The 47,496-nt window shown below is 73.1% G+C and carries 46 protein-coding genes, 2 pseudogenes and 1 riboswitch; of the genes and pseudogenes, 38 read left to right on the forward strand and 10 right to left on the reverse strand.

Annotation, left to right across the window (positions count from 1 at the left end):
* Window positions 1-963, forward strand: a pseudogene (locus OUY22_RS11765) (hypothetical protein); the annotation flags it as partial.
* Here OUY22_RS11765 and OUY22_RS11770 read toward each other — a convergent pair.
* Window positions 946-1,119 carry a hypothetical protein gene (locus OUY22_RS11770; RefSeq protein WP_270154907.1) on the reverse strand — a complete coding sequence of 58 codons (174 nt, stop codon included), beginning with the start codon at window positions 1,117-1,119 and terminating at the stop codon, window positions 946-948. The pseudogene OUY22_RS11765 and the gene OUY22_RS11770 sit on opposite strands and share 18 nt — an antisense overlap.
* Before the next feature lie 77 nt (window positions 1,120-1,196).
* Between OUY22_RS11770 and OUY22_RS11775 the strand changes: the two genes are divergently transcribed.
* Entirely contained in the window at window positions 1,197-2,396 is a 1,200-nt protein-coding gene (locus OUY22_RS11775; protein WP_270154908.1) for a cytochrome P450, read from the forward strand.
* Between the two features lie 10 nt (window positions 2,397-2,406).
* Window positions 2,407-2,598, forward strand: a complete 192-nt coding sequence (locus tag OUY22_RS11780) for a ferredoxin (protein WP_270154909.1) — start codon at window positions 2,407-2,409, stop codon at window positions 2,596-2,598.
* Here the strand turns inward: OUY22_RS11780 and OUY22_RS11785 are convergent.
* The 3 genes from OUY22_RS11785 to OUY22_RS11795 all read right to left on the reverse strand — a co-directional run bounded on the left by OUY22_RS11785 (window position 2,591) and on the right by OUY22_RS11795 (window position 3,538).
* A complete protein-coding gene (locus tag OUY22_RS11785; protein ID WP_270154910.1) occupies window positions 2,591-2,812 on the reverse strand; it encodes a hypothetical protein in 222 nt (73 codons plus the stop codon). The two genes, OUY22_RS11780 and OUY22_RS11785, sit on opposite strands and share 8 nt — an antisense overlap.
* Window positions 2,802-2,936, reverse strand: coding sequence for a hypothetical protein (locus OUY22_RS11790; protein WP_270154911.1), 135 nt, complete (start codon window positions 2,934-2,936; stop codon window positions 2,802-2,804). Before OUY22_RS11790 ends, OUY22_RS11785 begins: the two co-directional genes overlap by 11 nt.
* Window positions 2,937-3,154: 218 nt before the next feature.
* The gene (locus OUY22_RS11795; RefSeq protein ID WP_270154912.1) at window positions 3,155-3,538 is read right to left on the reverse strand and encodes an SdpI family protein; all 384 of its coding nucleotides are present in this window, start codon (window positions 3,536-3,538) and stop codon (window positions 3,155-3,157) included.
* Window positions 3,539-3,970: 432 nt separating this feature from the next.
* Here OUY22_RS11795 and OUY22_RS11800 point away from each other — a divergent pair, with 432 nt between their 5' ends.
* A complete protein-coding gene (locus OUY22_RS11800; RefSeq protein WP_270154913.1) occupies window positions 3,971-4,417 on the forward strand; it encodes an SAV_6107 family HEPN domain-containing protein in 447 nt (148 codons plus the stop codon).
* Between the two features lie 534 nt (window positions 4,418-4,951).
* On the opposite strand, the gene bldD is transcribed toward OUY22_RS11800, so the two are convergent.
* From bldD to arcC, 4 genes are all read right to left on the reverse strand, one after another.
* Window positions 4,952-5,446, reverse strand: coding sequence for a transcriptional regulator BldD (gene bldD, locus OUY22_RS11805; protein ID WP_270154914.1), 495 nt, complete (start codon window positions 5,444-5,446; stop codon window positions 4,952-4,954).
* Between the two features lie 319 nt (window positions 5,447-5,765).
* A complete protein-coding gene (locus OUY22_RS11810) occupies window positions 5,766-6,632 on the reverse strand; it encodes a universal stress protein (RefSeq protein ID WP_270154915.1) in 867 nt (288 codons plus the stop codon).
* Complete coding sequence (locus OUY22_RS11815; RefSeq protein ID WP_270154916.1) at window positions 6,633-8,054, reverse strand: amino acid permease; 1,422 nt, start codon at window positions 8,052-8,054, stop codon at window positions 6,633-6,635. It lies immediately after the preceding gene.
* 10 nt (window positions 8,055-8,064) lie between these two features.
* Window positions 8,065-9,000, reverse strand: a complete 936-nt coding sequence (gene arcC, locus OUY22_RS11820; RefSeq protein ID WP_270154917.1) for a carbamate kinase — start codon at window positions 8,998-9,000, stop codon at window positions 8,065-8,067.
* Window positions 9,001-9,258: 258 nt separating this feature from the next.
* Between arcC and pyrR the strand changes: the two genes are divergently transcribed.
* The 21 genes from pyrR (at window position 9,259) to rpe (ending at window position 33,506) form a co-directional block, all read left to right on the forward strand.
* On the forward strand, window positions 9,259-9,804 hold the full coding sequence (gene pyrR / locus OUY22_RS11825; protein ID WP_270154919.1) for a bifunctional pyr operon transcriptional regulator/uracil phosphoribosyltransferase PyrR: 546 nt from the start codon (window positions 9,259-9,261) through the stop codon (window positions 9,802-9,804).
* Window positions 9,801-10,718, forward strand: a complete 918-nt coding sequence (locus OUY22_RS11830; RefSeq protein WP_270154920.1) for an aspartate carbamoyltransferase catalytic subunit — start codon at window positions 9,801-9,803, stop codon at window positions 10,716-10,718. The genes pyrR and OUY22_RS11830 overlap by 4 nt, the downstream gene beginning before the upstream one ends.
* A gap of 67 nt (window positions 10,719-10,785) precedes the next feature.
* Window positions 10,786-12,075, forward strand: coding sequence for a dihydroorotase (locus tag OUY22_RS11835; protein ID WP_270154921.1), 1,290 nt, complete (start codon window positions 10,786-10,788; stop codon window positions 12,073-12,075).
* A 287-nt stretch (window positions 12,076-12,362) separates the two neighbouring features.
* Window positions 12,363-13,457, forward strand: a complete 1,095-nt coding sequence (gene carA / locus OUY22_RS11840) for a glutamine-hydrolyzing carbamoyl-phosphate synthase small subunit (protein WP_270154922.1) — start codon at window positions 12,363-12,365, stop codon at window positions 13,455-13,457.
* Window positions 13,444-16,731: a carbamoyl-phosphate synthase large subunit gene (carB, locus tag OUY22_RS11845; protein ID WP_270154923.1), complete on the forward strand. Its 3,288-nt coding sequence runs from the start codon at window positions 13,444-13,446 to the stop codon at window positions 16,729-16,731. Before carA ends, carB begins: the two co-directional genes overlap by 14 nt.
* Window positions 16,732-16,752: 21 nt before the next feature.
* Window positions 16,753-17,619, forward strand: a complete 867-nt coding sequence (locus OUY22_RS11850) for a dihydroorotate dehydrogenase electron transfer subunit (RefSeq protein WP_408638147.1) — start codon at window positions 16,753-16,755, stop codon at window positions 17,617-17,619.
* A 12-nt stretch (window positions 17,620-17,631) separates the two neighbouring features.
* A complete protein-coding gene (locus OUY22_RS11855) occupies window positions 17,632-18,609 on the forward strand; it encodes a dihydroorotate dehydrogenase (protein ID WP_270154949.1) in 978 nt (325 codons plus the stop codon).
* Complete coding sequence (gene pyrF, locus OUY22_RS11860) at window positions 18,606-19,304, forward strand: orotidine-5'-phosphate decarboxylase (protein WP_270154925.1); 699 nt, start codon at window positions 18,606-18,608, stop codon at window positions 19,302-19,304. The genes OUY22_RS11855 and pyrF overlap by 4 nt, the downstream gene beginning before the upstream one ends.
* A 496-nt stretch (window positions 19,305-19,800) precedes the next feature.
* Complete coding sequence (mihF, locus tag OUY22_RS11865) at window positions 19,801-20,124, forward strand: integration host factor, actinobacterial type (protein WP_270154926.1); 324 nt, start codon at window positions 19,801-19,803, stop codon at window positions 20,122-20,124.
* 137 nt (window positions 20,125-20,261) lie between these two features.
* Window positions 20,262-20,834: a guanylate kinase gene (gene gmk, locus OUY22_RS11870; RefSeq protein ID WP_270154950.1), complete on the forward strand. Its 573-nt coding sequence runs from the start codon at window positions 20,262-20,264 to the stop codon at window positions 20,832-20,834.
* A gap of 5 nt (window positions 20,835-20,839) precedes the next feature.
* Window positions 20,840-21,109, forward strand: coding sequence for a DNA-directed RNA polymerase subunit omega (rpoZ, locus tag OUY22_RS11875; RefSeq protein WP_270154927.1), 270 nt, complete (start codon window positions 20,840-20,842; stop codon window positions 21,107-21,109).
* A 7-nt stretch (window positions 21,110-21,116) separates the two neighbouring features.
* Entirely contained in the window at window positions 21,117-22,313 is a 1,197-nt protein-coding gene (gene coaBC / locus OUY22_RS11880) for a bifunctional phosphopantothenoylcysteine decarboxylase/phosphopantothenate--cysteine ligase CoaBC (RefSeq protein ID WP_270154928.1), read from the forward strand.
* A gap of 238 nt (window positions 22,314-22,551) precedes the next feature.
* Window positions 22,552-22,851, forward strand: a complete 300-nt coding sequence (locus tag OUY22_RS11885; protein WP_270154929.1) for a hypothetical protein — start codon at window positions 22,552-22,554, stop codon at window positions 22,849-22,851.
* A gap of 212 nt (window positions 22,852-23,063) precedes the next feature.
* Window positions 23,064-24,251, forward strand: a complete 1,188-nt coding sequence (gene metK / locus OUY22_RS11890) for a methionine adenosyltransferase (protein ID WP_270154930.1) — start codon at window positions 23,064-23,066, stop codon at window positions 24,249-24,251.
* A 332-nt stretch (window positions 24,252-24,583) separates the two neighbouring features.
* Window positions 24,584-26,800, forward strand: a complete 2,217-nt coding sequence (locus OUY22_RS11895; RefSeq protein WP_408638145.1) for a primosomal protein N' — start codon at window positions 24,584-24,586, stop codon at window positions 26,798-26,800.
* Between the two features lie 49 nt (window positions 26,801-26,849).
* Window positions 26,850-28,355: a hypothetical protein gene (locus tag OUY22_RS11900; RefSeq protein WP_270154931.1), complete on the forward strand. Its 1,506-nt coding sequence runs from the start codon at window positions 26,850-26,852 to the stop codon at window positions 28,353-28,355.
* A 37-nt stretch (window positions 28,356-28,392) separates the two neighbouring features.
* Window positions 28,393-29,715, forward strand: coding sequence for a hypothetical protein (locus tag OUY22_RS11905; RefSeq protein ID WP_270154932.1), 1,323 nt, complete (start codon window positions 28,393-28,395; stop codon window positions 29,713-29,715).
* A gap of 34 nt (window positions 29,716-29,749) precedes the next feature.
* Window positions 29,750-30,298, forward strand: a complete 549-nt coding sequence (gene def / locus OUY22_RS11910; RefSeq protein ID WP_270154933.1) for a peptide deformylase — start codon at window positions 29,750-29,752, stop codon at window positions 30,296-30,298.
* Between the two features lie 2 nt (window positions 30,299-30,300).
* Entirely contained in the window at window positions 30,301-31,230 is a 930-nt protein-coding gene (fmt, locus tag OUY22_RS11915; protein ID WP_270154934.1) for a methionyl-tRNA formyltransferase, read from the forward strand.
* Window positions 31,227-32,711 carry an RsmB/NOP family class I SAM-dependent RNA methyltransferase gene (locus OUY22_RS11920; RefSeq protein ID WP_408638146.1) on the forward strand — a complete coding sequence of 495 codons (1,485 nt, stop codon included), beginning with the start codon at window positions 31,227-31,229 and terminating at the stop codon, window positions 32,709-32,711. The genes fmt and OUY22_RS11920 overlap by 4 nt, the downstream gene beginning before the upstream one ends.
* Before the next feature lie 135 nt (window positions 32,712-32,846).
* On the forward strand, window positions 32,847-33,506 hold the full coding sequence (gene rpe, locus OUY22_RS11925; RefSeq protein WP_270154935.1) for a ribulose-phosphate 3-epimerase: 660 nt from the start codon (window positions 32,847-32,849) through the stop codon (window positions 33,504-33,506).
* Between the two features lie 601 nt (window positions 33,507-34,107).
* Here rpe and OUY22_RS11935 read toward each other — a convergent pair.
* A pseudogene (locus tag OUY22_RS11935) lies at window positions 34,108-35,412 on the reverse strand (ABC transporter substrate-binding protein); the annotation flags it as partial.
* On the opposite strand from OUY22_RS11935, the gene OUY22_RS11940 reads away from it, so the two are divergent.
* The 11 genes from OUY22_RS11940 to OUY22_RS11990 all read left to right on the forward strand — a co-directional run bounded on the left by OUY22_RS11940 (window position 35,318) and on the right by OUY22_RS11990 (window position 44,704).
* Window positions 35,318-36,127 (forward strand): oxygenase MpaB family protein, encoded by an 810-nt coding sequence (locus OUY22_RS11940; protein ID WP_270154936.1) that lies wholly within the window; start codon window positions 35,318-35,320, stop codon window positions 36,125-36,127. The pseudogene OUY22_RS11935 and the gene OUY22_RS11940 overlap by 95 nt on opposite strands.
* Before the next feature lie 68 nt (window positions 36,128-36,195).
* A riboswitch (FMN riboswitch) is annotated at window positions 36,196-36,326 on the forward strand.
* Window positions 36,327-36,427: 101 nt separating this feature from the next.
* Window positions 36,428-37,522, forward strand: coding sequence for a bifunctional diaminohydroxyphosphoribosylaminopyrimidine deaminase/5-amino-6-(5-phosphoribosylamino)uracil reductase RibD (gene ribD, locus OUY22_RS11945; RefSeq protein WP_270154937.1), 1,095 nt, complete (start codon window positions 36,428-36,430; stop codon window positions 37,520-37,522).
* Window positions 37,523-38,113 (forward strand): riboflavin synthase, encoded by a 591-nt coding sequence (locus OUY22_RS11950; RefSeq protein WP_270154938.1) that lies wholly within the window; start codon window positions 37,523-37,525, stop codon window positions 38,111-38,113.
* A complete protein-coding gene (gene pnuC / locus OUY22_RS11955) occupies window positions 38,110-38,754 on the forward strand; it encodes a nicotinamide riboside transporter PnuC (protein ID WP_270154939.1) in 645 nt (214 codons plus the stop codon). Before OUY22_RS11950 ends, pnuC begins: the two co-directional genes overlap by 4 nt.
* A complete protein-coding gene (locus OUY22_RS11960; RefSeq protein WP_270154940.1) occupies window positions 38,751-39,989 on the forward strand; it encodes a bifunctional 3,4-dihydroxy-2-butanone-4-phosphate synthase/GTP cyclohydrolase II in 1,239 nt (412 codons plus the stop codon). The genes pnuC and OUY22_RS11960 overlap by 4 nt, the downstream gene beginning before the upstream one ends.
* Complete coding sequence (gene ribH / locus OUY22_RS11965; protein ID WP_270154941.1) at window positions 39,986-40,456, forward strand: 6,7-dimethyl-8-ribityllumazine synthase; 471 nt, start codon at window positions 39,986-39,988, stop codon at window positions 40,454-40,456. The genes OUY22_RS11960 and ribH overlap by 4 nt, the downstream gene beginning before the upstream one ends.
* A 19-nt stretch (window positions 40,457-40,475) precedes the next feature.
* Window positions 40,476-40,928, forward strand: a complete 453-nt coding sequence (locus OUY22_RS11970) for a PH domain-containing protein (RefSeq protein ID WP_333486661.1) — start codon at window positions 40,476-40,478, stop codon at window positions 40,926-40,928.
* 60 nt (window positions 40,929-40,988) lie between these two features.
* The gene (locus OUY22_RS11975; RefSeq protein WP_270154942.1) at window positions 40,989-41,855 is read left to right on the forward strand and encodes an AAA family ATPase; all 867 of its coding nucleotides are present in this window, start codon (window positions 40,989-40,991) and stop codon (window positions 41,853-41,855) included.
* Entirely contained in the window at window positions 41,848-42,969 is a 1,122-nt protein-coding gene (locus OUY22_RS11980) for a vWA domain-containing protein (RefSeq protein ID WP_270154943.1), read from the forward strand. The genes OUY22_RS11975 and OUY22_RS11980 overlap by 8 nt, the downstream gene beginning before the upstream one ends.
* Entirely contained in the window at window positions 42,962-44,071 is a 1,110-nt protein-coding gene (locus OUY22_RS11985) for an XdhC family protein (RefSeq protein ID WP_270154944.1), read from the forward strand. The genes OUY22_RS11980 and OUY22_RS11985 overlap by 8 nt, the downstream gene beginning before the upstream one ends.
* Before the next feature lie 36 nt (window positions 44,072-44,107).
* Complete coding sequence (locus OUY22_RS11990; protein ID WP_270154945.1) at window positions 44,108-44,704, forward strand: nucleotidyltransferase family protein; 597 nt, start codon at window positions 44,108-44,110, stop codon at window positions 44,702-44,704.
* 19 nt (window positions 44,705-44,723) lie between these two features.
* Here OUY22_RS11990 and OUY22_RS11995 read toward each other — a convergent pair whose 3' ends face one another.
* Window positions 44,724-45,611, reverse strand: coding sequence for an endonuclease/exonuclease/phosphatase family protein (locus tag OUY22_RS11995; protein WP_270154946.1), 888 nt, complete (start codon window positions 45,609-45,611; stop codon window positions 44,724-44,726).
* Between the two features lie 89 nt (window positions 45,612-45,700).
* On the opposite strand from OUY22_RS11995, the gene OUY22_RS12000 reads away from it, so the two are divergent.
* Window positions 45,701-46,741: an LLM class F420-dependent oxidoreductase gene (locus tag OUY22_RS12000; protein WP_270154947.1), complete on the forward strand. Its 1,041-nt coding sequence runs from the start codon at window positions 45,701-45,703 to the stop codon at window positions 46,739-46,741.
* Between the two features lie 108 nt (window positions 46,742-46,849).
* Window positions 46,850-47,496: serine/threonine-protein kinase (locus OUY22_RS12005; protein ID WP_270154948.1), on the forward strand; the 647-nt coding region annotated here is incomplete at its 3' end.

Raw genomic sequence — 47,496 nt, forward strand, 5'->3', positions numbered from 1 at the left:
GCGCTGGCGGCGGCGCTCTACCCGCGCGGGCACCGTGACCTCAGCGGGCTGGCCGTCGAGCGGTTCACCACCCTGGACGGGCAGGCGTGGGCGCTGGCGGGCGCGGCCGGGCAGCTCTGGTATCTGATTGTCGGCACGTGGGGGCTGGCCGGCGTCGGCCTGGCCGCGGCCGCGGTGGTCGCCGCGCGCCGGGGCGGGCCGTTCGCGCTGCGGGTGACGGCGGCGACGCTGCTGGCCACCACGCTCGGCATCGCGTACGCGTCCTCGGCGGCGCTGCCGGACGAACACCGGGTCGGCAACCACGCCTACGGGCGCTACCTGGCGTGCGTGGCCGTCGTGTGGCTGCTGGCGGGGCTGGTCGCGCTGGTGCGCGCCCGCCGGGCCGCCGTCCTGCGGTACGCGGCCGCGTCGGCGGGGCTGGCCGCGGTGACGGGCGGGATCGCCGCCTGGTACGCCGGGGACCGGCTGCGCAGCGACGTCTTCATCGCCTTCGACTTCCCGGAGACGTCGTTCCTCAGCGGGGTACGCGACGCCCTCGACATGCCGGGGGCCTCGGCCGTCGCCGCGGCGTTCCTGGCGTGTCTGACCGCCGCCGCCTGCCTGCCGCGCGGCAGAGCCATGGGGGTGGCGGCCGTGCTGGCGGCGATCCACCTGGCCTTCGTCGCCTACCTGGCGCCGGTGACCCCCTCGGGAGGGGACGGGCTGCCCGCGCCGGAGGCCGGCGGGCGGGTGGCCGCGGACCGGCGGGTCCCGTGGCCGATCGTGCTGCCGCTCGCCCACAAGGTCTGGTGGACCGAGCTGGAGCGCTACGACGGCGCCCTCCAGGGGCCGCCGCCCGGCGCGTGCACGGCGGTCGTGCCCGGCACCGCCGGCCCGCCTCCGGCCGGCTGGTCCGTCACCGGCGAGGGCCGCGGCTGGACCACCTGGAGCGCCGCCTCCTGCGAATCACGCCCGCGCTCCTGAGGCCGGCCCCTGGCGGCGAGCGTCACGGCTCCGCCGGTGGGCCGCCTCCAGGCTCGCCCGCGTCACCCGCAGCAGCTCGGCCACCGGCTCCCCGGGCCGCCCGGCGACCAGCTCGCGGGCCCGACGCATGCGCTCCGGCCCGTCATGGAAGATCACGTCCTCCTCGCCGGCGAAGTGACCGAAGAAGGTACGCGCCGGTTTCGCGGGGCGCCGCCACGGAGAGGGGGACGAGCATGACCGGTCTGACGATGAGCACCGAGCGGGAACGCCCGTTCGACCCGCCCGACACCTACGCGCGGCTCCGGGAGCGCGGCACCGTGCACCGCATGCGGTTCGCCGACGGCCACGAGGGCTGGCTCGTCACCGGCCACGCGGCCGCCCGCGCGGTACTGGCCGACTCGCGTTTCAGCAACCGTCCCGAGCTGGCCCACCCGCCCCTCGCGGCCCGTGCCGGCCTCACCGAGGAGATCCGCAGCCAGGAGTTCAAGCTGCCGCCGGGCTTCTTCCTGCGCACCGACGCGCCCGAGCACACCCGCTACCGCAGGCTGCTCACCGGGCAGTTCACCGTGCGCCGGATGAAAGGGCTGGAGGCCAGGATCCTGGAGATCACCGAGGCCCGGCTGGACGCGATGGAGGCCGCGGAGCCGCCGGTCGACCTGGTCGACGCCTTCGCGCTGCCCATCCCGTCACTGGTCATCTGCGAGCTGCTCGGCGTCCCGTACGAGGAGAGGGCGGCCTTCCAGGACGACACCAAGGTGATGCTGTCCCTGGAGGCGAAGGCCGACGAGGCGCTCGCGGCGATCGGCCACGTCTTCGCCTACCTGAACGGGCTCATCCCGCGCAAGCGCGAGCACCCGGGTGACGACCTGCTCAGCGGCCTCATCGAGGGCGGCGAGCTGTCCGACGACGAGCTGGCCGGCGTCGCGTTCCTGCTGCTGGTCGCCGGGCACGAGACCACCGCCAACATGCTCGGCCTCGGCACCTACGCGCTGCTCGCCGACCCCGTCCAGCTCGCCGCGCTGCGCGACGACCCGTCGCTGATCGACAACGCCGTCGAGGAGCTGCTCCGCCACCTGTCCATCGTGCACGTCGGCCCGGTCAGGGCGGCCCTGGAGGACGTCGAGGTCGACGGTCACCTGATCAGGAAGGGCGAGTCCGTCGCCCTGCACCTGCCGGTGATCAACCGCGACCCGGCGAAGTTCCCCGGCGGCGACGCGCTCGACCTCACCCGGTCCGCGACCGGCCACCTCGCCTTCGGCCACGGCATCCACCAGTGCCTGGGCCAGCAGCTCGCCCGCTCGGAGATGCGGATCGCGTTCGCCGCGCTGCTGCGCCGCTTCCCCGGCCTGCGACTGGCGGTGCCGGCCGACGAGGTGCCGCTGCGGACCGACATGGGCGTCTACGGCGTGCACCGGCTGCCGGTCACCTGGTAAGCAGGGTGCCATGAGGATCGAGGCCGACACGACGGTGTGCATCGGCGCGGGGATGTGCGCCCTGACCCTGCCCGAGGTGTTCGATCAGAGCGAGGACGACGGCACCGTCCTGCTCCTGATGCCCGTCCCGCCCGCCGGACTGGAGGAGAAGGCCCGCCGGGCCGTCACGCTGTGCCCCTCGGGCGCGCTCACGGTCACGTGAGGACGTAGACGCGGGTCGTGCCGAACACGTCGTCACCCGACCGGCGCCGCACCGTGCGCACGTGACGGAAACGCCCGGTGCCGAGCAGGTACGCCTCCTCGACGGGATTGAAGTAGACCACGGTGACCGGGCGCGGGCTGCGGTCGGCCGAGGCGATCAGCCGGTCCACGGCGGCGGCGAAGACGCTCCCGCGGAACGGGTTGTCAAGGAACACTGTGGGCGGGGGAGTAGTAGACCCGTTCGGGGTGGTCGAGTCCGAACTCGCTCAGGTCGGCGAACTCCGCCGTGTCGACCCCGTACCGTCGGTCGTACACCAGTAGCGCCAGGCTCTGCCGCAACCCTCGCAGGGTGAGCGGCCCGCCCAGGTGCAGGAGGTCCGTGAGAGGTTCGCGGGGGAGCGGGAGAGTGTTCGTGAGTGGTGCGCGGGGGCGGGCGGGAGCGTCCATGAGGGGCCCCCGGGAGAGCGCGAGAGTGTTCGTGACGCGTTCAAGGGAGAGCGCGGGGCTGGTCGGGGCCTGCCGGCAAGGGGGCGCCGGAGCCGTGTCCGCCCGGCCGGTCATCCGGGCCGGCCGGCGAGTTCGCGGTTGACCCGGGCGGCCACCCGGTTGGCCCGCCACCCGATGAGCGTCAGCCCGCCCACGAGCAGCCCGGCCTGTGCCACGACCGCCGCCACCTGGACGCCTTCCGCCAGCCCGAACGCCGACTCCGCCCCGGCCGAGACCACCAGCACCCCCGCGACGGCGCCGGCCAGCCTCCGCATCGGCGCCCTGGCCCAGGCGTGCGCCGCGTCCCAGGCCGCGCGAGAGGCGAGCGTCTCGCGCGTGCGCAACCCTGCCAGGCCGTTGCGGCCGTCGACGTTGCCGGACTCGTCATGGAAGGGGATGAGGAGCAGCAGCAGTACCGGGACGGTGAGGATCGCGCTGATCAGGATCGGTCCCATGCCCGCCAGCGTAGCCACGGCCGCTGATCATGGGAACGCCGCGCGACACGCCGGTGCGGGAACCGCCGGGGCCGCGAAGGCCCAGCCAGGCCCGCCTGCGACATGGTCATCGAACCTGTGTTCGTGGAACAGGTTGACACCGAACGTGATCGAAATTATGTTCGACCATGTGACGTGAGGCTCGCGGCTCACGTCGAAGGACCTGGTCGCGGGCCACGCGCTTCCCCCAAGCGCCGACCCGCGGTCAGGCTCCGAAGGGCGAAGGACGCGTCCTCGTCGTCGGCGGAGACGAGCGGGCGCGTCCTGGCCGGACGGGGAGAGGGGAAGCTCCTCGTCCGGCCTGCCCGGCGGAAATGTCGGTGGGGTCTGCGATCGTTGGCCCTACTGGTGGAAACGCCGGGAGTCGCCCACGACTCTCAGGAGGTGAGCAAGATGGCACCACGGCCCAGAGACACGCCCGGGCCCCGGCTGTCGCCTGCGGCTCGGGCACACCTGACGGATTCACGTTCCTGCCTGGCGGAGGCCGCGACGGCTCGCAGTCCGGCGTCGCGCTACGTGTCGGCCCACCTGGCCGCCCTGCGCGCCGCGGCGGCGATCCTGGCCGTCCGTCCGCAGCCCACGCAGGGCCGCAGGCGCCGCCTGCGCAGCGCGTGGGAGCTGCTGCCCGAGGCCGAGCCCTCGCTCGCCGAGTGGGCGGCCTACTTCGCGGCCAGTGCGGCCAAGCGCGCCGCCGCCGAGGCCGGCATGGTCCGTGGCGTCACCGCCGCGGACGCCGATGAGATCATGGCGGAGGCCGAGACCTTCGTCTGCACGATCGAGAGCATGCTGGGCGTCCCTTCCCAGCCCCAGTTGCCCGTGGACGTGCCCCTGGCGGGATGACATCCCATCCATCCCCCACGAGCGCCCCGGTCTCCCCGCCGCCCCCGATCTCACCGGAGGAGACGTGACGGGGCCAGGCGCCGGCCGCCGCGGCGGTCACCGCGCCGATGGGATGTCCGCCGCTCTTCACGTCAGGCGGTTGAGCGTCTCTCACCGCCGACCGCCGCTCCCGCACGGCCTCAGGCCGCGCACCCTATCTGACGCCGATCGCCTGTCTCGCCGGTCCGCGCAGAGGTGTGAGAAGCCGACCAGAGGCTCGGAGCCGGCCTGCGGAGCCGTCAGGGCCGCTCACGGGATAAGTGCTTGGGCCCGGCCCGCGAGCCGTCCCGGAGGTCGGCGGTGTCGCCCGCGAGTCAGGGGTGAGTGAGGGGCTGCTTGAATTATCAAATACCGGTTTTCCGGTATAAGTCCCCGCGCGGTTTGGGCCCCCGGTGAAATGTCTGATGTGGGGGTGTTTCGGGGTTCTGTCAGAAGCAAGCGAGGGACGCGCCCCCATGGGCGCGCCCCTCGTCGATGCGGTGCGGGGAACCGAGGTCAGAAGGTCTCGACGGCCCGGCGGGCCTCGGCGTCGAGGACGCCCCAGCTGATCAGCTCTTCGGTGAGCTCACTCGGCGACTTGTCATAGATCACGGCCAGCGAGCGGAGGTCCTCCTGGCGGATCGACAGCACCTTGCCGTTGTAGTCACCCCGCTGGCTCTGGATGGTGGCGGCGTAACGGGCCAGCGCACCCGCCTTCTCCTTCGGCAGCGCGGCCAGCCGCTCCAGGTCGATCACAAGCTTGGGCGTCGGCCCGAGCGGGCTCGGCGCGGCGCCGCCGGGCAGCAGCTCGGAGACGGGCACCCCGTAGAAGTCGGCAAGCTCGGCAAGCTTCTGCACCGTGACCGCACGGTCGCCACGCTCGTACGAGCCCACGACCACGGCCTTCCACCTGCCGCGCGACTTCTCCTCGACCCCGTGCAGGGACAGGCCCTGCTGGGTGCGGATCGCGCGGAGTCGTGCACCCAGCGACTTTGCGTACTCAGACGGCATCGTGTGGCCCCCCGGCTCCTCGTATCTATAGCTCTCAGTAGATTGTGCTCCCTTGCGGCGAATGCCCGCGCCACCGGGGGTCCGATGCCGGTGAGGCACCCATCGGTGGCGATGGCCCTGGGATTACCCAGAACGCCGCGCGGTGCTGGTTACGCACAGTGACGGTAAAGGGGTCGAAGGCTAAGGTCAAGCTGATTGGAAAAAAGATGCCGAATCCGGTCCGGTATGGAACGCCTCATAAGCCCCTCTTGTCCCTGTAGTAACTGTACTTCGTCAGAGATCGCCGAGTAACCACCATGGTTTCGGGCCAGGGATCACGTCATGGTTCGCGCGTCAGGATCATCACCGGGCAGGTCGCCGCTCGTACGATCTTGATGCTGGTGTCGCCGAGGAACACCCGCCGCAGCGGCGCGGTGTTGCTGGAGGCGCAGATGATCAGATCGCCCCGCTCCCAGGAGCCCGCCGCCATGGCCGTGGCGACGTTCCTGCCCTCGATCACCTCCACGTCCACCTGGAGGCGGCGCCGGTGCCCGCGGGCGGCGGCGGTCAGGTCGGCCATGGCCTGCCGGCGCATCCCCGCCACCATCTCCCGGCCCAGCGGGTGACGCCGGTGGCTCGCCACGACCAGGGTGACCAGCCGCAGCGGCAGGTCCAGCGCGGCCGCGATCCTGGCGGCCCCCGTGACCGCCGCGTCGCCGCCCCGCCCGCGGCGGTAGGCGACGGTCAGGCGGGTCAGCGCGCCGGGCGCGTCCTCGGCGTACCCGCGCGGGGCCAGCAGCACGGGCACAGGGGAGGAGTGCAGGAGCTGGTCGGCGGTGCTGCCCACGGAGATGCGCCCGCGCCGGCCGCGCGGCGCCGAGCCGATCACGACCACGTCCGCGCCGCGCTTGTGCGCCAGCTCCACCAGCCCGCGCCCGCTGCCCCGGTGGGTGTAGGTCAGCACCTCGGCGTCGTCGCCCACCCGCTCGCGCGCCTGCGCGAGCGTGGACCCGGCCTGCTCCTCCAGGTAGGCCGCCCACGCGCCCGCCTCCGCCCGGGCGGGCCCGGGGGTGTCCCACGCGGGCGGCTTCACGAACGCCACCTCCAGCCGGGCGCCGGTCTGCCGGGCCAGCAGCACGGCCAGCGTCAGCCCGTCGCGGCCGCGCGGCTCCGGGACGAACCCGCTCAGCACAGACTCGATCTTCATCTAGGGCACCTCGGCGTTCAGCCGCGAGTGGCGGTAGCCGTACAGGAAATAGCAGAGCAGGCCGGCCAGCATCCACAGCCCGAACGCCGCCCAGGTGACGCCCGCCAGCCCGGCCATCACCAGGAAGCAGAACACCACGCCCAGCACCGGCGTGGCCGGGAAGAACGGCGTGCGGAAGCTGCGCGGCAGGTCGGGCCGCCGGTAGCGGAGCACCAGCACGCCCGCGTTCACGATGGCGAACGCGAACAGCGTGCCGATGCTGGTCGCCTCCGCGAGGTGGCCGAGCGGGACGAGCCCGGCGAGCACGCAGACGAACGCGGTGACGATGAGCGTGTTGGCCGCGGGCACCTGCCGTCGGGGGCTCACCCGTTCGAAGACGCGCGGCACGAGCCCGTCGCGGGACATGGCGAACAGGATGCGCGTCTGCCCGTACATGACCGTGAGCACCACGCTCGCGATGGCGATGACCGCGCCGAACGAGATGATCAGCCCGGCCCAGGTGGAGCCGGTGGCCAGGTCGGCGATGAGCGACAGGCTCGCCTCGGTGCCCTCGGGGTCGAAGTCGGTCCACGGCATCGCGCCGATCGCGGCCACGGCCACCAGCACGTAGATGGTCGTCACGATGACCAGCGACAGCACGATCGCCCACGGCAGGTCGCGCCGGGGGTTCTTGGCCTCCTCGCCGGCCGTGGAGGCCGCGTCGAAGCCGATGTAGGAGAAGAACACCTGCGAGGCCGCCGCGGTGATGCCCGCCACGCCCATCGGCGCGAACGGCGAGAAGTTGCCGGCGGTGAAGCCGGTGAACGCCACCGCGCAGAAGAACAGCAGCACCGCCACCTTGACGACCACGAACACCACGTTCGCCGAGGCGCTCTCGGAGGCCCCGCGCAGCAGCACCCAGGTGGCCAGCAGCACGATGAGGATGGCGGTGAGGTTGACCACGCCGCCGTCCTGGCCGGGCGAGCGGGTGATCGCGTCCGGCAGCGCCCAGCCGGCCAGGCTCTCCAGGAACGCGTTGACGTACTCGCCCCAGCCGACCGCCACGGCCGCCACCGACACGGCGTACTCCAGCATCAGGCACCACCCGCACACCCAGGCGACCAGCTCGCCCAGGGTCGCGTACGCGTAGGAGTAGGACGACCCGGCCACCGGGATGGTCCCGGCGAGCTCCGCGTACGAGAGCGCGGAGAACAGCGCCGTGATCGCGGCCAGCACGAACGACAGCACCACCGCCGGTCCCGCCTTGGGCACGGCCTGGCCCAGGATGACGAAGATGCCCGTGCCGAGGGTGGCGCCGACGCTGAAGAGCGTCAGCTGCCACAGCCCCATCGTGCGGCGCAGCTCGCCGCCCTCGCCGTGACCCCCCTCGGCGACGATCCGCTCGGTGGGCTTGGTCCTGAACAGACGTGGTGCGCCGGCCATGACAGATCTCCTAGAGCGTGCTGGTCAGCGGCCAGCGCGCGCTGGGCGTCACGATGGTGCCGGCCTCGCCGGCGAGGATCCGCTCCGCCTGGTCGAGCCGGCCGATCGCGGCCATGTCGCCGGTGTGCTCGACGAACCGGCAGGCCGCCTCCACCTTGGGCCCCATCGACCCGGCGGGCAGGTCCAGGGTGCGCAGCTCGTACGGGGTGGTGTGCGCGATCTCGGACTCGCGCGGGGTGCCGTGGTCGCGCAGCACGCGGGGCACGTCGGTGAGGCTCAGGAACGCGTCGCACTCCAGCGCCTCGGCCAGGACCGACGCGGTCAGATCCTTGTCGACGACCGCCTCGACACCGGTGAGCCGGCCGTTCTGGTCGCGGATGACGGGGACCCCGCCGCCGCCCGCGCAGATCACCACCATGCCCTCGCGGACCATCTTGTGGATCAGCCGGGTCTCCACGACCCGCTGCGGGACGGGGGAGGGCACGACCCGCCGCCACCGCTCGCCGTCGGGCTTGACCGTCCAGCCATGCTCGGCGGCCAGCTTCTCCGCCTCCGCCTGCTCGTACACCTGCCCGACGAACTTCGTCGGGTCCTCGAAGGCCGGGTCGACGGCCGACACCAGGGTCTGCGTGACCATGGCCATGACCTGGCGGCCGGGCAGCGCGTTCTGCAGCGCCTGCAGGAGCCAGTAGCCGATCATGCCCTGCGTCTGCGCGACGAGGGTGTCGAACGGGTAGGGCCCGCTCAGGCCGGAGTCCGCGGCGCTCTGCAGGGCCAGCATGCCGACCTGCGGGCCGTTCCCGTGGGTGATGATCAGCTCGTGCTCGGCCGCCAGCCCGGCCAGCGTCCTGATCGAGGCGTTCACGTTGGCGATCTGCGCGGCCGCGTCGGGCCGCTGCCCCCGCCGCAGGACCGCGTTGCCGCCCAGCGCGACGATGACCCGCATCAGATCCCCTCTCCTTCGGGCGTGCGGCTCACGCGGCGCGGGCCGGGCCGGCGCACCGCCGGGGCACGCCTGCGCCGGGGTCCGCATGGAATGTCACCATGTCTCTATCCCCGGCTCGCCCCTGAATCACCCCGATCGCCCCGGATCACCTGGGCCGGGGTGCGTCCTGTTCTGGCTGGTAGCGCCTGGTACTCTGTGTCCCGACCAACACCCTTTAAGACCCGTCCCGTGAGGCGGGAAAGGTGGTGAGACTCCGGCATGTCCGCATCCAGGGCCGTCCTCGAAGGCCCGGACATCCATCGGGCACTGACCCGCATCGCCCATGAGATCCTCGAGCGCACCAAAGGCGCCGACGAAGTCGTCCTCATCGGCGTCCCCACCCGCGGCGTGACCCTCGCGCACCGGCTCGGCGAGCGCATCGAGCAGTTCGAAGGGGTCAAGATCCCCGTGGGGTCGATCGACATCACGATGTACCGCGACGACCTGCGCCGCGGCCCCGCCCGGCCGCTCGGCCGCACCGAGCTCCCCGCCGACGGCGTCGACGGCAAGATCGTGGTGCTGGTCGACGACGTCCTCTACTCCGGCCGCACCGTCCGCGCCGCGCTCGACGCGCTGAGCGAGTTCGGCCGCCCGGCCGCCGTCCAGCTCGCCATCCTGGTCGACCGCGGCCACCGCGAGCTGCCCATCCGCGCCGACTACGTCGGGAAGAACCTCCCCACCGCCAAGAGCGAGAAGGTGAAGGTGTTCCTGCGCGAGACCGACGGGCGCGACGCCGTCACCCTCATGAAGGAGGACGCCCGGTGAAGCGCCACCTCATCTCCGCCGCCGACCTCTCCAGGGACGAGGCGCTGCTGATCCTGGACACCGCCGAGGAGCTGGCGAGAGTCTCGGAACGTTCCATCAAGAAGCTGCCCACGCTGCGCGGCCGCACGGTCGTCAACCTGTTCTTCGAGGACTCGACCCGCACCCGCATCTCCTTCGAGGCGGCGGCCAAGCGGCTGTCGGCCGACGTGATCAACTTTTCGGCCAAGGGGTCCAGCGTCTCCAAGGGCGAATCGCTCAAGGACACCGCCCTCACCCTGGAGGCGATGGGCGCCGACGCCGTCGTCATCCGCCACAGCGCCTCCGGCGCCCCGCACCGGCTGGCCACCTGGGTCCACGGCAGCGTGGTCAACGCCGGCGACGGCACCCACGAGCACCCCACGCAGGCGCTCCTCGACGCCTTCTCGATGCGCCGCCGCCTCGGCGCCCTCGACGGGCGGAAGATCACCATCGTCGGCGACGTGCTCCACAGCAGGGTCGCCCGCTCCAACGTGCTGCTGCTGCACACCCTCGGCGCCGAGGTCACGCTGGTGGCCCCGCCGACCCTGCTGCCGGTCTCGGTCGACACCTGGCCGTGCGCGGTGTCGTACGACCTCGACGCGGTGCTGCCGAAGTCCGACGCGGTCATGATGCTGCGGGTGCAGAAGGAGCGGATGAACGCCGCCTACTTCCCGAGCGAGCGCGAATACTCCCGCCGCTACGGGCTCGACCGCGACCGGTTCGCCAAGATGCCGGACGACGCCATCGTGATGCACCCCGGCCCGATGAACCGGGGCATGGAGATCGCCGCCGAGGTGGCCGACTCCCCGCGCTCGACCATCGTCGAGCAGGTCGCCAACGGGGTGACCATCCGCATGGCCGTCCTCTATCTGCTGCTCGGGGGAGACACGGCGTGACTCAGCGAAGCGAACGAATCTGCGGGCACGGCATCGCCAGGGCCATCGTGCCGGCGAAGGGGGAACGATGATCATTCGTGACGTACGGGTCCTCGGCGGGGAGCCGGTCGACCTCCGCCTCCACGACGGCGTCATCGCCGAGGTCGGACCCGGCCTGAAGGGCGCCGGCGAGGAGATCGACGGCGGCGGCGCGATCGCCCTGCCCGGCCTCGTCGACCTGCACACCCACCTGCGCGAGCCCGGCCGCGAGGACGCCGAGACCGTCGAGACCGGCACCCAGTCGGCCGCCCGGGGCGGCTACACCGCCGTGCACGCCATGGCCAACACCTCCCCGGTCGCCGACACCGCCGGCGTCGTCGAGCAGGTCTGGCGGCTCGGCCGCGAGTTCGGCCACTGCGACGTGCAGCCCGTCGGCGCCGTCACCGTCGGCCTGGAGGGCCGCCAGCTCGCCGAGCTGGGCGCCATGGCCGACTCCGCCGCCCGCGTCCGGGTCTTCTCCGACGACGGCAAGTGCGTCTCCGACGCGGTGCTCATGCGCCGCGCCCTGGAGTACGTCAAGGCGTTCGACGGCGTCGTCGCCCAGCACGCCCAGGAGCCCAGGCTCACCGAGGGCGCGCAGATGAACGAGGGCGTCGTCTCCGGCAGGCTCGGCCTCACCGGCTGGCCCGCGGTCGCCGAGGAGGCGATCATCGCCCGCGACTGCCTGCTCGCCGCCCACGTCGGCTCCCGGCTGCACGTCTGCCACGTCTCCACCGCCGGGTCGGTCGAGATCCTGCGCTGGGCCAAGTCCAAGGGCTGGAACGTCACCGCCGAGGTGACCCCCCACCACCTGCTGCTCACCGACGACCTGGTGGAGGAGTCGCCGGTCGGCGCCTACAACCCCATCTACAAGGTCAATCCGCCGCTGCGCACCCGCGCCGACGTCGAGGCGCTGCGCGCCGCCCTCGCCGACGGCACCATCGACGTCGTCGCCACCGACCACGCCCCCCACCCGGTGGAGGACAAGGAGAGCGAGTGGTCGGCCGCCGCCATGGGCATGATCGGCCTGGAGACGGCGCTCGGCGTCGTGCAGGGGGCCATGGTCGACACCGGCCTGCTCGACTGGGCCGGCGTCGCCGAGCGCATGTCGTACGCTCCCGCCCGCATCGGCCGCCTGGCCGGCCACGGCAACCCGATCGAGGCCGGCGCCCCCGCCAACCTCACCCTCTACGACCCCTCCCACCGCGCCCCGGTGGACCCGTCCTCCTTCGCCTCCAGGAGCCGCAACACCCCCTACCGGGGGATGACCCTGCCCGGACGGGTAGTGGCCACGTTCCTGCGCGGCAAGCCCACCGTCCTCGAAGGGAAGCTGGTGTGAACCACACCTCCGCCGGCGTCGCCGGACCCACGCCCCAGAGCGGCCCCTCGCCTTCCGCGGGGTCCAACGCCGGCTTGGCCGGCGTTGGAGATTTCGCGCCGCGTAGCGGCTCCTCGCCTTCAGGGGGGTCCTCGGGGGGCGAAGCCCCCCGGGGGGCGCCTTTCGGGGGGTCCTCGGATGGCGTAGTCATCCGAGACGCCGGCTTGGCCGGCGTTGGAGATTTCGCGCCGCGTAGCGGCTCCTCGCCTTTCGGGGGGTCCTCGGGGGGCGAAGCCCCCCGGGGGGCGATGCTCGTCCTCGAAGACGGCCGAGTCTTCCACGGAACCCCGTACGGCGCCGAAGGCGAGACCTTCGGCGAGATGGTGTTCAACACCGGGATGACCGGCTATCAGGAGACGCTCACCGACCCCTCCTACCACCGCCAGATCGTCGCCATGACCGCTCCGCACATCGGCAACACCGGCGTCAACGACGAGGACCCCGAGTCGGGCCGCGTCTGGGTCGCCGGCTACGTGGTGCGCGAGCCGTCCCGGGTGGTGTCCAACTGGCGCGCCACCCGCTCGCTCGACGACTATCTCAAGGAGCAGGGCGTCGTCGGCATCGCCATCCCCGGCACCCGCGCGCTCACCCGTCACCTGCGCGAGCGCGGCGCCATGCGGGCCGGCATCTTCTCCGGCCCGGCGCAGCCGGTCGAGGAGCTGGTCGAGCGGGTGCGGCTGACGCCCGTCATGACCGGCGCCGACCTGGCCGCCGAGGTCGCCACCGCCGAGCCGTACGTGGTGCCGGCGGTCGGCGCGAAGCGCTTCACCGTGGCGGCGGTCGACCTGGGCATCAAGGGCATGACCCCGCGCCGGCTGGCCGAGCGCGGCTGCGAGGTGCACGTGCTGCCCGCCACGGCGACGTTCGACGAGATCAAGGCCGTCGGCCCCGACGGGGTGTTCTTCTCCAACGGCCCCGGCGACCCGGCCACGGCCGACGTCGCCACGCTGCGGCGGGTGCTGGAGGAGAGGATCCCGTTCTTCGGCATCTGCTTCGGCAACCAGCTCTTCGGCCGCGCGCTCGGCCTGTCCACCTACAAGCTGCGCTACGGCCACCGCGGGGTCAACCAGCCGGTCCAGGACGTCCGCACCGGCAAGGTGGAGATCTCCGCGCACAACCACGGGTTCGCCGTCGAGGCGCCGCTCGACGGCCCGTTCGAGACCCCGTACGGGCTCGCCGAGGTCAGCCACGTGAACCTCAACGACCGCTGCGTGGAGGGCCTGCGCCTGCTCGACGGGCGCGCCTTCAGCGTCCAGTACCACCCTGAGGCCGCGGCCGGGCCCCACGACGCCGCTTACCTGTTCGACGAGTTCTGCGAGGTTATGAGCCGTGCCGAAGCGTGAGGACATCACGTCCGTGCTGGTGATCGGCTCAGGGCCGATCGTGATCGGGCAGGCGTGCGAGTTCGACTACTCCGGCACCCAGGCCTGCCGGGTGCTGCGGGCCGAGGGCTTCCGGGTGATCCTGGTCAACAGCAACCCGGCCACCATCATGACGGACCCCGAGTTCGCCGACGCCACCTACGTCGAGCCGATCACCCCCGAGTTCGTCGAGAAGATCATCGCCAAGGAGCGGCCCGACGCGCTGCTGCCCACCCTCGGCGGCCAGACCGCGCTCAACACCGCGGTCGCGCTGCACGAGGCGGGGGTGCTGGAGACGTACGGGGTCGAGCTGATCGGCGCCGACTTCGACGCCATCCAGGCGGGCGAGAACCGCGAGCGGTTCAAGGAGATCGTCGCCAAGGTCGCCGCCGAGCACGGGCTCAACGCCGAGTCGGCCCGTTCGGTCATCTGCCACACCATGGACGACGTGCTGGCCGGGGCCGCCGAGCTGGGCTACCCGCTGGTCGTGCGGCCCTCGTTCACCATGGGCGGCGCCGGCTCCGGGTTCGCCTACGACGAGAGCGACCTGCGGCGCATCGCCGGGGCCGGGCTCGACGCCTCCCCGACCACCGAGGTGCTCCTGGAGGAGTCCATCCTCGGCTGGAAGGAGTACGAGCTGGAGGTGATGCGCGACAAGAACGACAACGTCGTCATCGTGTGCTCCATCGAGAACATCGACCCGATGGGCGTCCACACCGGCGACAGCATCACCGTCGCGCCCGCGCTCACCCTCACCGACCGTGAGTACCAGAACATGCGCGACGTGGCCATCGCGGTGATCCGCGAGGTCGGCGTCGACACCGGCGGCTGCAACATCCAGTTCGCGGTGGACCCGCGCACCGGCCGGATGATCGTGATCGAGATGAACCCGCGGGTGTCGCGCTCCTCCGCGCTGGCCTCCAAGGCCACCGGCTTCCCGATCGCGAAGATCGCCGCGAAGCTGGCCATCGGCTACACGCTCGACGAGATCCCCAACGACATCACCAAGGAGACCCCGGCCTCCTTCGAGCCCACGCTCGACTACATCGTGGTCAAGGTGCCGCGGTTCGCGTTCGAGAAGTTCCGCGGCGCCGACCGCACCCTCACCACCCACATGAAGTCGGTGGGCGAGGCCATGGCGATCGGCCGGTCGTTCCCCGAGGCGCTGCAGAAGGCGCTGCGGTCGCTGGAGAAGAAGGGGGCGTCGTTCTCCTGGGCGGGGGAGGTGCGGCCCAAGGACGAACTGCTGGAGGCGTGCCGCACCCCGCACGACGGCCGGCTGCGCGCCATGCAGCAGGCCATCCGGGCGGGCGCCACCGCAGAGGAGCTCTACGCGGCCACCAACGTCGACCCGTGGTTCCTCGACCAGCTCTTCCTCCTCGACGAGGAGGCGCGCGAGCTGGCCGCGGCCGAGGAGCTGACCGCCGGCGCGCTGGCCAGGGCCAAGCGCCACGGTTTCAGCGACGTGCAGATCGGCGAGATCCGCGGCATCGACGAGGCCCGGGTCCGCGACCTGCGGCACGCCCTCGGCCTGCGGCCCGTCTACAACACCGTCGACACCTGCGCCGCCGAGTTCGCCGCGAAGACGCCCTACCTCTACTCCACCTACGACGAGGAGACCGAGGTCCCGACCGGCACCCGGCAGAAGGTGATCATCCTCGGCTCCGGCCCGAACCGCATCGGCCAGGGCATCGAGTTCGACTACGCGTGCGTGCACGCCTCCTTCGAGCTGGCCAGGGCCGGCTTCGAGACCGTCATGGTCAACTGCAACCCCGAGACCGTCTCCACCGACTACGACACCTCCGACCGGCTCTACTTCGAGCCGCTCACCCTGGAGGACGTCCTGGAGGTGGTGCACGCCGAGCAGCAGACCGGCCCCGTCGTGGGCGTCATCGTGCAGCTCGGCGGGCAGACGCCGCTCGGCCTGGCGCAGGCGCTCAAGGACGCCGGCGTGCCCGTCGTCGGCACCTCGCCCGAGTCCATCCACCTGGCGGAGGAGCGCGGCGCGTTCGGGCGGGTGCTGGCCGAGGCCGGGCTGCCCGCGCCCCGGCACGGCACCGCGACCACCGTCGCCGAGGCCCTCGACGTCGCGGGCGAGATCGGCTACCCGGTGCTCGTGCGTCCCTCGTACGTGCTCGGCGGCGCCGGCATGGCCATCGTGTACGACGACGACACGCTCACCCGCTACATGTCCGCCCAGGAGGGCGGGCACCCGGTGCTCGTCGACAAGTTCCTGGACGAGGCCGTCGAGATCGACGTCGACGCCCTCTACGACGGCGAGGAGCTCTACCTGGGCGGCGTCATGGAGCACATCGAGGAGGCCGGCATCCACTCCGGCGACTCGGCGTGCGCGCTGCCGCCGATCACCCTCGGCGGCGCCGACATCAAGCGCATCCGCGCCGCGACCGAGGCCATCGCCCGCGGCGTCGGCGTGCGGGGCCTGCTCAACGTCCAGTACGCGATCTCCGCCGGGGTGCTGTACGTGCTGGAGGCCAACCCGCGCGCCAGCCGGACCGTCCCGTTCGTGTCGAAGGCGACGGCCGTGCCGCTGGCCAAGGCCGCCGCCCGTGTCATGCTCGGCGCCACGCTGCGCGAACTGCGCGCCGAGGGCATGCTCCCGGCCGAGGGCGACGGCGGCACCCTCCCGCTGGACGCCTCGATCGCGGTCAAGGAGGCGGTGCTGCCGTTCAACCGGTTCCGCGGCGTCGACATCGTGCTCGGGCCCGAGATGCGCTCCACCGGCGAGGTCATGGGCATCGACGCGTTCTTCGGCATCGCCTTCGCCAAGTCCCAGGCCGCCGCCTACGGCGAACTTCCGACCAAGGGACGCGCGTTCGTATCCGTGGCCAACAGGGACAAGCGTGCCATGATCTTCCCTGTGAAGGCGCTGGCCGACCTGGGCTTCGAGATCCTCGCCACCGAGGGCACCGCCGAGGTGCTGCGGCGCAACGGCGTCCATGCCAAGATCGTGCGCAAGCACAGCGAGGGGAGCGGTCCAGGAGGTGAGCCCACCAGCGTGCAGGCCATCCTCGACGGGGAGATCGACCTGATCGTCAACACCCCGTTCGACAGCCCCGGCCAGGCGGGGTCGCGCCTCGACGGCTACGAGATCCGCACCGCCGCGGTGCTGCGCGGCATCCCGTGCATCACCACGGTCGCGGGGCTCGCCGCCGCCGCGGCCGGCATCCAGGCCATCGTGCGCGGCGATGTGGGCGTACGGTCCCTCCAGGAGCACGCTCAGGCACTACGGGGCTGACCCCTCGGGAGGTGAAGGAGACTGGCCGGCACTCCGGTGCAGGTGACAGGCACGGTGCTGACGACGCGCCGGGTCGACGCCTACCATGCGCTGACCGTGGTGGCGCCCGGCATCGCCGAGCGTCACCGTCCCGGCCACTTCGTCTCCGTAGCGGTCGGAGGCGCGCACACGTCCATGGTGACGCGGCGCGCCCTGACCGTCCACGACGTCAAGGCCGACTACGGCGGCACGGTCGAGCTGGTCTTCACCGTGCGCGGCCCCGGCACCGCGTGGCTGGCCGAGCGCCGCGCCCGCGACACGCTGGACCTGGTCGGGCCGCTCGGGCGGCCCTTCCCGCTGCCGCGCGACCCGGTCCACTGCGTGCTGGTCGGCTCCGAGTACGGCTCCGCCGTGCTGTTCCCGCTGGCCGACAAGCTGCTCGAACGCGGCTGCCGGGTCGACTTCGTGCTCGGCGCGGCCGGCGCCGACCGGGTGTTCGGCGCCATGCGGGCCCGGCGCATGGCCGAGACCACCACGCTCACCACCGAGGACGGCTCGCTGGGGCTGCGCGGCCGGGTCACCGACGCGCTCCCGTCGGTGATCGCCGACACCCGCGCCGACGCCGTCTACGCCTGCGGGCCGATGGAGTCGCTGCGCGCCGTCACCGCCGTGGCGATGGAGTTCGACATCCCCGTCCAGGTGGCGGTCGAGGAGTCGATGGCGTGCGGCATCGGCGTCTGCATGACGTGCGTGCTGCCGGTGATCGGCGACGACGGCGCCACCAGAATGGTCCGCGCCTGCGCCGAGGGGCCGGTGTTCCGCGGCGAGCGGGTGCGCTTCGAGGACGTCGGAACGATCCCGTTCGACGCGCTCGGCGCCCCGGGAGGCGGTGCCCGCCATGCCGGATAGCGGGTGAGCGCGATGCCCGTCGACATGCGCACCTTCCTCGCCCACGTGGAGCTGGCCAACCCGGTCTGCACGGCGGCCGGCTGCGCCGCCTCGGGGCGCGAGCTGGCCCAGTTCTTCGACCTGCACCGGCTGGGCGCCCTCACCACGCGCTCGGTCACCATGGCGCCGCGCGCCGGCCGGCCCACGCCCCGCATGGCCGAGACGCCCTCCGGCATGCTCAACGCCGTCGGCCTGCAAGGGCCGGGCATCGACGTCTTCCTGGAGCGTGAGCTGCCCTGGCTGGCCCAGCGCGGCATCAAGACCATCGTGTCCATCGGCGGCGGCTCCGTCGCCGAGTACTCCGAGCTGGCCCGCAGGCTCGCCGACGCGCCCGGGGTGACGGCGCTGGAGGTCAACCTGTCCTGCCCGAACATGGAGGACCGCGGCCGCGTCTTCGCCCGTGAGGGCGGCAGCGCCGCCGAGGTGATCGCCTCGGTCCGGTCCATCATGCGCTACGACGTCCCCGTCGTCGCCAAGCTGGCCCCGGACGTGGCCGACATCGTGGCCGTCGCCCGCGCCTGCGTCGACGCGGGCGCCGACGCCCTGACCATGATCAACAACCCGCTCGGGATGGCCATCGACACCGAGACGCTCCGGCCGTCGCTGGCCGCCGTCACCGGCGGGCTGTCCGGCCCCGCCATCCTGCCGCTCGCCGTCCGCTGCGTCTGGCAGGTCCACGCCGCGCTGCCCGGGGTGCCGCTCGTCGGCGTCGGCGGCGTCATGACCGGCAAGGACGCCTTCCAGCTCATCCTGGCCGGCGCTTGCGCGGTCGGGGTCGGCACGGCGCTGTTCCACGACCCGTACGCGTGCCTGCGCATCGAGCGCGAGCTCGAAGAGCTGCTGCAGGCGCGCGGCTTCCAACGGCTGGCCGACGCGGTCGGCCTGGCCCACCGCCCGCCGGGCAGCGCCGCCCGGCACCTGCTCGTCGACACCGAGGAGAGCACGTCTTGACTCCCGCACCGATCGCCGTCGCCCTGGACGCCCCCGACCTGGACACCGCCGCCCGGTGGGCCGGCCTGGTGACCCCGCACGTCAGCACGGTCAAGGTGGGCCTGGAGCTCTACCTGCGCTACGGGCCCGACGTGATCGCCTCCGTGCGCGGGGCCAGCGGCGTCAAGGTCTTCCTCGACCTCAAGCTGCACGACATCCCCAACACCGTCTCCGGCGCCGCCAAGGCCGTCGCCCGGCTGCGGCCGTCCATCCTGACCGTGCACGCCGCGGGCGGCCCCGCCATGATCAGGGCGGCGGTGGAGGCGGCCCCGCACACCCAGATCGCCGCCGTCACCGTGCTCACCTCACTCGCCGAGGACGACCTGGGCCGCATCGGCCTGATCGGGCCCGCGCCGGACGCGGTCCGGCGCCTGGCCGCGCTCTCCGTGGCGGCGGGCGCCACCGCGCTGGTGTGCTCGCCGCACGAGGTGGGCGCGGTCCGCGCCGAGGTGGGGGACGGCATCACGCTCATCACGCCCGGCGTCCGGCCCGCCGGCGCCGCCCTCCAGGACCAGGCCCGGGTGGCCACGCCCGAGCAGGCTCTCGCCGACGGGGCCGACCTGCTGGTGATCGGCCGGCCCATCACCGGTTCGCCCGACCCGGGCGCCACCGCCGCCGCCATCGCCGCCTCCCTCCGCCGCACCAGCCACGCCTGACCCGGGCCTTGCCCGTGGCTCGCGGGTCCCACGTTCCCAAGCCGAGTGGTTCGCGGGTGCGTTCTCGCCTGGCGGCGGTGGGGCGGGGTCTTGACACGTGACTCCACAACGGGGCGCCGTGACGGCGGGTGAGGGGCGTGGGAGGGCATGGCGTGGCGGCGCCGCGATCCTTGATCGTCCATGCCGTGGAGAGCCGCGCCCGTCGCCGTCCGGGCACGGCGCCGCCCGGGTTTCGGACACAGGTCAGCCCCGCTTTCGGACACGCCCCGCATGCCCGTACGTGATCATCGTAGCGTCCTTCGCCGCCGCCGGGGGCGCGGTTGAAAACAGGGAAGTGAGGGCGATTTGATCAGCTCTGGGTAATTTTACGATCACCCAAAGTGATGAAGTGGATTTTGTGGCGAGAGAAACCGCTCTTTGCGTTGCTTAGGGGGCGATGACCAGCTAGTTTCCTCTCCCGTCCGAGTACATCGACAGAAATTCGAGGTGACCCGGCGTGGCTCTTCCTCCCCTGACCCCTGAGCAGCGCGCCGCAGCCCTGGAGAAGGCTGCAAAGGCCCGTAAAGAGCGTGCCGAGGTCAAGAACCGGCTCAAGCGTGGCGCGGTTTCTCTGGCTGAGGTGCTCAAGGATGGGCAGACCGACGACGTCATCGGCAAGATGAAGGTGTCGGCACTGTTGGAATCGCTCCCCGGCGTGGGCAAGGTCCGCGCCAAGCAGCTCATGGAGCGGCTCGCCATCGCCGAGTCCCGCCGCGTGCGGGGTCTCGGCGCGAACCAGAGGGCCTCCCTCGAGCGCGAGTTCGGTGGCAACGAGAGCTAATCTCGTTCCATACGACGCGCAGGTTCGACGGGGGGTAGGAAGTGACCGACAGGTCCTGGTCCGGCGGTGTGACGGCTCATGAGAAGGCCGGCACGGACGACGGAGTCGGCGACTTCCTCCCCTCGAACGAGAGGCGGCTGACGGTCCTGTCCGGGCCGTCGGGCGTCGGCAAGTCCACGGTCGTCGCCGAGCTCCGGCGGGCACACCCCGAGGTGTGGCTGTCGGTCTCGGTGACCACCAGGCGGCCCCGGCCCGGCGAGGTGAACGGGGTCCACTACTACTTCGTCGACGGCGAGGAGTTCGACCGGCTCGTGGAGCGGGGCGAGCTGCTGGAGTGGGCGGAGTTCGCGGGCAACCGCTACGGCACGCCGCGCCAGGCCGTGCTCGACAAGCTGGCGGTCGGCGTGCCGACCCTGCTGGAGATCGACCTCGAAGGCGCCAGGCAGGTGCGGCGCAGCATGCCGGAGGCGCTGCTCGTCTTCCTGGCCCCGCCCACCTGGGCGGAGCTGGAGAAGCGGTTGCGCGGCCGGGGCACCGAACCCGAGGACGTGATCACCCGCCGGCTGGAGGCCGGACGGATCGAGATGGCGGCCGAGAAGGAGTTCGACCTCACCCTGGTGAACACGGATGTCAAACACGTGTGCCACCGGCTGATAGCCTTGATGACTGACCCTCAGGGGGTCACCGCAACCACCAACCGAGAGGTCTGACAATCGTGGCAGGAATTGCCCCGGTCGCTGAGGGCATCACCAACCCGCCGATCGACGCGCTGCTCGACATCGTCGACAGCAAGTACTCCCTGGTGATCATGGGCGCCAAGCGGGCCCGTCAGATCAACGCCTACTACTCGCAGCTCGGCGAGGGCCTGCTCGAATACGTCGGGCCGCTGGTCGAGACCCACGCGCAGGAGAAGCCGCTGTCCATCGCGCTGCGCGAGGTCTCCGAGGGCCTGCTCAGCTCCGAGCCCATCGAAGGCGCGGCCTGACCGTTCGATGAAGGTCGTCCTGGGCGTCAGCGGCGGCATCGCCGCCTACAAGGCGTGCGAGCTGCTGCGCCTGTTCACCGAGTCCGGCCACGAGGTGCGGGTCGTTCCCACCCGTGACGCGCTGCGCTTCGTCGGCGAGCCCACCTGGGCCGCGCTGTCGGGCAACCCGGTGACCACCGACGTGTGGGAGTCGGTCCACGAGGTGCCCCACGTGCGCATCGGTCAGGCGGCCGACCTCGTCGTGGTCGCCCCGGCCACCGCCGACGTGCTGGCCAAGGCGGCTCACGGGCTGGCCGGAGACCTGCTCACCAACACTTTGCTGACCGCGCGCTGCCCGGTGGTGTTCGCGCCCGCGATGCACACCGAGATGTGGCAGCACCCGGCCACCCGCGCCAACGTCGCCACCCTGCGCGAGCGCGGTTCCGTCGTGATCGACCCCGCCGTGGGCCGGCTCACCGGCGCCGACACCGGCCCCGGCCGCCTGCCCGACCCGGCCGAGATCTTCCAGGTGTGCCTGCGCGTGCTGCGCGGCCGCCCGCGCGACCTGGCCGGCCGCCGCGTCGTCGTGTCCGCGGGCGGCACCCGCGAGGCCATCGACCCGGTCCGTTACATCGGCAACCGCTCCTCCGGCCTGCAGGGTTACGCGCTCGCGCGCACCGCGGCCGCCCGGGGCGCCGAGGTGACGCTGGTGGCCGCCAACGTGGCGCTGCCCGACCCGGCGGGCGCCGCGGTCGTGCGGGTCGAGTCCGCCGCGGAGCTCCGGGAGGCGATGCTCGCCGCGGAGGGCGGCGCGGACGTGGTGGTGATGGCCGCCGCGGTCGCCGACTTCCGGCCCGCCGAGCGCCACGAAGCCAAGATCAAGAAGACGGACGGCGAGCCCGCGGCCATCCACCTGGCCAAGAACCCCGACATCCTGGCCGAGCTCGGCGTCCGCCGCAAGGAGCGGGGCGACGGTTCGCCCGGGGTGCTCGTCGGGTTCGCCGCGGAGACCCACGACGTGCTGGCCAACGGCCAGGCCAAGCTCGCCCGCAAGGGGTGCGACCTGCTCGTCGTCAACCAGGTGGGCGCGAATCTCGCCTTCGGCACCTCCGACAACGCGGCCACCATCCTGGTCGCCGGCGGTGATCCGATCGAGGTCCCGCGCGGTCCCAAGGACGACGTCGCCGACGCGGTCTGGGACGCCGTCGCTCCCCGCCTACTCTGAGGGGTTCATCCGGTTTTTCGCCATTTGGCGCTTTTCGTATCCCCTGTCCCTGTGGGAGATGCTCGTTCGCCTTTTCGGGGCGTACGAGAAGAAAAGACTAGATTGATTACCGGACGACCTGTTGCAGCTTTCCGGAATGCCTGCTGATACTGGGGCGAAGGGGGGCGGCATGCCGGTGAATTCTGCTGTCAGAGACCGCTGCAGGACGGTTCTGGGACACAAAGGTGCGATCCGCTATGTGTTTCCCGCATTGTCCGTCGGGCCGGGCGGCTCGGCCAACTTCCTGATCGTGGTGACCGACCTGGCCGTGGCGGTGCTGTCCACCCGGATGTTCCGCGGCGACCGTCCGGTCTCGGTGTACGCGATGTACCCGCGCGACACGCGGCTCGGACCGATCACGCTGGCTCCCGGCCCGGTCATCGAACTGGGGGACCTGACCTTCGAGTTCGACGACGAGTACGCCGCCGTGGTCGCCGCCGCCGACGCCGAGGTGTTCGCGCCCGAGACGCTCCCGCCGGATCCGCTGCCCCACCTGTGAGCCGCCGCTCCGGCGCGGTGACCGCCGGATCGGCCGTTCCGCGCGAACGACGCCCGGTGGGCGATTCCGGGAGCGACACGACGACGCGTACGGATCGTGGACGGGTTTCGCGGCGGGGCGCCGGGTAGGGCTAGACTTCGGCGAGGCTCTGGCGTGCCAACTCGCCGGGAGCCCTACATCCGTCAGCAGCCGCTGCATGAGGAGCCACTGAGTTGTCACGTCGCCTGTTCACCTCCGAGTCGGTCACCGAGGGCCATCCGGACAAGATCGCCGACCAGATCAGTGACGCGATCCTGGACGCCATGCTCAAGGACGACCCCAAGAGCCGGGTCGCCGTCGAGACGATGATCACCACCGGCCAGGTCCACGTCGCGGGCGAGGTGACGACCGAGACCTACGTCGACATCCCGGGCGTCATCCGGGAGAAGATCCTGGAGATCGGTTACGACGCCTCCTACAAGGGCTTCGACGGCGCCTCCTGCGGCGTGTCGGTGTCCATCGGGGCGCAGTCGCCCGACATCGCCCAGGGCGTCGACGACGCCTACGAGCACCGCGTCGAGGGCGACGTCGACGAGCTCGACCGCCAGGGCGCGGGCGACCAGGGCCTGATGTTCGGCTACGCCTGCCGGGAGACCCCCGAGCTGATGCCGCTGCCCATCACGCTCGCCCACCGTCTGGCCCAGCGGCTGTCCGAGGTCCGCAAGTCCGGCGTCGTGCCCTACCTCCGCCCCGACGGCAAGACCCAGGTCACGATCGAGTACGACGGCGACCGGCCCGTCCGGCTCGACACCGTGGTGGTCTCCACGCAGCACGCCGCCGAGATCGACCTCAAGGAGATGCTGACCCCCGACATCAAGGAGCACGTCGTCGACGTCGTGCTCAAGGGGGTCGAGATCGACACCGACGGCTACCGCCTGCTGGTCAACCCCACCGGCCGCTTCGAGATCGGCGGCCCGATGGGCGACGCCGGCCTCACCGGCCGTAAGATCATCATCGACACCTACGGCGGCATGGCCCGCCACGGCGGCGGCGCGTTCTCCGGCAAGGACCCGTCCAAGGTCGACCGCTCGGCCGCCTACGCCATGCGCTGGGTCGCCAAGAACGTCGTGGCCGCCGGGCTCGCCGACCGCTGCGAGGTCCAGGTCGCGTACGCGATCGGCAAGGCCCAGCCGGTCGGCCTGTTCGTCGAGTGCTTCGGCACCGAGAAGCTGCCGGTGGAGAAGATCCAGGCGGCCGTGCTCAACGAGTTCGACCTGCGTCCGGCGGCGATCATCCGCGATCTCGACCTGCTGCGGCCGATCTACTCCGAGACCGCCGCCTACGGTCACTTCGGCCGCGAGGGCTTCTCCTGGGAGTCCACCGACCGCGCCGAGTCCCTCCGCACGGCCGCGGGCCTCTGACCCTGGGGCGTCCCCGCGAAGAGCGGTGCACTTCGCGGGGCCGTTCCGCATACGTCGCGTCCCGGAGGGCCGTGGCCGCTCCCGCGGCCCCGCCGTCTGCCCGGCGGGGCCGGGGCCTGCTTTCGGTACGGGTGGGCGTCATGAGGGCGCGCTTCCGAGCAGTCCGGTCGCCTCTCGGCGGCGAGCAGCGTGTTTCCCGAGCGTGTTTCCCGGCGGTCCGGCTCTCGGTGGCGGGGCGGGCGGCGGCTGCTGTGATCGGCGGGCGCTGTGTGACCTGGGGCCGGCTTGTCGGTGGGGGCGTCGCCGGCCGGTGCGTCTGGTAGACGTAGTGCGTGACCGACTCCGACGACGCGCTCCTGCCGCTCGACGCCGTGCGGCCCGCCGCGTCGTCGAAGGACACCACGGGAGCCGTCGTCCCCGCCCCCGAGCTGCCCGTCGCGCGGGTGGCCGTGGACAACCCGCTGCCTCACCTCGACCGGCCGTTCGACTACCTGGTGCCCGCGACGCTGCACGGGACGGCCCGGCCGGGAGTGCGGGTGCGGGTGCGGTTCGCCGGCAAGCTGGTGGACGGGTTCCTGTTGGAACGGGCCGGACAGAGCGACCACACGGGCAAGCTGACCCCGCTGGAGCGCGTCGTCTCGCCCGAGCAGGTGCTGACGCCCGAGATCGCGGGGCTGGCCAGGGCGGTGGCCGACCGCTACGCGGGGACGCTGGCCGACGTCCTGCGCCTGGCCGTCCCGCCCCGGCACGCGAGGACCGAGGCGGCCCGCCCGCCCTCGGAGTCTGACGGACGGGGACAGGACGACGTCGCCGACGCGGGGACGTGGGCGGACTATCCGATGGGACCGTCGTTCATCGACGCGCTGCGCCACGGCAGGACGCCGCGCGCGGTGTGGACCGCGCTGCCCGGCGCGGGCGGATGGGCGACAGGGCTCGCCGAGGCCGTACGGGCGACGCTGGAAGGCGGCAGGGGCGCGCTGGCGGTGGTGCCCGACGGCAAGGACGTGGCGCTGCTCGACGCGGAGCTGAGCAGGCTCCTCGGGCCCGGACGGCACGTGGCGCTCACCTCGGACCTGGGCCCGGCCGAACGCTACCGCCGATGGCTGGGCGTGCTGCGCGGGCAGGTGCGCGCGGTGGTGGGCACCAGGGCGGCGATGTTCGCGCCCGTCCACGGGCTCGGGCTGGTGGCCATCTGGGACGACGGCGACGACCTGCACGCCGAGCGGCTGGCCCCGTACCCGCACGCCCGCGAGGTCCTCGGCCTGCGCGCGCACCGCACCGGCGCGGCCATGCTGATCGGCGGGTACGCGCGCACGGCCGAGGCGACGCAGCTCGTCGCCACCCGCTGGGCGCGCCCGATCGTGGCCGCGCGGCAGGAGATCAGGCGCAGGGCGCCGCGCGTGCGGGCCGCCGGCGAGGACGCCGAGCTCGCCAGGGACCAGGCGGCGCGGGCGGCCAGACTGCCGAGCGTGGCGTGGCGGGTGCTGCGCCAGGGGCTGGCGGACGGGCCTGTCCTGGTGCAGGTGCCCAGGCGGGGGTACCTGCCCGCGCTGGCGTGCGCGCAGTGCCGCGCTCCCGCCAGGTGCGCCCATCCGCCGACCCGGACGAGCGTCCAGGAGTGGGTGCGCGGCGACGGGCCGCCCGGTGAGGGACTGCTCCCGTACGAGGAACCCGGTGAGGAGGCGCACGTTGGCGCGGCCCCGGAGGGGCGGCCCGGGCCGGGTGGCGCGGGCCGGGAGGGCGGCGCGGGGGAGGCGGAGCGGAGCCCGGCCTCCGAGGAGTCCTGTCACGGGCCCCTGGCCCTGCGCACCGGGCACGCGGCGCCCTACTGCCGCTGGTGCGGCCGGGTGGACGCCGCCTGGAAGTGTCCTGGCTGCGGCGGTCACCGGCTGCGCGCCGTGGTCGTCGGGGCCAGGCGCACCGCCGAGGAGCTGGGCCGGGCGTTCCCGTCCGTGCCGGTGCGGACGTCCGGGCGTGACGGCGTGCTGGCCCGGCTGCCCGCCGGCCCCGCGCTGGTCGTGGCGACGCCGGGGGCCGAACCCGTCGCGGAGGGCGGGTACGCGGCCGCCGTGCTGCTCGACGGGTGGGCGCTGCTGGGCCGGGCCGACCTGCGGGCGGGGGAGGAGGCGGTGCGCCGGTGGCTGAACGCCGCCGCGCTGCTCCGTCCCGGCGCCGGGCTCGTGGTGCTGGCCGACGCCGCGCTGCCCGCCGTGCAGGCGCTGGTGCGCTGGGACCCGGTCACGCACGCCGAGCGCGAGCTGGCCGACCGGGCCGAGCTGGGGTTCCCGCCCGCGGTGCGGATGGCCACGCTCACCGGCGCCGCCGCGGCCGTGCGGCAGATGCTGGAGGAGTCCCGCCTGCCCCATGGCGCCCAGGTCCTCGGTCCGGTGCCGGTGGACGACGCGGGCCAGGAACGCGCCATGGTACGGGTCCCGCGCACCGGCGGGGCGGCCCTGGCCACCGCGCTCAAAGGGGCCAGTGGGGTGCGCGCGGCCAGAAAGGCACCAGAGGTGGTGAAGGTGTGTGTGGACCCCCTCGACCTGATTTAGGCCGTTTCCCCGATTCGCTCATCCGTAAGTGAGCCGTTAGCGTGCCTGTGTGTCGATCGAATGGGTGAACTCGGCCGTCGACGACCTGCGCGCCTGGGGGCGTGCCCGGGACGTCGAGGTGGACGCGGACGAGGTCCGCTTGCTCTGCGACTACGCCAGCGACTACCTGAACGTCAACAAGCTCGCCGACTTCACGCCCGAGACCTTCGACGAGCTGCTGCTGTCCATTTATCCGCGCAAGGTCATCGCGCCGCCGGAGAGCGCCGGGGAGACCGTCGCCGCGGCCCGCACCTTCGTCCGCTACCTGCAGGAGTCGGGCGAGGTCGAGGGCGGGGCCGCCACCGCCATGCGCGAGCGGCTCGACGACATCGAGACCCTCATGCCCGACGCCCTGGCCGACCCGGCCAACTTCGGCATGGCCAAGAGCCTGTTCGGCTCCATCGGGCCCGAGGCGCTGGAGCAGTCGGTCGCCATCCCGTCCGGCGAGGTGCCCGACCTGGGGGAGGCGCCCTGCGACTGCCCCGGCTGCGCGCCGCGGCCCGCCGTCCGGCTGGCGGCGCCGGAGGCGCTGGAGGCCGAGCTGCGCGACATCCCGCTCCTGGCCGAGCTCGACCGGGGCGCGGTGGCGTACCTGGAAGGGCTGAGCGTCCCCGCCGACCCGCTGGGCCGGTGGTCGACGGTCGTGGCCCACCTGGTCGAGGGCGACACCGGCGGCGGGGTCACCGGCTCGGCGGGGGTGGACGAGGAGCTGTACGACCTGTTCGACATGCTCTACCGGGTGCAGGCGCCGGTGCCCGCCGAGGTGATCGGCGAATACCTGGAGGAGCTCGTCGACGACGAGGTGGACGTGCCCGCGGTGCTCGCCCGCCTGACCTGGTGCGGTCTCGTGCGCGTCACGGGCGACGGCGCGCGGGCGGCGGCGGGGCTCACCCCCGCGGCCGTGTGGGCGCTGCGCGAGCACTACCTCGCGCTCGGCCTCGACGCGCCGCAGGCGCCCGACCTGGCCGAGGCCGACGCGCGCGGGCTCATCGAAGGGCTGCTCGACGGCGTGCCGACCGAGCTGGCCGAGTCCGACATCGAGCGGTGGCTGGCCGCCAGGAGCCCCGGCGAGGCCGCCGCACAGCTGTTCGCCGCCGCCTCGGGGGCGCCCGCCGTGGCCCGCGGGATCGCCGTCACCATCGTCGACCGGCTCGGCGCGGAGGCCGAGGACGCGGTACGCGCCGGCCTCGACGAGGCGGAGCTGCGGCCGCACGCCATCCACTGGCTCACCGCCCGCGGCCTGCCCACTCCGCAGCTCACCCACGACGAGCTGCTGTGGGTCAGCGTCGACATGCTGGCGCTCGCGATGCCCGCCGCCCAGGAGGCGCCGGAGATCTTCGGCGAGAACATGGCCGCCTCCGGCCCGCCCGCCCACCTGATCGAGGAGATGTGGCGGGTCGACCACCCCGACGTGGCCGAGGTCCTGGAGCTGCTCGGGCGCTCGCTGCCCGACACCACCACGGCCAAGGCCGCGCGCAAGGCCGCGTTCAAGGCACGCTCGCGGCGCATCAGATGAGTACGCTTGTGTGACGGGCGTGCAGTAAGTTTCGTGGGTGGCAAACAACGTCTTCGACCTCGCCGAGCTGCGCAAGCTGATCGATGAGCAGGCCGCCGTGCCGCCACGGCCGCCGGAGGAGACGCCCGTGGACCGGGAGGCGCTCACCTTCCCGCCCGTGACCCTCGCCGGCGACGCGGAGCTGGCCCGGGCCGTCCCCCAGGTGCCGCTCGTGGCCGACGCGATCCGCCTGGCCGGCTGGACCGGCACCCGCCCGGTCACCGCCGAGGGGATGCTCACCCCGGCCGACGCCGAAGCCGCGGCCGCCGAGCTCGGGATCGACCCGGCGCGCCTGCGTCTCGTCTGGATCGTCGCCGTCAACACCGGCCTGCTCCAGATCCTCGGCGGGCGCGCCTCCCGGGGACCGCTGCCGCAGCGGCTCACCGTCGAGGCGACCCTCGAGTTCTGGGACGGCGTGGTCATGGACGTGCTCGACCGCGCCGACGAGGGCCTGACCGGCTCCACCGTGATCGACGATCACCTGGCCGAGATGCTCGCCACGATCTACTCCGTACGGTCCGGGGTGGCGGTCGCCAACCTGGCCCGCGGCATCCTGCAGTCCCACGAGGTCGCCTGCGGCCCCGGCCGGCCCGGCACCCGCCGCCTGGCCGCGGACCTGCCCGGCGAGCTGCTGGAGGCGCTGTCGCTGCTCGCCTACTGCGGCGTGGTCGAGCAGACCGCCGCCGGCCGGGCCGCGCTCACCCCGCTCGGCGTCTGGGCCATCAGGCGCGACCTGCTGCGCGAGGGCCACGACGCGCCCACCACCGCCGAGGTGGAGGTGTTCGCCGACCTGACCGCCGCCGAGCTGGTCGACGCCCTGGTCGGCGGGTCGGCCACGCAGAGCGCCGTGGCCGGCTGGCTGGAGCGGCGACCGCCGGAGGAGGCCGCCCGCGAGCTGATCGCCATCGCCGCCGAGAGCGGCGCCGGCCACCGCGGCGCCGTCGGAGCCGTCCTGGAGGAGCTCGGCCCCGAGGCCGAGGCGGCCCTGCGCGAGGCGCTCGACCTGCCGCTCATGCGCCGCTACGCCGCCTCCTGGCTGCACATCCGCGACCTCGACGCGCCCCCGCTCAGCCCGGAGGACCACACCTGGATCGCCGTCGACTCGCTGGCCGCCCTCATGCGCCTGTCCGGTCACGCGGCCGAGCGGCTCGACACGCCCGAACCCGCCGAGGACCTCGTCCGCCTGATCGCCGAGATGCCGTCCGCCGGCCACCCCGACACCGTCGCCGTGCTCGACATGCTCGCCCGCGCCCACGCCGACGAGACCGTCGTCAAGGCCGCGCGCAAAGCGGCGATGAAGGCTCGCTCGTTCGCCCACTAAACTGAGCAGATCCCTCGAAGGAACGGAGTGACCCTTGGCGATCCAGGCGATCCGGCTGTTCGGCGATCCGGTGCTGCGCAGCCCGGCGGCTCCGGTGGTCGACTTCGACAAGGAGCTCCGCAAGCTCGTCAAAGACCTCACCGACACGATGATGGACGCGCCGGGCGCCGGGCTCGCCGCCCCGCAGATCGGCGTCGGGCTGCGCGTGTTCACCTACTACGTCGACGACCAGCTCGGCCACCTCGTCAACCCCGACCTCGACCTGTCCAGCGAGATCGACGAGGAGGGCGAGGAGGGCTGCCTGTCCTTCCCCGGCCTGTCCTTCCCGACGCCGCGCGCGGTCCGGGCGGTCGCCAAGGGCTTCACCATGCACGGCGAGCCGATCGTGCTGGAGGGCACCGACCTGATGGCGCGCTGCTTCCAGCACGAGACCGACCACCTCGACGGCATCCTGTTCATCGACCGGATGGACGCCAAGCAGCGCAAGCTGGCCATGAAGGCCGTGCGCGAGGCCGAGTGGAGCGGGCTGCAGGCGCCCCAGGTCAAGTTCTCGCCCCACCCGACCGGCGGAAAGGCCCTCTGACGATGCGCCTGGTCTTCGCCGGCACCCCGGACACGGCGCTGCCGTCGCTGCGGGTCCTCATCGACTCGCCGCGCCACGAGGTCGTCGCGGTCGTCACCCGGCCCGACGCCCAGTCCGGACGCGGGCGCAAGGTCCACCCCTCGCCGGTGGCCGAGCTGGCGGAGGAGGCCGGCATCGAGGTGCTGCGCCCGGCCAAGGCCGGAGACCCGGACTTCCTCGACCGGCTGCGCGCCCTGGAGCCCGACTGCTGCCCCGTCGTCGCGTACGGCGCGCTGCTGCCGCAGGCGGCGCTCGACGTCCCCCGCCACGGCTGGGTCAACCTCCACTTCTCGATCCTGCCCGCCTGGCGCGGCGCCGCCCCCGTGCAGCACGCCGTGCTCCACGGTGACGAGATCACCGGCGCGACCACGTTCCGCATCGTCAAGGAGCTCGACGCCGGTCCCGTCTTCGGGGTGGTCACCGAGGAGGTCAAGCCCGACGACACCAGCGGCGTGCTGCTGGAGCGGCTGTCGGTCTCCGGCGCCGGCCTGCTCGCCGCCACCCTCGACGGCATCGAGGACGGCACGATCGAGGCCCGCCCGCAGCCGTCCGACGGGGTGAGCCTCGCTCCCAAGATCACCGTCGCCGACGCCCGCGTCGACTGGGCCGCGCCCGCCATGCGCGTCGACCGGCTCATCCGCGCCTGCACCCCCAACCCGGGGCCGTGGGCCGAGTTCCGCGGTCAGCGGATCAAGCTCGGCCCGGTGCGGGTCGCCGCCGGCGAGGAGCGCCTGGCCCCCGGCGAGCTGTCCGCGGGCAAGCATCGCGTGCTGGCCGGCACGGCCACCGACCCCGTCGAGCTGAGCGACGTCCAGCCTCAGGGAAAGCGCCTGATGAGCGCGGTCGAGTGGGCCCGCGGCGTGCGCCCGGACCACGGGGAGACGCTCGCGTGAGACCACGGGGGGCCGCCGGCGGGGGTGGCGCGAGGAAGCCGCGCAGGCCGGGCAGGCCGGTGCGCGATCAGGCGCGCAACGCCGCCTTCGACGTCATGCGCGCCGTGGCGGAGCGCGACGCGTACGCCAACCTGCTGCTTCCGCGGCTCCTGCGCGAGCGCGGCATCAGCGGGCGCGACGCGGCGCTCGCCACCGAGCTGACCTACGGCACGCTGCGCGGGCTCGGCACCTACGACGCGGTCATCGAGGCGTGCAGCGACCGCGCGCCCGACCCGGCGGTGCGCGACGCGCTGCGGCTGGGCGCCCACCAGCTGCTGCAGATGCGCATCCCGCCGCACGCCGCCGTCGGCACCAGCGTCGACCTGGTACGGCTGCGCGTCGGGCAGGGCGCGGCCAAGTTCGTCAACGCGGTGCTGCGCAAGATCGCCGGCCGGTCGCTGGAGGAGTGGGTGCCGATCGTCGCGCCCGACCCGGACCGCGACCCGGCGGGTCACCTGGCCGTGGCCCACAGCCATCCGCGCTGGGTGGTGACCGCCTTCCGCGACGCGCTCGGCAAGGACGCGGGGGAGACCGCCGACGTGCTGGCGGCCGACAACGACCGGCCCCAGGTGACGCTCGTGGCCCGGCCCGGCCGCTCCTCGGTGAAGGAGCTGCGCGACGCGGGCGCCGAGCCCGCCCGCTACTCCCCGTACGGGGCCTGCCTGCCGGAAGGCGACCCCGGCCGGATCGCGGCCGTGGCCGAGACCCGCGCGGCCGTGCAGGACGAGGCCAGCCAGCTCGTGGCGCTGGCGCTCACCCGCGTACCGCTCGACGGCCGTGACGAGCGCTGGCTCGACCTGTGCGCGGGCCCCGGCGGCAAGGCCGGGCTCCTGGACGCCATCGCGACCCACGGCGACCTGGAAGGGCTCGCCGCGACACCCGCGGCGGGCGGCGCCGGTGGCCGGGCAGGCGGTGCTGTGCGGCCGGGTCTTGTGCGGCCGTTCGCGGGTGGGGCGCGGCTGGTGGCCGCCGACGTGCAGCACCATCGGGCGCGGCTGGTGTGGCAGACGACCGTGGACGCGGGCGTGATCACCGCCGACGGGACCGAGCCGGCGTGGCGGCCGGAGGCGTTCGACCGGGTCATGCTCGACGCGCCCTGCACCGGGCTCGGGGCGCTGCGGCGCCGGCCGGAGGCGCGCTGGCGGCGCGACCCTTCCAGCATCGCCGAGCTGAGCCGGCTGCAGCGGCGGCTGCTCGGCACCGCCCTGGACGCGGTCCGGCCCGGCGGGGTCGTCGCGTACGTCACCTGTTCGCCGCACCTGGCCGAGACCCGGGTGGTGGTGGGTGACGTGCTGGCCCGCAGGGACGACGTGGAGCAGCTCGACGCCCGCGACTACCTGCCGGAGGTCGGCGGGCTGGGCGAGGGGCCGCACGCGCAGTTCTGGCCGCACCGGCACGGCACCGACGCGATGTTCCTGGCCCTGCTGCGCAAGCGCGCCTGAGACCGGCCGCGGCTCGGACGCCGCCGCGAGGCTGCCGCAGGTGGCCCGGCGGGGCTGTCCGAGGGCGGCGTCCGCGGGCGGACGGCCGCCAGGTGAGCGGGCGGGGGAGGGGCACCCCCTAGACTCGGGGGCATCATGGCCGTACAGATCTCTCCCAGCATCCTCTCCGCCGACTTCGCGCGTCTCGCCGACGAGGCCGCCGCGGTGCCCAACGCCGACTGGCTGCACGTGGATGTCATGGACTACCACTTCGTGCCCAACCTGACCCTGGGCCTGCCCGTGGTCGAGGCGCTGCGCAAGGCGACCTCGCTGCCGCTCGACTGCCACCTCATGATCGACGACCCGGACCGGTGGGCGCCGTCGTACGCGGAGGCCGGGGCGGGGAGCGTGACCATCCACGCCGAGGCGTCCTCGGCGCCCGTGCGCACCCTGCGGGAGATCCGGTCGCAGGGGGCCAGGGCCGGGCTCGCGCTCAATCCCGCGACGGCCGTGGAGCCGTACGAGGACCTGATCGGCGAGCTGGACATGCTGCTGCTGATGACGGTGGAGCCGGGGTTCGGCGGGCAGCCGTTCCTCGACGTGGTGCTGCCGAAGATCCGGCGGGCCCGGGCGCTCATCGAGCGGCACGGCGGCCAGGTGTGGCTCCAGGTCGACGGCGGCGTCTCGGCCGACACCATCGAGCGGTGCGCGCAGGCCGGGGCGGACGTGTTCGTGGCGGGCAGCGCCGTCTACGGCGCCGACGACCGGGTGGCGGCCGTCGACTCCCTGCGGGCGCTCGCCGAAGGGGCCTCCTGACCCACTGCCGGGTCGGTCCCGTCGAGAGGACGCGGCGGCTCCGGCAGGCGTCCGGCCCGCCGGAGCCGCCGCGCTGAATGGCCCTGGTCAGTCCTGGAGCGCCGGGTCCAGGACGACGTCCTCGCCCTGGGTCGTCGGCTCCTCGGGGAAGTGGCAGGCGGTCAGGTGACCTTCGCGGTTGCCGTCCAGGCGCAGCAGCGGCGGCTCCTCGGTCGCGCACTTGTCCAGCGCCTTCCAGCAGCGGGTGCGGAAGCGGCAGCCCGTTGAACCAGCCGAGCGGGTCCTCGGTGATCGGCACGTACTTGGGCTGGGAGAAGACCTGCGTCTGGTAGACGAAGAAGTACATGGCCAGGGTGCCGATCCACATCTGCGGGTCGATCTCCGCGCCGCCCACCTTGGAGCCGTGCAGCGTGGTGGCGATCCGGTTCTCACCCACGACCAGCGGCGTGTACTTCTCCTGGATCTCCTTGTCCAGCTCCATCCAGGCGGCGTTGGCCGCGTCGATGTCCGGGTTCTCGGAGATCTCCTTCATCTTCGCGTCGAGCTCGGGCTCGCGCAGGTGCGACATGTTCTGGCCGCCGTCGCTGACCGGGCCGAAGATGATCGGCATCACGGTCGAGCCGGACGGCCAGTCGGAGCCCCAGCCGCCCCAGTACAGGTCGAACTCGTTCTTGGTCTGGCTGATCGAGTCGTAGTACGTCTTGCGGTCCAGCGGCTTGGTCACGACCTTGATGCCGGCCTTCTCCAGGGCGTTCTTGATCACGACGGTGACCTGCACCCGGGTGGGCGTCTGGTTGTAGGCGTAGACGATGGTCGGGTTGGGATCGCCCGACTCGGCCAGCAGCTGCTTGGCCTTCTCGATGTCGCCCTCGGGCTTGGCCGTCTTGCCGAACAGGTCGTACGGCTTGTAGCCGACCGTGGTGTTCTCGTTCAGGATCGTCGTCGGCAGCGCCGCGGCCTGCGGGCCGCCCAGCGTCTGCTGGATCTGCTTCGACGGCCACGCGTGGTTGATCGCCTGGCGGACCTTGATGTCCTTCACCCGGTCGAGGTTGAAGTAGTAGTAGTTGCCGTACGGGGACGGGTTGACCATGCGCCGCTCGGCCAGGCTCTGGTCGTTGAGCACCTGCTGCAGCCGCTCCGGCGGGACCGCCGCGTAGAAGGTGAACGCCTGCTGGTCAGGGCCGTTGTCCGCGACGAGGCGGTCGGTGATCTGCAGGGCCTCCTGGCCGAACTCCAGCTTCCAGACGTCCGGGTAGGCGCCGCGGATCGGGTCGGTGTTGGCGTCCCAGTGCGGGTTGCGCTCCAGCTCCATCGACTTGTCGACGGTGTGCGACTTGATCACGTACGGGCCGGAGGAGAAGGGCTCCTTGTCGTACTTCTCCTTGGTGTCCTTGTCCTTGGGCACGATCGCGTAGCCGCCCATGGCGAAGGCGTAGTTGGCGTCGGCGTGCGGCACGTTGAACTTGAAGACGATCGTCTTGTCGTCCGGCGTCTCGATGGTGTCGAGCCGCTTGCCGTCGTACGGGCCCTCGTACGCCTTCTTGTAGTCCGCCTCGGTCAGCCACTGCTGGACGTACGAGGGACCGAAGGTGATGTGCGGGGCGAACAGCCGCTCGATCGTCCACTTCACGTCCTCGGACGTGATCGGCGAGCCGTCCTGCCCCTTCACCCCGTCCTTGAGGGTGAAGGTCCAGGTCTTGCCGCCGTCGGAGACCTGGACGGCGTCCGTGGCGAGGTCGCCGACGAGCTTGCGGCACAACCATGACAGTCCTGTGACATGGGCACATGCCTCAGCGGGTAGGTCCTTCCCCATGGAAGACCACGGGCTGTTCGGGCCGGAGTCCGTGACATGGCGGGTGATGGGGGAGCCGATCCTGCTGGTCGGCGGATTCCGCGCGCTTCTCATGCAGAGCCTCCACCCCCGCGCGATGCGCGGCGTCATGCAGAACTCCGCCCTCATGGACCCCGACGAGGCCTGGTCGCGTTTCGTGCGCACCACCGAGTTCGTCCGCGTGCGCACGTACGGGACGCGCGCCGAGGTCGAGCGGGCCGGTCGCCGCGTCCGCAAGATCCACGCCACCCTGACCGCGTGCGACCCCGACACCGGGGAGACCTACCACCTCGACGAGCCCGCGTCGCTGCGCTGGGTCCACGTCGGCGAGGTCGACTCCTACCTGAGCGTGGCCCGCCGGGCGGGCGTGCGGCTGGGCGACGCCGACGCCGACGCGTTCGTGGCCGAGTGGCGGCGCGCCGCCGAGGTCGTCGGCCTCGACCCGCGCACCGTGCCGGGCTCGGTCGCCGAGCTGCGCGCCTACATCCAACAGGCCCGACCGGGGCTGCGCCTGGTCCCCGAGGCGGCCCACCCCCTCCGCGCGTCCCTGCGCACCCCGCTGCCGGGCCTGTTCGACACGCTGCGGCCGGTGGTGCCCGCCCTGACCATGCTCGCCTTCGCCACGCTGCCGCGCTGGGCCAGGCGGCTGTACGGCCTGCCCGCCACGCCGGTCGGCGACCTGTGGGCCACCGCCACGCTGCGCGCCCTGCACACCGGCATCGGCCTGGTGCCGGCGAACGTCCGCTACAGCCCCGACGCGCGCCGCGCCCGCAAGCTCATGGCCGCCTGACCGCCCGTCACGGGGCAACCCCGGTCGCGCGCACGATTTCGGACATGGCACACTGAGATGAACAGAGCTAGCGTGCTCCGGGGTCGGTGAAAGTCCGAACCGGCGGTGACAGTCCGCGACCCGGCCGATGCCATCGGCCGGTTGACCCGGTGAAATTCCGGGACCGACGGTTAAAGTCCGGATGGGAGGAAGCACGCGGGTGTCCGGCGTTCCAGCCGGACGCCACCACGGCGCGTTCGCGCACCGTGTTCCCCCCGGGGCCCGCCATGGCTTGGAGCTACTGGCGAGTAGGAGGCCCCGGTGGCGGGTTCCCCGCAGGACGACGTCCACATGGCGCGCGCCGTCGAGCTGGCCGCGCGCGGTCACGGTCATACCAGCCCCAATCCCGTCGTCGGCTGCGTGGTGCTCGACGCCGCGGGCGCGGTCGCGGGAGAGGGGTTCCACCCGTACGCCGGAGGCCCGCACGCCGAGGTCGCGGCGCTGCGTGAGGCGGGGGAGCGCGCCCGCGGCGGCACCGCCTACGTCACCCTCGAACCCTGCGACCACACCGGCAGGACGGGGCCGTGCAGCCGCGCCCTGCTGCGGGCGGGCGTGGCCCGCGTCGTCTACGCGGTGGCCGACCCCAACCCGAAGGCGTCAGGAGGCGCCGGGCGGCTGCGCGCGGCCGGCGTCGAGGTGACGGGGGGCGTGCTGGCCCAGGAGGCGGAGCGGGTCAACGCCGAGTGGCTGACCTGCGCCAGGCTCGGCCGCCCGCACGTGACCTGGAAGCTCGCCGCCACCCTCGACGGCCGCTCGGCCGCCGCCGACGGCACCAGCCAGTGGATCACCTCGCCCGAGGCGAGGGCCGACGTGCACCGGCTCCGCGCCCGCAGCGACGCGATCGTGGCCGGCATCGGCACCGTGCTGGCCGACGACCCCCGGCTCACCGCCAGGCCCGCCCTGACCGGGGGCCGCCCGCTGCGCGTGGTGGTCGACCCGGACGCCAGGACCCCGGCCACCGCGCGGGTGCTCGACGGCGCCGCCCCCACGCTCGTCGCCGTCGCCGACGGCACCGTCACGTCCCTGCGCGCCGACCTGCTGCGGGTGCCCCGCGCGGGGCGCGGCCTGGACCTGCGCGCCCTGCTCAAGGAGCTCGCCGCCCGCGAGGTGGTCAGCGTGTTCCTGGAGGGCGGCCCCACGCTGGCCGGGGCGTTCCTGGCCGAAGGGCTGGTCGACCGGGTCGTCGCCTACGTGGCGCCCGCCTTCCTCGGCGCCGGCCCCGCCGCGCTGGGCGAGGCGGGGGTGCGCACCATCGGCGAGGCGCACCGTCTGATCTTCGACGAGGTTTCCCCCATCGGGCCGGACGTGCGGCTCGTCGCACGCCCCGCGCCCCCGCACCCCTCCAGGGAGAGATGAATGTTCACCGGAATCATCGAGGAGAAGGGCGAGGTCGTCGCCGTCGAGCCGGCCGGCGGCGGGGCCACGCTGTCGGTGCGCGGCCCGGTGGTCACCTCCGACGCCCGGCACGGCGACTCGATCGCGGTCAACGGCGTCTGCCTGACCGTCGTCGACGTGCTCGGCGACGTCTTCACCGTGGACGTCATGAAGGAGTCGCTCGACCGCAGCTCGCTGGGCGCCCTGACGCCGGGCGCGGAGGTCAACCTCGAACGCGCGGTCCGGGCCGACCAGCGGCTCGGCGGCCACATCGTGCAGGGCCACGTCGACGGCACCGCCGAGCTGCTGTCCAGGCGGCCCGGCGACACCTGGGACGACCTGCGCTTCACCCTGCCGGCGTCGCTGAGCAGGTACGTCGCCGAGAAGGGCTCGATCGCCGTCGACGGAATCAGCCTGACCGTGACCACTGTTGACGAAGGAAGCTTCGGCGTGAGCCTCATCCCGACCACGCTCAAGCTCACCACCCTGGGCGAGCGCCGGGTGGGCGACCTGGTGAACCTCGAGGTGGACGTGATCGCGAAGTACGTGGAGAGGCTGGTGGGCGCCCGATGAGCTGGGCGGACGCATCGATCGAGATCTTCGGTCTGCCGGTGAGGTGGACCGACCTGATCGGCAACATCTGCGCGCTGGCGACCGTGGTGCTCGCCATGCGCAAGTCCATCTGGACGTGGCCGGTGCAGTTCACCGGCGCCGTCCTGCTCTTCGCCGCCTCGATCAGCGCGCACGTCACCGGCAACGCGCTCAAGCAGGCCCTGTTCGGCCTCCTGGCCATCTACGGCTGGTGGAAGTGGCGCCAGGGCACCCAGCAGCACGAGCTGGTCGTCCGGCCCGCGACCGGGCGCGAGCGGCTGACCCTGATCGCCGCGGCGGTGGCCGGCACGATCGTGGTGACGGCCCTGTTCAAGACGTTCGACCTGTCGTGGTACCCGGACGCGCCGCTGGCCGTGGTGGCCGCCGACGCCTACATCTTCGTCGGCGGCGCGGTCGCCACCTGGGCGCAGGGGCGGGCGCTCGTCGACTTCTGGATCGTCTGGGTGGCCGTCGACCTGGTGGGCGTCCCGGTCGCCTTCAGCTCAGGGCTGTACGTCTCCGGCGCGGTGTACGGGATCTTCTTCGTGATGGTGCTGGTCGGGTTCGTCAAGTGGCTGCGCGAGTACCGCGCCGCCACCGCGGGTCTGGCGGTGACGGCATGACCGGGGGCATCTTCGACCCGGTCGAGCGGGCCGTCGAGGACATCGCCGCCGGCCGGCCCGTCGTGGTCGTCGACGACGAGAACCGCGAGAACGAGGGCGACATCATCTTCGCCGCCGCCCGGGCCACGCCCGAGCTGCTCACCTTCACCATCCGGCACACCAGCGGCGTGATCTGCGTGCCGATGGAGGGCCGCGAGCTCGACCGGCTCGGCCTGCCGCTCATGGTCCACCACAACAGGGAACGGCTGCGCACCGCGTACACGATCAGCGTGGACGCCCGCGACGGCGTCACCACCGGCATCTCGGCGGCCGACCGAGCCAGGACCATCCGGGCGCTCGCCGACTCCGCGACCGAGCCGTACGAGCTGGTGCGGCCGGGCCACGTCTTCCCGCTGCGCTACCACGAGGGCGGCGTGCTGGCCCGGCGCGGCCACACCGAGGCCGCCGTCGACCTGGCCAGGCTCGCCGGGCTCAGCCCCGCCGGGGTGCTGGCCGAGGTGGTCAACGACGACGGCACCATGGCCCGGCTGCCCGAGCTGCGCGTCTTCGCCGACGAGCACGGCCTGGCGCTCATCTCCATCGAGCAGCTCGCCGACTACCGGCGGCGCACCGAGAGCATGGTCACCCGGGTCGCCGAGACCAACCTGCCCAACGCCCACGGGACGTGGCGGGCGTACGGCTACTCCAGCGCGCTCGACGGCGGCGAGCACGTCGCGCTCGTGCTCGGCGACCTCGCCGACGGCGAGAACGTGCTGGTCCGCGCCCACTCCGAGTGCCTGACCGGCGACGTGTTCGGCTCGCTGCGCTGCGACTGCGGCGTGCAGCTCGACCACGCCATGGCGGCCGTCGCCGCCGAGGGCCGCGGCGTGATCGTCTACCTGCGCGGTCACGAGGGGCGCGGCATCGGGCTGCTGGCCAAGCTGCGCGCCTACAGCCTCCAGGACGCCGGCGTCGACACCGTCGACGCCAACCTCGAACTGGGGCTGCCGGTCGACGCCCGCGAGTTCTCCAACGCCGCCCAGATCCTCGCCGACCTGGGGGTCAAGAGCGTGCGGCTGCTCACCAACAACCCCGCCAAGCTCACCGGCATGGACGGCTACGGCATCAAGGTGCTCGGCCGCGAGGCGATGCCGGTCGCGGCGAACCCGTACAACGCCCGCTATCTCCAGGCCAAGCGCGACCGGCTGGGCCACGAGATCGAGGGCGCCATCGACGACATCCAGGAGGCGTCATGAGCGGCGACGGCCGTCCCGCGATCACCGCAGTGCCCGACGCGTCCGGGCTGACCGTCGGCGTGGTGGCCGCGAGCTGGCACGCCGACATCACCGACCGGCTGGTGGACCGCGCGGTGCGCGCTTGCGAGGACGCGGGCGCCACCGCCACCGTGGTCCGGGTGCCCGGCTCGCTGGAGCTGCCGGTGGTCGCCCAGGCGCTGGCCCGCCGCTGCGACGCGGTGGTGGCGCTGGGCGCGGTCATCCGCGGGGAGACGGCCCACTTCGACTACGTGTGCGACTCGGTCACCGCCGGGCTGACCCGGGTCTCGCTCGACGAGCGCACCCCGGTCGGCAACGGCGTGCTCACCTGCGACACCCTCGACCAGGCGCTGGACCGCTCGGGCCGGCCGGACAGCAAGGAGGACAAGGGGTACGAGTCCGCGATGGCCGCGCTGGAGGTCGCACTCCTGCTGCGGACCCTCGGCTGACCTGCGATAGATTCACCTGGTGCCCGAGCCCGTGACTCCTCCTCCGTTGCCCGTGACCTGGCGTCCGCGCCGGGGGAGGATCGTCGCCTACGCCTTCGCCGCGCTGATCGTGATCGGCGCGGTGGTGATGGCGATCCTCATCGCCCCGCCGTTCCAGCTGCCCGACCGCATCGCGATCGTGGCCTTCGGCGGCGCGGTGGCGTACGTGCTCCACCTGCTCGGCCGGGTCAGGGTGGAGGCCGACGAGGAGGGCATCACCCTGGTCAACGCCGCCCGCACCCACCGCTACACCTGGCCCGAGGTCATCGACGTCACCTTCACGCAGGGCGACCCGTGGCCCCGGATCGACTTCTCCGACGGGCGGACCATCGGCGCCATGGGCATCCAGGGCTCCGAGAAGCCCGCCGCGCGCCGCGCCATCGCCGAGCTCACCGCCCTGATCCACGAGCGCGGCGAGGCCCGCGAAGACTGAACATCAGGAAAGCGCGCTGACCCGTAGCCTGAAAGCCCGACACGGCGGACAATGAGGGCGATGGACATCGAGTCGCCGGAAAAGCTCATCGAGCTCCTCGACCGGCATGCGTATCTGGCCGACGACGGACTGGCCACGGCCGTGTTCCTGGCGCTGCGGATGCGGCGGCCGCTCTTCCTGGAAGGCGAGGCCGGCGTCGGGAAGACCGAGCTGGCCAAGACCCTGGCCGGGCTGCTCGGGGCGCCCCTGATCCGGCTGCAGTGCTACGAGGGGCTCGACGCCGCGCAGGCCCTGTACGACTGGGACTTCGCCCGGCAGCTCCTCCACCTCAAGGCGGCCGAGGCGGCGGGCGTGACCGACCCGCGGCGGCTCGAAGGGGAGATCTACGAGCGGCGCTTCCTGCTCGCCCGCCCGCTGCTGAAGGCGCTGGAGACGCAGCCCAGCGTGCTGCTGGTGGACGAGATCGACCGGGCCGACGACGAGTTCGAGGCGTTCCTGCTGGAGGTGCTCTCCGACTTCACCATCTCCATCCCGGAGCTCGGCACGATCAGGGCCGAGACGCCGCCGGTCGTCGTGGTCACCTCCAACCGGACCCGCGAGGTGCACGACGCGCTCAAGCGGCGCTGCCTCTACCACTGGCTGGAGCACCCGAGCTTCGACCGGGAGGTGGCGATCCTGCTGCGCCGCCAGCCCGCCTGCACCGAGGCGCTGGCCCGGCAGGTCGCCGAGGCCGCCGAACGGCTGCGCCGGGCCGACCTGGTCAAGCCGCCGGGCATCGCCGAGACGCTCGACTGGACCGAGGCCCTGCTCACGCTCGGCGCCCAGGAGCTCGACCCGGACCGGGCGGCCGCCACGCTGGGCGCCGCCCTGAAGTACCGCGAGGACGTCGAACACGTCCTGGGCAACGGGCTGCTCCGCCGTGACTGAGCCCGCTCCGGACGACCCCGGCGGGTCCCCGCCCGGTTCCGCGGCGCCGCCGGTCGCCACCATGACCGGGTTCGTCCGTACCCTGCGGGCGGCCGGGGTCGCGGCCGACCACGAGCGCGCGCAGGGCTTCCTGCGCGCGCTCGAACACCTCGACGCCGGCGTCCCCGGCGACGTCTACTGGGCGGGCCGCCTCACCCTCTGCGCGGGCCCCGACGACCTGCCCCGCTACGACCGCTGCTTCCACGCCTACTTCGGCGGCGCCAGGGCCGTCGCCGGCCCGGCCGCCACCGCCTCCGTCCACCGCTACACCGCCTCGGTCGCCGACAGCGCCGAGGGCGAGCGCGACGGCGAGGCCGCGCCCGCCACCGCCAGCCGCACCGAGGTCCTGCGCCACCGGGACGTCGCCCGGCTCACCGAGGCCGAGCGCGCCGAGGTGCACCGGATGCTCGCCATGCTGCGGGCCGGACGGGCCCGGCGCCGCTCCCGCCGGTACGAGAGCGCCCACCGCGGCGTGCTCGACCGGCGCCGCACCATCCGCGACGCGCTCAAGAAGGGCGAGGTGGCCCTGCTGCGGCGCCGGCGGCACACCACCAGGCCGCGCCGCGTCGTGCTCTTCGTCGACGTCAGCGGCTCCATGTCGCCCTACGCCGAGACCCTGCTGCGCTTCGCCCACGCCCTGGTGCGCAGCGAGCCGCGCGCCACCCGCGTGTTCTCGGTCGGCACCCGGCTCACCGCCCTGACCGCCGGGCTGCGCCACCGCGACCCCGGCACCGCGCTGGACGAGGTGTCGCGCACCATCCCCGACTGGAGCGGCGGCACCCGGCTGGGGGAGGAGCTGAAGGAGTTCCTGTCCCGCCACAGCGCGCGCGGCGCCATCGCGGTCATCGCCTCCGACGGCTGGGAACGCGGCGACCCGGAGCTGCTGCGCACCCAGATGGCCCGGCTGGCCCGGCAGGCGCACCGGGTGCTCTGGGTCAACCCGCACAAGGGCTACGAGGACTACCAGCCGCTCACCGGCGGCATGCGGGCCGCGCTGCCGTACCTCGACGCCCTGGTGGCCGGGCACAGCCTGGCCGCCTACGAGGAACTCACCGAAAGGCTCGCCCATGCGTGACGTGCTCCCCGAGATCATGCGCTGGTGGACGTCGGGCGCCCGGTTCGGGCTCGCGACGGTGGTCGGCACCTTCAGCAGCGCCCCCCGGCCGCCCGGCGCCGCCATGGCCGTGCGCGGCGAGGAGGTGGTGGGCAGCGTGTCGGGCGGGTGCGTCGAGGGCGCGGTGTTCGAGCTCGCCACCGAGGCCGCCGGGACCGGCCGTCCCGTCCTGCAGCGGTACGGGGTCACCGACGACGACGCGTTCGCCGTCGGGCTCACCTGCGGCGGCATCATCGACGTCTTCGTCGAGCCGGTCTCCCGGGAGACGTTCCCCGAACTGGGCGACGTGGCGGCCTCGATCGAGGCGCGTGAGCCGGTGGCCGTGGCCACGATCGTCTCCGGCCCCGGCCGGCTGGGCGCGCGCCGGATCATCTGGCCCGACCGCGCCACCGGCTCGCTCGGCCCGCGCCGCCTCGACGACGCCGTCGACGACGACGCGCGCGGCATGCTCGCCCAGGGGCTGACCGGCCTGCGCCACTACGGTGGCGAGGGCGAGCGGCGGCTGGACGACCTGGGGGTGTTCGTCCACTCGTTCGCGCCGCCGCCGCGCATGCTGGTGTTCGGCGCGATCGACTTCGCCGCGGCCGTCGCCCGGGTGGGCAAGTTCCTCGGCTACCACGTCACCGTGTGCGACGCCCGGCCGGTCTTCGCCACCGCCAAGCGCTTCCCGGACGCCGACGAGGTCGTGGTCAAGTGGCCGCACGACTATCTGGCGTCCGTCACGGTGGACGAGCGCACGGTGATCTGCGTGCTCACCCACGATCCCAAGTTCGACGTGCCGTTGCTGGAGGTGGCGCTGCGCACGTCCGCCGGCTACGTGGGGGCCATGGGCTCGCGCCGCACCCACGAGGACCGGCTGGACCGGCTGCGCGAGGCCGGGCTGACCGACGCGGAGCTGGCCCGGCTGCGCTCGCCCATCGGGCTGGACCTGGGGGCGCGGACCCCGGAGGAGACGGCCGTGTCCATCGCCGCCGAGCTGATCCAGCTCCGCTGGGGCGGGTCCGGCCGGCCGCTGTCGACCACCCGGGGCCGCATCCACCACGACGATAGGACGGACGGATAGGACGGACGGATAGGACGGACGGGAAGGACGACGGTCGTGAAAGGGAGCGGGGTGGCGGGGCTGCTGCTCGCCGCGGGCGAGGGCGCCCGGCTGGGCAGGCCCAAGGCGCTGCTGGAGCTGGCGGGGGAGCGGCTGGTCGACCGGGGGGTGCGGCTGCTGGAGGAGGGCGGCTGCCACCCGGTCGTGGTGGTGCTGGGGGCCGCGACCGTCCAGGTGCGGCGGGCGGTGACCGTGCGCAACCCCGACTGGCGCTCCGGCATGGGGTCCTCGCTGCGGGTGGGGCTGGCGGCGCTGCCCCCGGAGACGCGGGCCGTGGTGATCGCGCTGGTGGACCAGCCGCTGGTGCGGCCCGAGGCGGTGCGCGCCCTGATCGACTCCGGCGCCTGCGTGGCGGTCGCCACCTACGACGGCCGGCGCAGGAACCCGGTGCTGATCGGCCGCCGTCACTTCGCCGAGGTCGCCGGCCTGGCCCGCGGCGACGTCGGGGCCCGGCCGTTCCTGGCCGCCCATCCGGAGCTGGTGACCGAGGTGCCGTGCGCCGGCGACCCCGCCGACATCGACACCCTCGCCGACCTGGCCCGCATGGAGGCCCGCATGGAGGCCCGCATGGAGGCCCGCCCGGACGCGGGGTGAGGCGGCGGGGCAGGACCGGTCAGAGACGGAACGCGGCGGTGGCGGCCCGGTGGTCGCTGCCGGTCGCCGGGGCCACCCCGGCCCGGACGGCCAGCATCCCGCGGAACAGGATGTGGTCCGGCCGCGTCACCGGGAAGCCGGCCGGCCAGGTGAACCCGAACCCGCGGCCCGCCACGACCTGCGCGTCGGCCAGCGGCGGCGTCAGCCCGCGCATGCCCCGGTCGGTGGTGGCGGTGTTGAGGTCGCCCAGCAGCAGGATCCGCTTGCTGCCGTCGCGGTCGATCAGCTTGCGCGCCTGCGCCAGCGAGGCGTCCCTGGAGGAGGTCTCGCCGGGCCGCGCCGAGGCCAGGTGCATCACGTACACGGTGACGTCGCCCTTCGGGGTGGACACCTCCGCGCGCAGCGCCCGCACCCAGCCCATGCCGACGTCCAGCGGGCGCCTCTTGGTGATCGGGTAGCGGCTCCACAGGCCGACGGTGCTCACCGCGTAACGGTGCTCGAACATCCGGTTGAGCTGCCGGGCCGCCGGGCCGCCCGGGGTCAGCTCCTGCGCGGCCAGCAGGTCGAGGTCCTCGGCCACGGCGCGCACGGCCTCGCCGGAGGCGTCGTTGCGCACGCCCACGTTGACCGTGCCGACCGCCAGGTCGCTCGGCCCGCCGGGCGGCGGGCGCAGCAGCGCCGGCCCGAACATGACCCCCCACACCAGGCCGGGCGCCAGCGCGGCCCCGGCGGCGGTGGGGGAGCGGGCCAGCAGCGCGCCCACCAGCAGAACCGGCACGGCCAGGCCCAGCCACGGCAACAGGCTCTCCACGACCGTCGTGAAACCGCCCAGCGCGGGCACGAACCGGTGTCCGGCCAGCACCATGGCGACGACGGCGGACAGGGCGACGACGACGCGCTTCAGCACTCTGGACAAGGTAGCCCCTCGCTGCCCCGCACGGGGACGCGCTAACCTGAGGCATCGGAACGGAACATCATTCTGTGGTGGGAGTCGGCATGCGTATCGGAATGACACTGGGCTACTCCGGAGGCTTCAAGGAAACGGTGACCGAGCTGGCCGACTTCGAGAAGGCCGGGCTCGACATCGTCTTCATCGCCGAGGCCTACAGCTTCGACGCGGTCAGCCAGATGGGCTACATCGCGGCCGTCACCGAGCGGCTGCAGATCGCCTCCGGCATCCTGCCGATCTACTCGCGCACGCCCGCGCTGCTGGCCATGACGGCCGCCGGCCTGGACTACGTCTCCGACGGCCGCTTCACCCTGGGCCTGGGCAGCTCCGGCCCGCAGGTCATCGAGGGCTTCCACGGGGTCCCCTACACCGCGCCGATCGGCCGTACCCGGGAGGTCATCGAGATCTGCCGTCAGGTGTGGCGGCGCGAGCGCCTGCAGTACGACGGCCGCCACTACACGCTGCCGCTCCCGCCCGACCAGGGCACCGGCCTGGGCAAGCCGCTGAAGATCATCAACCACCCGGTACGGTCCCGCATCCCGATCGTGCTGGCCGCCATCGGCCCCAAGAACGTCGAGCTGGCCGCCGAGGTCGCCGAGGGCTGGGAGCCGATCTTCTACGTGCCGGAGAAGGCCGCCGACGTGTGGGGCGCCGCGCTCGCCGCGGGCAAGGCCAAGCGCGACCCCGAGCTGGGCGAGCTGGACGTGGTCGCGCAGGCGTCGCTGTACATCGGCGACGACGCCGACGGCCTGCTGGACCTCGGCCGGCCGATGGCCGCCCTCTACATCGGCGGCATGGGCGCCAAGGGCAAGAACTTCTACAACAACCTGGCGCGGCGCTACGGCTACGAGAAGGAGGCCGAGCAGATCCAGGAGCTCTACCTCGACGGAAAGAAGGACGAGGCGGCCGCGCTGGTGCCGCGCGAGCTGCTGGAGCTGATGTCGCTGGTCGGGGACGAGGGCTTCGTGCGCGACCGGCTGCAGGCCATGAAGGAGTCCGGAGTCACCACGCTGAACGTCACCCCGCTCGGCCGCACCCACGAGGAGCGGGTCCGCCTCATCGAGACCATCAAGGACATCGCCTCCTGACCCCGCACTCACGCCGGGACGCCCGCCTTTCCCCGCGGAGGAGGCGGGCGTTTCCCCGGGGGCCTATGGTTGATCGGGAACTGAGGCTTGCTGAGTATTGGCGGAGATATGTCCGACGCGACGCCGTCCCTGGTCGCCGGGCGGTACCGGCTTGATGAACGCATCGGCGGCGGTCCGGCGGATGAGGTGTGGCGGGGGTACGACACCCGCGCCGACTGGACCGTGGCCGTGAAGACGCTGGGGGCCCAGGCGGGGGCCGACACCAGGGAGGCGCTGCGCCGCCACGCGCAGGCCGTCGCCCGGGTGATCCATCCCAACGTGGCCATGGTGCTGGACGTCGGCGAGCACGAGGGCGCGCCGTTCCTGGTGACGGAGTTCCTCACCGGGCCCAGCCTCGGCGAGGAACTGGCCGCGCGCGGGCCGCTCCGCGTGGTCGAGGTGTGCGACCTCATCGGTCAGGCCGCGGCCGGCCTGGACGCCGCCCACCGCGCCGGACTCGTCCACGGCAGGGTCGAGCCCGACAGCTTCCGCATGGCCGGCAGCGGCGTGCTCAAGGTCGTCGGCTTCGGCCTGCCGGGCCAGGCGGCCGCCGACCCCCGCTACCAGGCGCCCGAGCGGCTCGCCGGCGGCGAGGGGCAGCCGCCTGCCGACCTGTTCGGGCTCGGCGTGGTCTGCTACGAACTGCTCACCGGCCGCACGCCCGACCGGGACGGGCCGATCGCCCCGCCCGGCGCCCTGCGCCAGGGCGTCCCGGC

Origin of the sequence: Nonomuraea corallina (genome assembly GCF_027620315.1) — a bacterium.
Classification (GTDB): domain Bacteria; phylum Actinomycetota; class Actinomycetes; order Streptosporangiales; family Streptosporangiaceae; genus Nonomuraea; species Nonomuraea corallina.

Bases quoted from the DNA above. Each gene is read 5' to 3' on its own strand.
- OUY22_RS11780 (WP_270154909.1), top strand. From the start codon at position 2,407: ATGAGGATCGAGGCCGACACGACGGTGTGCATCGGCGCGGGGATGTGC.
- OUY22_RS11795 (WP_270154912.1), bottom strand. From the start codon at position 3,538: ATGGGACCGATCCTGATCAGCGCGATCCTCACCGTCCCGGTACTGCTG.
- OUY22_RS11950 (WP_270154938.1), top strand. From the start codon at position 37,523: ATGTTCACCGGAATCATCGAGGAGAAGGGCGAGGTCGTCGCCGTCGAG.
- OUY22_RS11940 (WP_270154936.1), top strand. From the start codon at position 35,318: ATGGAAGACCACGGGCTGTTCGGGCCGGAGTCCGTGACATGGCGGGTG.
- OUY22_RS11975 (WP_270154942.1), top strand. From the start codon at position 40,989: ATGGACATCGAGTCGCCGGAAAAGCTCATCGAGCTCCTCGACCGGCAT.
- OUY22_RS11855 (WP_270154949.1), top strand. From the start codon at position 17,632: ATGCCCGTCGACATGCGCACCTTCCTCGCCCACGTGGAGCTGGCCAAC.
- carA (WP_270154922.1), top strand. From the start codon at position 12,363: ATGCTCGTCCTCGAAGACGGCCGAGTCTTCCACGGAACCCCGTACGGC.
- ribH (WP_270154941.1), top strand. From the start codon at position 39,986: ATGAGCGGCGACGGCCGTCCCGCGATCACCGCAGTGCCCGACGCGTCC.
- pyrR (WP_270154919.1), top strand. From the start codon at position 9,259: ATGTCCGCATCCAGGGCCGTCCTCGAAGGCCCGGACATCCATCGGGCA.
- OUY22_RS11985 (WP_270154944.1), top strand. From the start codon at position 42,962: ATGCGTGACGTGCTCCCCGAGATCATGCGCTGGTGGACGTCGGGCGCC.
- rpe (WP_270154935.1), top strand. From the start codon at position 32,847: ATGGCCGTACAGATCTCTCCCAGCATCCTCTCCGCCGACTTCGCGCGT.
- OUY22_RS11810 (WP_270154915.1), bottom strand. From the start codon at position 6,632: ATGAAGATCGAGTCTGTGCTGAGCGGGTTCGTCCCGGAGCCGCGCGGC.
- OUY22_RS11835 (WP_270154921.1), top strand. From the start codon at position 10,786: ATGATCATTCGTGACGTACGGGTCCTCGGCGGGGAGCCGGTCGACCTC.
- bldD (WP_270154914.1), bottom strand. From the start codon at position 5,446: ATGCCGTCTGAGTACGCAAAGTCGCTGGGTGCACGACTCCGCGCGATC.
- pnuC (WP_270154939.1), top strand. From the start codon at position 38,110: ATGAGCTGGGCGGACGCATCGATCGAGATCTTCGGTCTGCCGGTGAGG.
- OUY22_RS11960 (WP_270154940.1), top strand. From the start codon at position 38,751: ATGACCGGGGGCATCTTCGACCCGGTCGAGCGGGCCGTCGAGGACATC.
- OUY22_RS12000 (WP_270154947.1), top strand. From the start codon at position 45,701: ATGCGTATCGGAATGACACTGGGCTACTCCGGAGGCTTCAAGGAAACG.
- coaBC (WP_270154928.1), top strand. From the start codon at position 21,117: ATGAAGGTCGTCCTGGGCGTCAGCGGCGGCATCGCCGCCTACAAGGCG.
- arcC (WP_270154917.1), bottom strand. From the start codon at position 9,000: ATGCGGGTCATCGTCGCGCTGGGCGGCAACGCGGTCCTGCGGCGGGGG.
- OUY22_RS11800 (WP_270154913.1), top strand. From the start codon at position 3,971: ATGGCACCACGGCCCAGAGACACGCCCGGGCCCCGGCTGTCGCCTGCG.
- OUY22_RS11815 (WP_270154916.1), bottom strand. From the start codon at position 8,054: ATGGCCGGCGCACCACGTCTGTTCAGGACCAAGCCCACCGAGCGGATC.
- OUY22_RS11775 (WP_270154908.1), top strand. From the start codon at position 1,197: ATGACCGGTCTGACGATGAGCACCGAGCGGGAACGCCCGTTCGACCCG.
- fmt (WP_270154934.1), top strand. From the start codon at position 30,301: ATGCGCCTGGTCTTCGCCGGCACCCCGGACACGGCGCTGCCGTCGCTG.